The sequence below is a fragment of the Endozoicomonas sp. SESOKO2 genome (assembly GCF_024606245.1).
Taxonomy (GTDB): Bacteria; Pseudomonadota; Gammaproteobacteria; order Pseudomonadales; family Endozoicomonadaceae; genus Endozoicomonas_A.
Genome location: NZ_JAHHPQ010000485.1, coordinates 1 through 52,550, shown reverse-complemented (window position 1 = coordinate 52,550; position 52,550 = coordinate 1). Strand labels below are relative to the sequence as shown.

Annotated in this window: 41 protein-coding genes; 12 read left to right on the top strand and 29 right to left on the bottom strand. The window is 47.2% G+C overall.

The features are described from left to right. Positions 1 to 337 precede the first annotated feature (337 nt). Positions 338 to 2,116 carry a hypothetical protein gene (locus KDK17_RS11240; protein ID WP_257288110.1) on the top strand — a complete coding sequence of 593 codons (1,779 nt, stop codon included), beginning with the start codon at positions 338 to 340 and terminating at the stop codon, positions 2,114 to 2,116. Between the two features lie 107 nt (positions 2,117 to 2,223). Here the strand turns inward: KDK17_RS11240 and KDK17_RS11235 are convergent, their stop codons facing one another. Genes KDK17_RS11235 through KDK17_RS11215 form a run of 5 tightly spaced genes read right to left on the bottom strand, consistent with a single transcriptional unit; the run spans position 2,224 to position 9,738 of the window. Further along, the gene (locus tag KDK17_RS11235) at positions 2,224 to 6,993 is read right to left on the bottom strand and encodes a pilus assembly protein (RefSeq protein WP_257288109.1); all 4,770 of its coding nucleotides are present in this window, start codon (positions 6,991 to 6,993) and stop codon (positions 2,224 to 2,226) included. Between the two features lie 44 nt (positions 6,994 to 7,037). Next, the gene (locus KDK17_RS11230) at positions 7,038 to 7,598 is read right to left on the bottom strand and encodes a PilX N-terminal domain-containing pilus assembly protein (RefSeq protein WP_257288108.1); all 561 of its coding nucleotides are present in this window, start codon (positions 7,596 to 7,598) and stop codon (positions 7,038 to 7,040) included. Positions 7,599 to 7,608: 10 nt separating this feature from the next. Beyond that, positions 7,609 to 8,664 carry a PilW family protein gene (locus KDK17_RS11225; protein ID WP_257288107.1) on the bottom strand — a complete coding sequence of 352 codons (1,056 nt, stop codon included), beginning with the start codon at positions 8,662 to 8,664 and terminating at the stop codon, positions 7,609 to 7,611. After that, a complete protein-coding gene (gene pilV, locus KDK17_RS11220) occupies positions 8,661 to 9,170 on the bottom strand; it encodes a type IV pilus modification protein PilV (RefSeq protein WP_257288106.1) in 510 nt (169 codons plus the stop codon). Before pilV (KDK17_RS11220) ends, KDK17_RS11225 begins: the two co-directional genes overlap by 4 nt. Before the next feature lie 28 nt (positions 9,171 to 9,198). Beyond that, positions 9,199 to 9,738, bottom strand: coding sequence for a GspH/FimT family pseudopilin (locus tag KDK17_RS11215; protein WP_257288105.1), 540 nt, complete (start codon positions 9,736 to 9,738; stop codon positions 9,199 to 9,201). A gap of 342 nt (positions 9,739 to 10,080) precedes the next feature. On the opposite strand from KDK17_RS11215, the gene KDK17_RS11205 reads away from it, so the two are divergent. From KDK17_RS11205 to KDK17_RS11175, 6 genes are read left to right on the top strand one after another with little or no spacing between them, the layout of a single operon-like run. Continuing rightward, on the top strand, positions 10,081 to 10,563 hold the full coding sequence (locus tag KDK17_RS11205; protein WP_306671274.1) for a GspH/FimT family pseudopilin: 483 nt from the start codon (positions 10,081 to 10,083) through the stop codon (positions 10,561 to 10,563). Continuing rightward, a complete protein-coding gene (gene pilV / locus KDK17_RS11200; protein WP_257288104.1) occupies positions 10,557 to 11,075 on the top strand; it encodes a type IV pilus modification protein PilV in 519 nt (172 codons plus the stop codon). The genes KDK17_RS11205 and pilV (KDK17_RS11200) overlap by 7 nt, the downstream gene beginning before the upstream one ends. Continuing rightward, positions 11,072 to 12,163, top strand: coding sequence for a PilW family protein (locus KDK17_RS11195; RefSeq protein ID WP_257288103.1), 1,092 nt, complete (start codon positions 11,072 to 11,074; stop codon positions 12,161 to 12,163). The genes pilV (KDK17_RS11200) and KDK17_RS11195 overlap by 4 nt, the downstream gene beginning before the upstream one ends. A 2-nt stretch (positions 12,164 to 12,165) precedes the next feature. Further along, on the top strand, positions 12,166 to 12,624 hold the full coding sequence (locus KDK17_RS11190) for a PilX N-terminal domain-containing pilus assembly protein (RefSeq protein WP_257280471.1): 459 nt from the start codon (positions 12,166 to 12,168) through the stop codon (positions 12,622 to 12,624). A gap of 13 nt (positions 12,625 to 12,637) precedes the next feature. After that, the gene (locus tag KDK17_RS11185) at positions 12,638 to 17,407 is read left to right on the top strand and encodes a pilus assembly protein (protein WP_257288102.1); all 4,770 of its coding nucleotides are present in this window, start codon (positions 12,638 to 12,640) and stop codon (positions 17,405 to 17,407) included. A gap of 15 nt (positions 17,408 to 17,422) precedes the next feature. Then, positions 17,423 to 17,851 carry a type IV pilin protein gene (locus tag KDK17_RS11175; RefSeq protein WP_368736471.1) on the top strand — a complete coding sequence of 143 codons (429 nt, stop codon included), beginning with the start codon at positions 17,423 to 17,425 and terminating at the stop codon, positions 17,849 to 17,851. Between the two features lie 51 nt (positions 17,852 to 17,902). Here KDK17_RS11175 and KDK17_RS11170 read toward each other — a convergent pair whose 3' ends face one another. From KDK17_RS11170 to murJ, 12 genes are all read right to left on the bottom strand, one after another. Continuing rightward, positions 17,903 to 18,763: a D-hexose-6-phosphate mutarotase gene (locus tag KDK17_RS11170; RefSeq protein WP_257255630.1), complete on the bottom strand. Its 861-nt coding sequence runs from the start codon at positions 18,761 to 18,763 to the stop codon at positions 17,903 to 17,905. A gap of 131 nt (positions 18,764 to 18,894) precedes the next feature. Then, entirely contained in the window at positions 18,895 to 20,112 is a 1,218-nt protein-coding gene (locus tag KDK17_RS11165) for an alginate export family protein (RefSeq protein WP_257288101.1), read from the bottom strand. Between the two features lie 129 nt (positions 20,113 to 20,241). After that, positions 20,242 to 21,111, bottom strand: a complete 870-nt coding sequence (locus KDK17_RS11160; protein WP_257274533.1) for an ABC transporter ATP-binding protein — start codon at positions 21,109 to 21,111, stop codon at positions 20,242 to 20,244. A 23-nt stretch (positions 21,112 to 21,134) separates the two neighbouring features. Continuing rightward, positions 21,135 to 22,133, bottom strand: coding sequence for an ABC transporter permease (locus KDK17_RS11155; protein ID WP_257280468.1), 999 nt, complete (start codon positions 22,131 to 22,133; stop codon positions 21,135 to 21,137). A gap of 89 nt (positions 22,134 to 22,222) precedes the next feature. Continuing rightward, positions 22,223 to 23,599 carry a CmpA/NrtA family ABC transporter substrate-binding protein gene (locus KDK17_RS11150; RefSeq protein ID WP_257280467.1) on the bottom strand — a complete coding sequence of 459 codons (1,377 nt, stop codon included), beginning with the start codon at positions 23,597 to 23,599 and terminating at the stop codon, positions 22,223 to 22,225. Positions 23,600 to 24,023: 424 nt separating this feature from the next. Beyond that, positions 24,024 to 24,623, bottom strand: coding sequence for an ANTAR domain-containing response regulator (locus KDK17_RS11145; RefSeq protein WP_257280466.1), 600 nt, complete (start codon positions 24,621 to 24,623; stop codon positions 24,024 to 24,026). A gap of 88 nt (positions 24,624 to 24,711) precedes the next feature. Then, positions 24,712 to 25,656 (bottom strand): 4-hydroxy-3-methylbut-2-enyl diphosphate reductase, encoded by a 945-nt coding sequence (gene ispH / locus KDK17_RS11140; protein WP_257255214.1) that lies wholly within the window; start codon positions 25,654 to 25,656, stop codon positions 24,712 to 24,714. Positions 25,657 to 25,659: 3 nt separating this feature from the next. After that, a complete protein-coding gene (locus tag KDK17_RS11135; RefSeq protein WP_257255215.1) occupies positions 25,660 to 26,139 on the bottom strand; it encodes a peptidylprolyl isomerase in 480 nt (159 codons plus the stop codon). A 96-nt stretch (positions 26,140 to 26,235) separates the two neighbouring features. Next, the gene (lspA, locus tag KDK17_RS11130) at positions 26,236 to 26,730 is read right to left on the bottom strand and encodes a signal peptidase II (protein ID WP_257255216.1); all 495 of its coding nucleotides are present in this window, start codon (positions 26,728 to 26,730) and stop codon (positions 26,236 to 26,238) included. Between the two features lie 231 nt (positions 26,731 to 26,961). Next, entirely contained in the window at positions 26,962 to 29,799 is a 2,838-nt protein-coding gene (ileS, locus tag KDK17_RS11125) for an isoleucine--tRNA ligase (protein WP_257255217.1), read from the bottom strand. A gap of 167 nt (positions 29,800 to 29,966) precedes the next feature. Then, positions 29,967 to 30,890 (bottom strand): bifunctional riboflavin kinase/FAD synthetase, encoded by a 924-nt coding sequence (gene ribF / locus KDK17_RS11120; RefSeq protein WP_257255218.1) that lies wholly within the window; start codon positions 30,888 to 30,890, stop codon positions 29,967 to 29,969. Positions 30,891 to 31,070: 180 nt separating this feature from the next. Next, positions 31,071 to 32,654, bottom strand: coding sequence for a murein biosynthesis integral membrane protein MurJ (gene murJ, locus KDK17_RS11115; RefSeq protein WP_257255219.1), 1,584 nt, complete (start codon positions 32,652 to 32,654; stop codon positions 31,071 to 31,073). 285 nt (positions 32,655 to 32,939) lie between these two features. Between murJ and rpsT the strand changes: the two genes are divergently transcribed. Together rpsT and KDK17_RS11105 are read left to right on the top strand one after the other, a co-directional pair. Next, positions 32,940 to 33,206 (top strand): 30S ribosomal protein S20, encoded by a 267-nt coding sequence (rpsT, locus tag KDK17_RS11110; RefSeq protein WP_257255220.1) that lies wholly within the window; start codon positions 32,940 to 32,942, stop codon positions 33,204 to 33,206. A 143-nt stretch (positions 33,207 to 33,349) separates the two neighbouring features. Then, on the top strand, positions 33,350 to 34,561 hold the full coding sequence (locus tag KDK17_RS11105) for a hypothetical protein (protein ID WP_257274525.1): 1,212 nt from the start codon (positions 33,350 to 33,352) through the stop codon (positions 34,559 to 34,561). Positions 34,562 to 34,641: 80 nt separating this feature from the next. Here the strand turns inward: KDK17_RS11105 and proB are convergent, their stop codons facing one another. The 4 genes from proB to rplU all read right to left on the bottom strand — a co-directional run bounded on the left by proB (position 34,642) and on the right by rplU (position 37,910). Further along, positions 34,642 to 35,772 carry a glutamate 5-kinase gene (gene proB / locus KDK17_RS11100; protein WP_257274524.1) on the bottom strand — a complete coding sequence of 377 codons (1,131 nt, stop codon included), beginning with the start codon at positions 35,770 to 35,772 and terminating at the stop codon, positions 34,642 to 34,644. 29 nt (positions 35,773 to 35,801) lie between these two features. Then, positions 35,802 to 37,010, bottom strand: coding sequence for an Obg family GTPase CgtA (cgtA, locus tag KDK17_RS11095; protein WP_257288100.1), 1,209 nt, complete (start codon positions 37,008 to 37,010; stop codon positions 35,802 to 35,804). Positions 37,011 to 37,228: 218 nt separating this feature from the next. Continuing rightward, a complete protein-coding gene (gene rpmA / locus KDK17_RS11090) occupies positions 37,229 to 37,486 on the bottom strand; it encodes a 50S ribosomal protein L27 (protein ID WP_257274522.1) in 258 nt (85 codons plus the stop codon). A gap of 112 nt (positions 37,487 to 37,598) precedes the next feature. After that, positions 37,599 to 37,910 (bottom strand): 50S ribosomal protein L21, encoded by a 312-nt coding sequence (rplU, locus tag KDK17_RS11085; RefSeq protein WP_257274520.1) that lies wholly within the window; start codon positions 37,908 to 37,910, stop codon positions 37,599 to 37,601. 400 nt (positions 37,911 to 38,310) lie between these two features. Between rplU and ispB the strand changes: the two genes are divergently transcribed. Next, positions 38,311 to 39,288 carry an octaprenyl diphosphate synthase gene (gene ispB, locus KDK17_RS11080; protein ID WP_257288099.1) on the top strand — a complete coding sequence of 326 codons (978 nt, stop codon included), beginning with the start codon at positions 38,311 to 38,313 and terminating at the stop codon, positions 39,286 to 39,288. 19 nt (positions 39,289 to 39,307) lie between these two features. On the opposite strand, the gene KDK17_RS11075 is transcribed toward ispB, so the two are convergent. The 4 genes from KDK17_RS11075 to KDK17_RS19555 form a co-directional block, all read right to left on the bottom strand. Continuing rightward, positions 39,308 to 40,126 (bottom strand): class I SAM-dependent methyltransferase, encoded by an 819-nt coding sequence (locus KDK17_RS11075; protein ID WP_257280461.1) that lies wholly within the window; start codon positions 40,124 to 40,126, stop codon positions 39,308 to 39,310. Between the two features lie 434 nt (positions 40,127 to 40,560). Continuing rightward, positions 40,561 to 43,161 (bottom strand): hypothetical protein, encoded by a 2,601-nt coding sequence (locus tag KDK17_RS11070; protein ID WP_257288098.1) that lies wholly within the window; start codon positions 43,159 to 43,161, stop codon positions 40,561 to 40,563. A 58-nt stretch (positions 43,162 to 43,219) separates the two neighbouring features. Continuing rightward, complete coding sequence (locus KDK17_RS11065) at positions 43,220 to 43,420, bottom strand: hypothetical protein (RefSeq protein WP_257288097.1); 201 nt, start codon at positions 43,418 to 43,420, stop codon at positions 43,220 to 43,222. 300 nt (positions 43,421 to 43,720) lie between these two features. After that, a complete protein-coding gene (locus KDK17_RS19555; RefSeq protein ID WP_257288096.1) occupies positions 43,721 to 46,360 on the bottom strand; it encodes an inositol phosphate phosphatase SopB in 2,640 nt (879 codons plus the stop codon). Positions 46,361 to 46,459: 99 nt separating this feature from the next. Here KDK17_RS19555 and KDK17_RS11055 point away from each other — a divergent pair, with 99 nt between their 5' ends. Next, positions 46,460 to 48,040, top strand: coding sequence for a peptide chain release factor 3 (locus tag KDK17_RS11055; RefSeq protein WP_257275324.1), 1,581 nt, complete (start codon positions 46,460 to 46,462; stop codon positions 48,038 to 48,040). A 93-nt stretch (positions 48,041 to 48,133) separates the two neighbouring features. On the opposite strand, the gene KDK17_RS11050 is transcribed toward KDK17_RS11055, so the two are convergent. Together KDK17_RS11050 and KDK17_RS11045 are read right to left on the bottom strand one after the other, a co-directional pair. Next, positions 48,134 to 48,652, bottom strand: a complete 519-nt coding sequence (locus KDK17_RS11050) for a copper chaperone PCu(A)C (RefSeq protein WP_257275323.1) — start codon at positions 48,650 to 48,652, stop codon at positions 48,134 to 48,136. 3 nt (positions 48,653 to 48,655) lie between these two features. Further along, positions 48,656 to 49,123, bottom strand: coding sequence for a hypothetical protein (locus tag KDK17_RS11045; RefSeq protein ID WP_257275322.1), 468 nt, complete (start codon positions 49,121 to 49,123; stop codon positions 48,656 to 48,658). Positions 49,124 to 49,150: 27 nt separating this feature from the next. On the opposite strand from KDK17_RS11045, the gene KDK17_RS11040 reads away from it, so the two are divergent. Continuing rightward, on the top strand, positions 49,151 to 49,963 hold the full coding sequence (locus tag KDK17_RS11040) for a TatD family hydrolase (protein ID WP_257275321.1): 813 nt from the start codon (positions 49,151 to 49,153) through the stop codon (positions 49,961 to 49,963). On the opposite strand, the gene KDK17_RS11035 is transcribed toward KDK17_RS11040, so the two are convergent. Continuing rightward, entirely contained in the window at positions 49,929 to 51,695 is a 1,767-nt protein-coding gene (locus KDK17_RS11035; RefSeq protein WP_257288095.1) for a P-loop NTPase fold protein, read from the bottom strand. The genes KDK17_RS11040 and KDK17_RS11035 overlap by 35 nt on opposite strands. 217 nt (positions 51,696 to 51,912) lie before the next feature. Then, the coding region (gene def / locus KDK17_RS11030; protein WP_257275319.1) for a peptide deformylase at positions 51,913 to 52,550 on the bottom strand (638 nt) is incomplete at its 5' end.

Genomic DNA, 52,550 nt, shown 5'->3' with positions numbered 1-52,550 from the left:
CTTTTTTTGGACTTAATAGTCGAAGTCAATGTACTCACAAAATACATTACTTCAGGGACGTAAGTATATGAATATATCTCAGTCTGGGGTCATCTGCCCCACCATCGGAAATGAGACATACTCACCACAAGACAGCGACAGAATGTCTATCAGCGACAATGTGGCAGAGTTTTTTTTGCCAGCTAATGGCAAACGTTATCACACGGGTTCAGAGCAACCTGTTTTACAGCGTAAGGTTTCTTGCCTCGCCCCCTTTAGCGGGCCCGGGCCAGTATCAACTTCATGTCATGACATCTTCCTGACTCCACTGTCCGCAGCTGAACATCTTCGGGAAACTTTGCAGAACCTTATCAAAACATTGCACTATCAAAAAATAACCATAGAAAAGTCTGACGTTAAAAAACCGAAAAATCAGGCTGAAGAAACGAAGGAGGATGATAAAACCGATGAGGCACTCAATATTTTTATCGGCTTTATATTATACAAGGAGGGCCTCCAGGAAGACCGCGGTTTTTTTGCAAGAGAACAGAATCGATATTTGCCAGACCAAACAATCGAAGCTGGAAGGGTTACTGAGATCTGTGATGTCCTGAATAAAATATTTCAAGAGCATTCAGAAGGACTAAAATCTAACAAAAAATATTTTAATCATTATGGTCTTAATTATGATCTCTCTGAAATGCTGAGTGACTATCTTGCTGAAACCGGTTTTATCCCAGTCTGGAAGAATAACGACAATGTATCCTGGCTTTTGCGCAGAGAACTATTTCGTTTTTTTGATATAATTTTGTCGCATTACGGCAAGTTCTCTGAGCTAATAGCTCTGTTTGGTTTTATTGAGAAACATAAAGCCGATTTTATTGAGATTGCCAAAAATGATATTGGCTCACTCAATAATAATTTGTTGACGTGCGTATTACGCACCGATGATGACCTGCGCGAAACATTTAACAAATCGATGATGACATCAATATTTGAACGACGCTACACGCATGTTATTGACAGTCTGTTTGCCAAAGAGTCTGAATTTGTGGAGAGCAGCGTGTATCCATTGATCAGTCCATATCTTAAATTTGGAGAAGAGTTCGAATATTATATTAACTCTTTTTCGGACTCGGAAAGTGAAATGAGGGATAAAACCCTGGACCCTCTTGAAAATCACCTTAAACAGAAAGGTTTTGAATACCTTGGTTTGAATAAATTTGGCAGGAGACGGTATACCCTGAACAGTGATTTTGAGATTATCTCTTTTCTGGATACAACCAGGTGCCTTGAGATAAACTGTAAGCCATACCATTTAGATGATAAACATGCCCATGACTGCTTTAAAAAGGTGATTAATTCGATAGACTTCCTGCGCAATAATGGGGTTATCAGTTATAGCTCGGGGCACAAACATGTTGATGTGTTGAGCGCTACAGGCGGCGATCCCGCAATTATTATGGCAATCGAATGTGAATTACAACACAATCCCTATTTACTCAGATTTTTCGGTAATGAAAAACGGATTGTCTCAGATAGAGAGGCTCAATGGCATAAAACATTCGGTGATTTTGAGAAACTGAAGGAAAGCGCGATAGTCAGGATGAATCAAATGATTGCCCATTACAATACGAGACTGATGGATGGGGATTATTGCAGCAGCAACCTGCAAGGAATGACCGATGAAGAAAAAATGGAAAACCTGAAACAGTTTACTGGTTTTTACAGTCGATTTGTTCATATGACCGACTTTCAGCATATGACGGGGAAATGGAAGGATGATCCATATCCACGTTCTTATGCGCTTTCAGCCCCTATAGAAAAGTATATGGCGATCTCATTATTACACATCAACGGAACAGCTGGTATCGATACACTTCCAACGATGGAATTCCGTTTTTTTCGCTGCCCGAAAACAGCTGAAGAGGTACAACTGGTCAATGAATTCTTGCAGGCCTGGTTTCAATATGTCCAACAATGTCAGCGTGATAACATCCCCCTGGAACCTGTTCCTGCTGATATCAAAGCATCCGGAGATTATTCCCCTGAAGAAGTGCGGAGCTGCAGTCTTGCCTATCTCGAAAAAATAGGTCTGGATTGGCGACGTTATCTGGTCTTTTTGGATGAAGCATAATGGCTTTACCCAATACTGAAGTTATATGACATATTTGGTGAATACCGAACAATGATTGTAAATATCCAATCGAAAAGAATGAAAGGCAATACCAGAGATCCACGGAATCATTCGCTTCCCCAGGGAATGCGCAAGATCTGTCGCCATGACATTCTACCGGAAGTCTGAAAATTGTAATTCAGTTCGTGACTGCTGATACTGCCTCCAGCGCCCTGGGTAACCGCCGTTCGATGACCACTGGCTCCCTGATGGATAACGGGAGATGATGCATAACCCAGTCCCAGATTGACTCTTTTTATGGAAAGATCCTCACTGACCTGATCGCCCTGATCCTGCCCACCCAGAACGGGATCGGGCGATGCGGTCCCCGTCTGGTAATGCAAGCCAATCAGGGCGCTAGAGCCATCCACTCGACAACTGTCTTCTGACGGTCTGTATTCAGTGAACAGAACCAGTGAAAACAATCGGGAAGCCGAAGTGATTGATCTTCCGGCAGGAATAACACCATCACCCTCTAGATCAAGCACCCAGCCACTCTTGGTCGCAATCACTGACTGAAGTGCAGTAAAGCTGCCGACGGTTGAAGAGTCCACAGTAAAGGCTACATTGCCACTGCTGGTTTTCTTATTGACAGTGCCATTGGTGTATACCTGTACGTCCGTCGTATTAACTAAGTCCGATAAAGACACCGCATTATACGTTAAATCACCGTTGCTACTCTGCGGCTCCTTGAAGCCAAAGAATGACTGGGTTTGTGTGGTGCGATTATCATCATACGTCAGAAGCCTTCCACTCCCTACATAAAGCCAGTGACGATTCTTGTCTGAGGCCACAACAGGAGCGGCTGAAACAGGCTTCCCGGTGTCAAGAAGCGTTGTCAGTGTTGAGTCGGTCAGGGTATCCTGCAAACGCAATCTCAGAAGCTTCCCATCCAGAGTTGATGTACCGGTTTCAATAGCGCCCAGATAAAGAGCATCGTCTTTATAATCCCGATCCCAATCGACGGCTGTAGTATTGCCACCGTACGCCTGAGAAATCCCTGAATCCATAGGTGCCATGCCCGACACAAAAGCTTTACTTTTCAGATCATAGACAAAGAGTTTGAGATTCTGGTTACTCGATCCATCATCCAGTGCTGTTCGTATTCCAGCCTCACCTGTACCGATAGGTCCTGATGCAAATGCCAGATACCATTCATTCGTCGTAGGTGCTTGACTCCAGTCATCTTCACCCTGGCTATCTTTGGCAGCCACACGACGTTTTACCAATGTAGGGCGGGAAGTTGTAAAACCTAGTTCCGGATGGTTTATTTCCGCCAGCAGTTTAGGGGGATCCTCTGGGTTAGTTATATCCAGCACCACATAGGCAGAGCGCAGTGTTTTGTTATTCCCTCCCAAGGTCACGTCGTAACCACCGCCACCAAGCCGCATACCCATAACCAGAACGGTTCCCCAGCCTCCGGGATAATCACTGTCATTACTGTCAAAAATGTTGACATCGAAAGTTACTGGCTCTGCATCCATGTAATAAACATGGGGATAGTCAGGCTCTCTCAACCACTGCAGATGGGGCAGCAGATTCATGGGCGTATAAGCCCAAAGTTCTGAGCCCAATGGATGACTGACTTCGTTATTATATCCAGTAACGTTATAGCCATATTGACTTTCATCCCAGAAGCCACCATTAAAAGCGTGGATCATTCCATCATTACCGCCTACGTAAAGCACGTGCCGACGGTTTTTGTATTGTTCATAAAAGGTGGTATAAGTGGTATCGGAATAGAGGGCATCGAACCGGCTTCCCGGAGAAGAGACCAGCTGCGGTGTTGAATGTATAATATCACCAAGACGCCAGACGTCATCTTCTCCGTCTTCATCGTAATCGATGGTTCTTGAACGGGTTCCGGAGATTTCCTCACCACGAACATAGTTGACGACATTGGTAACCTCAGATGCTGAAACCCCCAAATAACCTTCCATTGTGTTGAATGTATCAGGCGTCAGTGGCAGAGTTTCACCAGTATCAACGACACCATTATTATTTTCATCCAACCAGGTCAAAATATGGCGGCCGCCTGAAGCGAGAGAACTGAATGTGCGCTGGCTGACGACATTGGAGAGACTGGATAATTGATCTCTGGCATCCCAGATTGCATTCAGCTGATTGAGGGACTGGAGAGCGCCATCGGGTGTCAGTGTCCCCCCTGAATCTGAAGTAGAATACCGCTGAAACAGAGTCTGGTTGGAGTTGGGGTCAAAAACCAGCTCTACGATTTTGTCAACAGAGTAATCATCAAGCCTGTCATTGCCATTACTATCTTCCCGGAGTAAGCCTTTACTGTCTACAAAGAGGGCATGAAGCATTCCTCCCCAGGAAATTGTTTTACCGTTGTACTCCATAACGGGTTGAAACAGAGCCTGATAGAGAACACCTGTTCCGGTCTGACTGTTCGAAAAAAGGGCTGCGTTGGTGGCAGAGGAGACCCTGCTGACAATATCCTGTAAAACTTGCCCTAGCTGAGCCTCTAGCTGACTGGGATTGCGAGCGAAATAATAGTTGTCAGGTAAACCATCCGCCCCTAACGAGCCAGTAGTATTATTTCGGCTGTCCCACTCACGGTCATCATCTGAAATCCCATCGCCATTATCGTCATACTTGGGAGTACCATCACCATCAAGGTCAACAAAGCCTCCGTATTTAGCCGCAAACCAGAGCGGTTTTTCCAGTCGGCCTGCAGAGTTGCCACTGGCCGTAAAGTTTTTCACTTCATAACCCGTCTGCCCTTTGTAGACAAAATCATTTTGTAATCCATCGTCGTAGGTACCGGCCATTGTGTAACTGAACCTCAAGTTCAATCCAGCATAAACACCGTCTACATGAACAGCCATTCGTATCTGATCACTGCCAAAGCTTCCAATGCTCAAGGTTGAATCTGAAGTGGCTGTGCACTGGGCTCCTACACAAAATTTGATTCGTGAAGAAGCATCATAATCAAAGTCATTACCCCAGAGAGAGTCCTCCCAGGTAAACAGCAAGCTGCCTTCCACAACCTCGCCATCAGAATTCAGTACTGTATTTTCTACCACTACATCGGTCAGTGTGCAGTCACTACCACTTCCAGAGAAATTCGTGCCCGTGCCAAAATTGGAACTGGTATGACAAACCGGTTGGAAAGTGACAGGCTTGCCACCGGCATTCAGGGTAAAGCTGGGCATACTTTCTGCTAACTGAATAGAATAGGTTTTGACTTTTTGCACACCATCGAGAGTACTGTTCAAATCGGTCTGGTTGCCATAAAAAGCCAATCCGGACACCTGATAACTACCCTCCAGCTGAGGCAGTTCAGGACATAAACCTTTGGCTTCTGACAACCCATTAAGATACTTGGCTGTACATTGTCGTGTGCTACCAGTCCCACCCACCAGATAGTTACCAGCGAAATTATTGTTATATTCAAGCTCACCCACTTCATCGGTTTTACTATTGACACTGGCAGTACCGGACAAGCCGGGCAAATCGGCACTGCTCGAGAGTTCATCGGAATCAAAAGAGTTCAGTCCACTGGACAGCAGAATAATAGAACAGTTGGCACAAGCGTTGGCTGAAGTGACAGGAGAAATCCAGGACTCGGTGGATAATCCTGACACAAATTGATCATCAACACTGGTATCAAACGCACTGGAGGGTGATGACTGACCAGCAAAGTATCTCAGAGCCTCCAGATACATCTCAGCCAGTGGATTCCCCCAGTTGCTACAATGTCGGTTTGAATAGGTTGAACGTCCGGATTTAAAGGTATCAATGGAAATACCATATGTGCTGCAGTCGGTATATTTATTCTGACTGTAACTGTATCTGGCAATTCTGAAGCTGTTGATGTGCTGGATGATGCCATTGACGGAGTTATTAAAAATACCATTAGAGACATTGACCTCATCATCAGAAGACGACGAGTTACCGCCAATTTTAGAGATATTTCTACGCAGCAAGCCGCCAGAAATATTCTTGTCGTAACTGCCGCTGATCAGACCAAACCGGATACTGCCATCTTCACCGTAGCGTTGCAGCAACCCGGCCGGTTTGGCATTGCCATTGGAATATTCTCTGCAACGATCCGATGTTGATGCATCTTTACCTGTTACGCAAGACTCAACCCGAACCGTATTTTCTGCTAACTCATCACTGCCGGAAGGACTGTTGGACGTCCCCCACTGGCACTGAATCACTTCAGTGGATGCCCAGCGAGGCCATTGTCCACTGGCAATACGAAGCTTTGGCTCACCACCTTCACTGGTCGCCAGATTGCAGAGGCTTATGGAACCAGTGTAAGGAGTCAGACTGGCAAGATCACTGCCTTTGTAGACTTTGACAAAAGCATGAATATCTCTGGGTAAATAGGCTCGTTCAAGAACGGTCAGAGATGCAGTATCAGTAGAGCGTTTACCCCCAAAGAGCACCCTTCTCAGAACATCCATTCGACTCATGGTGGCCCAATTCAGAAAGTTACCACTCCATGGCGCAGCTGATGTATCGCAGTAATGGCCGTTGCTACCGGTTGCCTGTGCAGCCGGAGAAAAACGACCATTAGAGGAACTGTAGGAATAGCACCACTGGCTTTCAAAGTACCCCAGATACTCGAAGTTGTCTTTATAAGTCACATCCAACTGACCATCACCATCCAGGTCCGAGTAATCCGGATACGCTTTTTTAAACAGCTCGTGATCAACCGACATCACCAACATGACCAAAGGCTCCGAGCTGCGACTTAACAGTGGTGGCACCGAAGAATAGAGATTCGATGAAGGATCTGCTGATGCAAAAGTGGACCAGACTGACAGAACAGAGAGGCTTTTTATCAGTGTTTGTCTTATCTTCATGACTGCACTCCTTGAGCTTAAAGCTCTGCTAGTCAATCTTCTTGCTAATCATTCTTCTTGTAAGTGGTCTGCAGCATGACCCGGGCATCTGTCGAGCCACCTGTTGCCAGTACGGTAATTCGATAAAACCGGGCCCAGTCACTAAAACTGGCCGGGTCGGGAATAGGGCCATCACTTTCCTTGGGTAGATAGCACCGGAACTCAACAATGTACTTGGCCTGAGCAGAAACTCCCTCCAGATTGATGACAGTTGTCCGATGCTTTGAAGACGTGGACCAGACAGACTCATCTTCCCATGGTCTGTCAGTGCTATTTTCGCAGGTTCCAACCTCGGTACTCTGGGTGCCATTGAAACAAAGCCCATTAATGCAGTCCGCATTAAAACTGGAAAGCGAAAGAATAGTATTGGCAACGTAATTTTCAGCTTCAAGCACGCCTACTTCGGCAGAGTGAAAGGCCAACTGTTCATTTCGGAAGTTACCGGTCATTTTCTCTTCCAGACTGGCCACCCTGATCGAAGTAATACCTGCTACTGTAATAATCAATAGCAGCACCAGACTAACCAGTAAAACACTACCCTGCTGGGACTCTATCGGACTCTTCATTGAGCGATCCTCACTGCGGAATTCGATTCCGCAACTCCATGGTGAACACAAAAGATCGGCGTAAAAAATTATCTGTGGGGGTTATTCGGTTTCCGGCAAAAAAATAGGACTGAGGTGTGTCCGTTACTTCCTGAAAACTTCTAACCAGTAATTCCATCCGGACACTGGTGACATTTTGCCAATCCAGACTGAATAACCCTATGTCTGAAGCCGTCCTGTACTGATTTGCAATGCCATCGGCGTCAGTGTCATAGCCATAACGCAGACTTAAGTCTTCTACACCTTCTAGAAGGGCTTCAGCTGAATTAATTGCGCCAGAGGCTGTTTCACCGGCAAACCTGCGATAGAGATTCGGAACACCATTGCTGTCCCTGAGGTAGTAAACGACAGACGACAGGGGAAAAACCTCTGAGCCGGTATGACTCTCGTCCCTGGCATCCGCAGCAGATGTCAGACAGTTATAGTTGCCACCCAACTGGCTGGTGCAGTTATACAAGTTGCCACTGGAAGCTGATTCGTGAGAAACCGTTGAGCCAGTGGTATTGGCTCCGGCGCTGAAAACAGAAACTCCCTGGCAGTCAGAGCGAACCGCAACCAGAAGATCTCCCTGATTAAAACTATGAGGTTCCGAAAGCGTCATTCTGGCTGTGCCAGTATTATGGCTGACAACATTGAGCCCGCTCTCCAGGTCAATCCTGTGAATGGCAACACTCTCTGAAATAGCATTGCTATCGACTCTGGAATGATTAGCCACAGGAACACCCAGAATGCCCTTATCAAAGTGCGCCATCCAGGTGCGGTCATCCGTGCTGGTAAATAATGCATTGGCAAGATCCGCACTGAGAGGGCATCCTGTAGAACCAGCCATGCGAATATCCCTTGCGATCAAATCAATAGCAAAGCGGGCATTTTCCTGAATACGGGAGAGTTCATCCTGCAGCATGTAAGTGCGATTGGCGGTCAAAAAAAGGTGTCCAATACCTGCGATAAGAAAAAGCCCCAGCAGCAGGGCGACCATCATCTCCACCAGCGATAACCCTGCCTGTCTTACCCTCTCTCCATTCATAATGCACTCCTCAACACCACTTCCCGTGCGGCTTGGGCACCACGGGAATCATTGAATTTCAGAGTGATGACATAAACACGACCTGAGGAAGTATCTTCTATAGCAATAGAGCCTGTCGCATCAGGTAGCTGACAGGCCATCTGGAATTTCCATTGCTGAACATCATAGGTAGCTAACTGAGATTCACTGCAGGCTGAAGATTCACAACTATTAATAAAATCCTGAGTACTACAACCAGCGGCAACATGCTCTGATTCCGTGGTAATGTAATCACTACCAGTGGCTGCGACTGTTTTATTGGCACGAATACGATCCATCATATCGTTAACAATAATGACAGCCTGGGAGCGGAGATAAGCCAACTGGTTATGCTGAAGGCTTTTGGTTTGCAGGCCAGCCATGCCCAGCACACCGACGGATATCACCAGCAGAGCCACCATAACCTCAATCAGGCCAACCCCCTTCTGACGCAGTCGCTTGAGCAGGTTGCGTGTACTTCCTTTCATACGCACCTCAGTAGATTTCACAGTCTAATCAGTTGCACGTTCCGGACTCTGACACCCTTGCTCTTCCGGTGAGACTCAGGACTATCTGCCTGACTTCAAAGCCACTCGAATTGGCTTCACAGAGAGTAAAAGTGCCTGCTTGTCGGGCTTGCCCATGATGGTTAAAACCCAGCGTATTGCCGTTATTCCACTGCATGGAAACCAGATTATCCGTTTCTCCAAAGACCCTGATTAGCTGATCTGCCGAATCCAGAGCACCATCAGCATCTTCATCTTCAAACACCAGCCACCCTGTGCTCCAGTTCGTCAGTGAGTTATCACACCTCGACCCATTACTGGACTTACAAATCGAAACAGGACTTCGTCGTTTAATAGCCTCACTTCGGGCCAGCAACATACTGCCGAACAGTGTCTGGGTATGTGCCGCGACACGACGATCTGCCAGCAAATCTTTCAGAGAGGGCGCGGCAACGGTGATCAGAACTGCAAAAACAGTCAGTGTTACCAGCATTTCAGGAAACGTCATCCCTGCTCTGCTTATCCGCTTTTGACCCAGTCCGAACACCATAATCAGTTCTCTGCATCGGTACTTTAGGAAGAAGGTTTCCTATCGTCTTAATGCACTTTAGTTGTCATTGATATCAAATCGAAGAAGCTCTGTATGAAAGCCGGATGGTAAGATCACTTCGACCGACCAATGGCAAAAAGCACTTTTTTTCAGGGATAAAAGATTTTGGCAGGGTGCAAAGTGGTGGGTATTTGTAGCAGCTTATCCAGATGAAATACCGCTTGTCGGTATCCACTGCCAACTGAAAAAACATTGTGTTCAACTCGGGCATGAAAAGATATGCACACTGCTTGTGTGTGAGCGAAGAAGAAGAAAAATAAATACAACAAGAATTGTTTTTTCATGGATGTTCAGATCTCAGCTGCCAAATCAGGTTTTACCCTGATAGAGCTAATGGTGACAGTAGCCATAATCGCTATCGTCGCCAGTATTGCGATACCCAGCTATCAGAGCAGTATTCAAAACAGCCGAATTACCTCTAACTCCAACTCTGTACTTGCGGCTCTTCAATACGCCAGAAGCGAAGCTGCCTCCCGAAATATTCCTGTACAGGTCTGCGGATCCACCGATCAGACAAACTGTGACAACGCTGACTGGTCTGCCGGTTATATCATTCTCGAGACCAATACCAACACTGTGCTGAAAGTGTTTGAAGGCGTTACAGGAAATGTCATCACAGGAGGCGCAATCGTTGCATTTAATGACGAGGGTCATTCAACTAACAATACTCTCTCGGTTTGTGATTCACGCGGTAATAACTACGCAAATAGTATAACGATCAATGGTTCAGGACAGGTAAGGATTGGAGGGACTCCGTCGTGTTGAAGAAAGAAAAGGGCTTCACCATGATCGAAATAATGGTGGCAGTATTAGTTTTGGCCATCGGCCTTCTTGGCGTGGCAGGGTTACAGATACTGAGCATGCAATCTTCCAATGGAGCTTTAAATCGCAGCCAGGCCACGATGCTTGCTTATGACCTTGCCGAGCGGATGAGACGTAATCCTGGCACAGCTCTCAGTGACGGCTATTCAGACATTTCTATTGAAGCTGATGGTTCACAAAAGGCGGCTCCAAGCTCTCCAAATTGTATTTCTACCGGTTGTACCAATGCCCAGCTCGCAACACAGGATATCAGGGAGTGGCTTAACAATATCACCGATGTTCAAGGTATAGGGCTGAGCGGAAATGATTGGCAATCTGCTCTACCGGGAAGCACTGCCAGTCTGGTACGAAACGCTAATGAATTTACTCTGACTATTAACTGGACGGAAGCAGGTACTGATAATGGCAACAAGCAAGAGTTAAACAAGAGTTATGAGATGAGGTTTACATTATGACAACTATTCAGATGCCTCATCAGCAAACAGGTTTGGCTTTAGTAGAGTTAATCATTGCCTTAGCGTTAAGTGCAGTTCTGATGCTCGGCGTTACCAGAATGTTCGCAGACAGCGTTTCCAACAGTTCATCGGAAACGGCCCTTGCCCAGGTTCAAGATAGTGCTCGCATTGCCATGGAAGTCATCAAGAAAGACGTACGGATGGCCGGCTTTCAAGGCAATGCTCCAAGTTCCGTTGTACCAGAAGCCAATTCTCTGGTTGACCTTTCACAGCAGGCTGTGAGTATTGTTGCAGACACTACTGATGCTACAAACAGTGACACCCTTAGAGTACAGAGAGCTTTCGAAACCAGTAAATCAATGGACTTGAGCGATAGCAACGCAGGAAATGGAGTTGTAAGAGTTGTCAACTTTTATGACACTGCCAACGGCAACCAGTTACAGTTTGACCGGGCAATCTGTTATGACTCAGACGATATATTCTTGATCACTGATGGGCAAAAAGTTGCCACCTTTAAGCCCCAACAAGCTGCAGCATGCATCACAACCAATCCTGAAACCTCTAGTAATGAAAGAGTCACTCCAATCGGAGAGAACGACAACGGTATTAACTTATCAGGCTTTGCTATTCCTGATGATTGCTCGACAGCAACACTTGAATTTTGTCCTATTTTGTATCAACTGGGTTCTGCAAATGGAAGCACATATGCAGTTCAAGACCGATTGGACTCGAGCAATAACCCATTAACAGCCACTGACGGAAATACTATTCCCGCTCTTTTCGTGAACGGGGATGAGATGGTAGAAGGGGTAGAGAACCTGCAGTTTCTCCTGGGCATTACGGATTCATCAGGAAACACTAAATATGCCGAAAGCTGTTCATCTACAGAAATTTCGTCTGGTGATTGCAATATTACTCATATAAAACTCAGTATGGTGGTCTCTTCAAGTTTCCCAGTCAGCTCACAGCAAAATAATCAGTCTTACCCCATCTTAAATGTGCAAGCTGCTCAAAGTACATTTCAGCCTAATGACCGCAGGTTGAGAAGAGTATTTACTAGCACCATTCAGCTGAGAAATAGAGGCTAAACATGAATAAGACTAAACAAGATGGTGCGATCTTATTCGTCTCATTGATTATACTACTGCTAATTACCATCGTTGCTATAGGGAGTAGTCGCCTCTCAACAAACGGCCAGAGAATTTCATTTAACTATCAGCTGAAGAACTCAACCTTTCAGACTGCAGACAGCTCTTTGATTGAAGCTCAAGTCATGTTATCTGATAGCCCAATAGCATCAGAGCAAGCTAAAGATCCTGGTGGATTTAGTTTAAGTTCAACGACAAGCAATTCAGTCACTGGCCTGCAGATTCAGTCCAACACAAATACTGTTCGGACAGGTATTCTGGGGGGTAACTCTTTAAGTGCTGATGGTTCTGCACCAAAGGTTTACGTTTATACCACTGAAGCCACATCAGAACTTACCGCTATGAATATCAGCACGGTGCTCGAAGAAGGCTTTATAAAGCCTGACGTCGTCTCAAACTAACAGGATAATAATAATGTTGTTTCGAAAAGGGCTAACAACGTTAGTCACCTCTTTATTATTAACAACCAGTACTCTGTCCTCTGCAGACGACACTGACATTTTTCTGAGCAATCCTAATTACGACAGCAGCATTAAGCCAAACGTCCTTTTTATACTGGATAACTCTGGCTCTATGGACTGGTCTCTGACTGATAATGATGATGCTGGTTATGGAGAGGATTCTCGGCTGGACGTCATGAAAGTTGCATTTTCTGACATTATGAGCAATGCATCTGATATCAATGCTGGCTTAATGAAACTTCATGCCAGATCCGGGGAGTCCAGCAGACTGACATTTCCCGTAAAAGATATCGACTCTCTCTATGGTTCAAATATTATTCTGGCTGGGACACCTGAAATTCTTGAGTCTTCTGATGATGCTGTGGAAGAGTCAACCAGTGGTAATGTCAACATAAGTTCACAGGAGCTAACTTTAGGCAGGTTTACCACACAAGCCATAAACAGTCATGAGAAAACCACTGAAATAGAAAATTACTATGATAATCCTGAGGGTTATGCGTCCGATAATTCAATGTTTTTCAGCTCCTTAGCCTACTCCTTCAGGGAGAATCAACTGAATGGTCTTTACTTTAGAAATTTAAATATACCTTCCAATGCGACCATAGAAGAAGCACATATAATTTTTAGAGGTTATGAAACGAGCCAGGAACCTCTCGAGATAAAAATAAATGCTCAGCTCTCAAAGAATCCAGAAGAGTTTTCCAGTTCACAGACTACTTTCGGTATTAGAACAAAAACATCTGAACACACACTATGGAGGCCAGGAGAATGGATTAGTGGAAACAATTATGAATCCGAAGATATTAAAGATGTGATTCAATCAATCCTTGATGAAAGCTCACTAAACTGGACTGCAAACGAAAAACTCAACAACCTCGCACTATTCTTAGAGGTTATTGATGGCCAGCCCGTTGATAGACACCTTGTAAAACTGCAGAATGGTAGCAGCTCCCCGAACGCTCCCAAGCTTTATATAAAATACTCTGCCCCTTCCAGAAATATCGATAATTTAACAGGCTTGCGCTTTCAATCCGTTGGTATTCCCAGCGGCTCTATAATTGATAGTGCAAAGATTGAGTTTACGTCGACAGAAAATCGCTCTGACAGTATTTCTCTGGATGTTTATGCCGGTAAGCCTACAGGCAGTAACAATACTCCATTTGCACAAAGTAATCAGAACCTCAGTAACAGAGGAAAATTTGGTCCAGTAGCCTGGACTCCTGGCCAATGGACTCAGGGAACTTCAGAAAACCCCAGTGTCTATGATGTGGATGTCAAATCATTACTCCAACAGGTAGTGAACGATAGCAACTGGTGCGGGAACGACAGCAGTACGTTCTATTTCCAAAGAAGCTCAGGTGATGGCAACCGAATGGCTCACAGCATTGATGGTAACGGCTCCAAAAAACCTCGACTTGTTGTCGAGTATACCCCCCCTGCAGATGGCAGTGGTTGTTTAACTGCAACACTTAATACTCGTATTAACGGTTCTGATCAGGATGCCTATGAGTGGCATTATGATGGAAACATGTACGTCCAATACAATGATATACGACTTGGTGGGAATCAGAGTACATACTCAAGCGGCGGACTGCATTACCCAAACCTTCCTCTGAAAAAAAATGCCACCATTATTGAAGCTTATCTGGAACTGACTTCCGATGCTGACAGCTATGGCAACATGAACATCAGAATTCAAGCCGAAGACAAAGATACTTCTTCTGCGTTTACCAGTGGCTACAGAAATATAACGAAAAGAAACAGCCTAACTTCAGCATACGTTGACTGGGGTATAAACCAAAGCTGGAGTAAAGGGACAACCTACCGTTCACCTGATATCAAGAATATTATCAATGAAGTCATCAACCGAAATGGTTGGCGAGCAGGCAACAACCTGACTTTCATATTCAAAGCGACTGGAGGTGAACGCTATGTCAGGAGTTTTGATAGAAGCCCTTCCTATTCACCTAGACTGATTGTCAGAGTTGCCAGTGGAGGAATCGATAGTAGTGCAGGATACCGGGTAAAAGATCATCTGGTCTCCCTGGTTCAGAACATGTCAGCAGGTGGAGGAACTCCTATTGTTCCGAGTATGTATGACTCCGCCAAATATTATACAAGCAGCTTCGCAGGAAAGAGTTCCCCTATTATAAACGCCTGTCAGACTAACCACCTGGTATTACTTACAGATGGGCAAGCGAATAGTAATACCGACGCAGCAAAGAATGGTATTGCCAGTTTGACAGGACAGAGCTGCACAGCTGACGCCAGCAATGATGGTGAAAAGTGTGGCAGGACACTGGCAGACTGGATGGCAACCAATGACCTCAGCAGCTCTATTGAATCTGATAACGTAGTCACGACCCATACAATAGCCTTTGCAACTCAAACAGATCAGAATGCAAAAAAATTCATGGAAGATTTAGCGGCGGAAGGTAAGGGTAGCTATTTTGTTGCTTCTGATGCGAAGGAGCTGGCGGATGCTTTTAACGACATTGTCAACAGTATTCTTGATAACGAAAGTACATTTGCAGCACCTGGTGTAGCCGCAAATTCATTTAACCGTTCCGGACACCTCAACAAATTATATTATTCTATATTCAAACCTTCAGAGACCGATCGCTGGCAGGGCAACCTGAAAAAGTATCAATTGCTGGGAGATCCTGCTGAAATATATGATAACAGCTCAACGCCTAAGCCCGCCGTAGATACCTCTACAGGTTTTTTCAAAGAAGATGCGTTTAGTTTCTGGAGCACAAGTATTGACGGCGGTAAAGTCGAAAAGGGTGGTGTAAATGATATCCTCTCGGTTTCATCCTCCAATAGTAGTCATCGAAAAGTTTATACCTTTCTTGGTAGTAGTCCTGCAGGTGTAAATAGTGGCGCTCAAATCTTAACCAGCACTAATGCAGTCGTAGATACAAATAATTCGCTATCACCGACTCTGTTCGGACTAAGCGATAGTCAAACGACCGAAAGAGATGAGCTTATTAACTGGATCAGGGATCGTTCCAAAGGTATCGGAGACCCACTTCACTCCACACCTGCGTTGGTCAATTATAAATGTAAAAACTACTCTGCAAGTGCTCCTTTCAGCTGTGCAGAAAACCAGCTTGACCTCACCCTCTTCCTCGGTACAAATGATGGCATGTTCCACGCTGTTAATGCGCAGACAGGTGAAGAACTGTTTGCCTATATGCCAAAGGAATTACTTCCCAATGTCAGGCACTTAAATACCAATGGTTCTACTAATAGAACACCGGGTCATGGACGCCCTTACGGATTAGATGGTCATCTGGTTCTTTGGGCAAATGATGTGAATAAGAATGGCGTCATATATGGTGGAGCAGATACTGCAGATAAAGACAACGATGGTAACACTACAGAGGAGTTGAGTAAGACAACTCCAAATGATGGAGAGTTTGTTTACGCCTACGTAGGCATGAGAAGGGGAGGGAGAAATTACTATGCCTTGAATGTGACTGATACCGGCAATCCAAAAATGCTTTGGTACATTAATGGCGGTGTGGCCCCCTTCCAGCAATTAGGGCAATCCTGGTCAAGACCGGTTCGAACCAAGCTCAAAATTGGTGCTGATAGCAAGGACGTACTGATTTTCTCCGGGGGTTATGATGTCAACCAGGATTCTCAGGCTCTGTATTCACAAGACAGCATGGGAAATGCAATTTATATTGTCGATGCAAAAACCGGAGCTTTGATCTGGTCTGCCAGTCATTCAAGTGGACATACTCTCACCTTGAACAAAATGAAGTACAGTATTCCAGGTGGAGTGACGGTAGCGGATATCGATGGTGATGGATATGGCGACCAGCTCTTCTTTGCTGATACTGGAGGGCAAGTCTGGAGACTTTATATTAACAACTGCACAGCAGATTCAAATGGAAGTGTCAGTAACTGTGCCGTCCAAAGTCTCAGTGACAAACAACATCTCATATGGGCTGCAGATGATGATGGAGGCGGCTTCTCAGACAGTGATGATGGCGTCATTGCATACATCGGCTATTCGAATGATATGACAGCGACTCAGAAGAAGATAAATGCAAGAAAATTCTTCACTCGCCCAGACATCTCTGACCTGGCTCTGAACGGTAAAAGGCAACTTGCAATCAGCATTGGCTCAGGATTGCGTCCAGATCCTCTGGGTCTACTCAATAGTGATGTTCAAGATAGATTTTACATGCTGGTTTCACCAAAACTGGCAAACCCCACCGTCGATACTGCCAACAGAAGTAGCAAGGCTGTACCTCCTCACACGACAATCAAGCACAATGTCGGTACTCTTGCCAATTTCACTCCAGACAGCAATGGCAATGCCAGCACTGCGGAAATAGCCAAGTTCGGGGCAACCAATAACTACGGCTGGTTTATGAACATGAGAAATGACGAGAAGGTCATGAGTGATCCCGCGATCTACTCTTCTCAGATTTATTTCAATACTTACATACCCTCTGCACAAGCATCTAACACCTGCTCAGCTGTTGCAGGAGAAGCCTGGAGCTGGCAAGTAAACCTGACTGGTAAACTGGTTGAAAGAGACGAAATTGAAACTAATGGCATTGTGGGCAACTCAGTCTTTGTCAGACTTGCTTCAAACGCTGATGGCAGCGGGACAAAAGAGGATTACATTATCAGGGGACTTGATCCTGAAAAACTGAATTCAGGAAGCCCGGAAGGTAACACTTACTGGATACAAAAGAAATAATAAAGGGGAGTAACAGTGAAGAGGAATATTAAGGGTTTTACTCTGATAGAAATGATGATTGTTGTCGCAATCATTGGCATTCTGGCAACTATAGCAGTGCCAAGTTACAACCAGCATGTCACTACTTCTGCTATGAGGGATGCTGAGTCATCTCTGATTGGACTAGCTGGAGCAATGGAGAGACATAGAGCTCAAAGAGGCTCTTACCTGGGCGCTTCCGTTGGAGGTGGAGATGACAACAATGGTGCTCCCAGCATTTTTGTTACCCAGAGCCCTGAGAGTGGTAATGCCAACTTCAATCTGGCCATTGCAGTACCTGCGAATGGCAGAACCTATACGCTGACGGCAACGGCCACAGGAAGCTCCGGCATAACCGCCAATGCCACTATTACATTAGACTCTGTAGGGACTCGTGGTGGCACGGCTGCGGGAGCCTGGAACTAGCCACAAGAAAAAAAGCCCTCAGCAAAATTGGGGGCTTCCTGCAAAAACCAATCACCCCACAAAAATCTCAGCCATCAAAACATGACTCTGCCCCGGCTCCAGCTCTACGGGAACCTGAGGCAAGGTTACCGTTTCCACACAAACCATAGACTTGTAATCAAAAGTAGGCACGTCGTGCATTTTTTCTGCCCGAACAGGCCCCGGGTTCCAGACAACTGTGCCGTTGCTACCGGATTTTTTGATAGTGATTTTTCTTCCAATACCGGGATCATGCAGGATGCAGGTTTCGTTGTCATCAATATAGGTTCTGTCAACCTCACCCTCGATGATCACTTCGCCTTCCTGAATAAAAGCTCTGCTCTCGTCGGTCTCATCCAGGTAACGTTTCCCATCCAGTCCTTCAATCCAGATCAGATCCGTATTTGAAACACTAAAATAAGTATGCAACGCCTGACTTATTTGAACCTTCCTGGAGCCATTGTTTCTGGAGGTCAGACTGATTCTCAGTGTTTCTCCAACAATAATATCTATACCCAGGCCTGCTTTCCCATCCCATTCTTGAACACCGTCGATGGGCAAAGACAACACGACTCTGGTCTTGTCATTGTCCAGCGTTTCACTCAACTCATATTGCCAAAGTTTTGTACGGGCAAAACCATGATTGGGGCCTCCTTCCTTTCTGGAACCAAACCATGGCCAGCAAACGGGCACACCACCACGAATCGCTTTTCCCTCAGTCATATCTGCCAGTGGGCTCATCCAGAGGACTTTCTCCTGACCTTTTGGCTGATAACTCAAAACCTGTCCCCCTTGCAATGAAATCATGGCGTTGGCAAAAGGGTTGTCGATTTCAAGAACAGGCACAGAGCCCACCATTCTGGGTTTGATGGCAGAATTCGTTTGAAAAGTCATAGCGATACTTCCTGAGTTGAGAGATCAGAATAACAGACTCACCTTACAGTGAAATGATCAAATACCTCCTCTGCACGTCTACTTGCACCTATTATGAAAAAGGGAAGCTCAAGCCTCCCTTTTCGCTAATGTTAGAAACTTAAACCCACCCACAACCAGAATTTATCAGTATCGACCTTGCCAGCAGCCTCATCGCCGGCAGTGTAGGTCGCATACTTCACACCTGCGTTATAGTGTTTCCCAAACTTTTTGCTGTAAACCAGGTCGATCTCTTTACCCAGATCTTCAACAGTGGCGGTCTCTTCGTCAGCAGTAAAGTCGTGATAGGTAACCGACCACTTACCACCAAAGAGCTTGCCACCCACCGAAGCATAAAGATCTTTAAGACCCTCAGCAGGAGTGCTCAGGAACTGGTCCGTCCAGCCATTGAACTTATGAGCGGTAGCCAGTGGTGTCGAGAAGCCATAATTACCATCATCAGAGCCCAGCACTTCATAACCCACTTTGGTGGTAATACCGAATATCGCTACTCCACCTTCGACAAAGTAGAAATTGGCATCGTATTTATTTGAGCCTGATTCGCTCTCCTGAGTGGCATACTCTCCGGTGTAGAGGAGTTTCAGGTCACTGACATCTGCCGAACCTGAGAGTCGCACGCCGTAGGTATCCAGACTGTTGTCGGTATCATCATCCAACTCAAGTAAGTACGCGTAACCGGTCAGTTTGCCTAAGGGTGTGGCATAAGAAGCATTGAGCAAATGATCCTTGGATCTCAGATCCTTTTCTTCTGCAAAAATCCGGTTGCGTTTGTTGATGTAAGCATACTTCAGTGACAATCCTTCAACAGGCATATAATCAGCGCTAAGGGCATTAAAGGTTTGTCGATCCTGTCGCCAGCCCACATGCCCTACAAAACGTTGATTGTCGTAAGCGATGACCTGTCTGCCGAGCTTTGCAGTCAACCCTTCCATTTTATATTGAATAAACGCCTGATCGACTTCCGTGACTCCCGGGTCAGCAATCACAGAATAGTCAGTACCATTGCCAACCGTATCATTGTAATCATCAATACCCGCTATGGACCTTGAGTCTTCAAATTCCAAAAGGCCAGAAAAGCCATAATAATCACCTGTCTTGTATCCCAATCGAGACCGAAGCGTCAGTGCTTTAGCATCTTTCAGATTTAACTTTTTGTCTTGATCAACCGTCTCGTATCTGAGCCTGAAGTCACCAAACGCCTCCCCGCCAGTAAGCGCTTCTATGAATTCATCGGCCTGTACGTGAGTTGTTGAGACAGCCGCTGCCCCCGCAATAGCTGCTGCCAGTAGTGTTACCTTTGTGTGTTTCAAGGACTTAAACTCCGTTTTTTTGTTGTGAAAAATCTTTTATCGCCGGGGCGACAAAAAATTATTTCTCTCGCTCATTGCTGATTTATTGTTGTTATTGTTGATTGAGCTGCGTTTTTATCCCTTCGGATACTACGCAGCCTGAAAGCTTTTCTTACTGCCGGAAGCTTCTTTTTTCTTTTTATGCTTGCTGATGTTTTCCACCTTGCGTTGTTTCTCATAGAGGAACTTCAATACTTCTGAGCGCAGGCGGGTGTACTCAAGGTCTTCTGCCAGAGCCAGACGATCTCTGGGACGTTCCAGATTGATGTCAAGAATTTCACCAATGGTGGCTTCTGGCCCATTGGTCATCATGACGATGCGATCAGACAGCAACACCGCTTCATCCACATCATGGGTAATCATGATGACGGTGTTGTTCAGCTCCTGCTGGATCTCCATCAAAGAGTCCTGCATATGAGCCCGGGTCAGGGCATCGAGGGCACCGAAGGGTTCATCCATCAGCAAAATTTCCGGCTGCATGGAGAGAGCCCTGGCAATGCCGACACGCTGCTTCATGCCCCCGGAAATTTCATCCGGTCGCTTGTGCATAGCGTGCTCCATATGCACCAGCTCCAGGTTATGCTCTATCCATTCTTTGGTTTCAGACTTGCTTTTTGAGCGTCCAAACACCTGCTTAACCGCCAGCTCAACATTCTGATAGGCTGTCAGCCAGGGCAACAAAGAATGATTCTGGAACACGACGGCTCTTTCCGGCCCCGGTTCCCTGACTTCTTTACCGTTAAGGACTACGCCTCCGGTAGTGGCCTGGTATAGCCCGGCAACAATGTTCAGTACTGTTGACTTACCACAACCCGAATGGCCAATCAGCGAAACAAATTCTCCTTTGCTGATCTTCAGGTCCACTCCTTTCAGTGCCGTGAATGGACCTTTTGGCGTATCAAACACCATGTCGATATGGCTGATATCCAATAAAGTGCTGGCTGCTTTTTGAGCGTTCATGTCTGTTTCACCTCCGTGTTGAATTAACTGGCTGTGCCGGCCTTGTCCCAGGAGACAAAACGCTGCAGCTGAAGCATGGTGCGATCCAACAGAAAACCGATAAACCCGATGACGATAACCGCCACCATAATCCGGGCCAGAGAGTTTGAGCTGCCATTTTGGAACTCATCCCAGACGAACTTTCCAAGACCGGGGTTCTGAGCCAGCATTTCTGCAGCGATCAGAACCATCCAGGCAACGCCTAACGACAATCTCATACCAGTGAAAATCATCGGTATGGAAGCGGGCAGAACAATTTTCTGAACATGCTTCAGGGCTGGCAGTCTCAGCACACGGCTGACATTCACCAGATCCTTCTCAATAGAAGAAACGCCCACTGAAGTGTTGATTACCATGGGCCACAGACAACAGAGCGTGACGGTAATCATGGAATTTAAAAAGGACTTGGCTACCAAAGGGTCAGGACTGATATAAACAGCACTGACGACCATGGTCACCAAAGGTAGCCAAGCCAGAGGAGAAACCGGTTTAAAAATCTGAATAACAGGATTCACTGCCGCATTCAGGGTTTTATTCAGTCCTATGGCAATCCCCAGGGGTATGGCGATGACTGCTGCCAGGACAAATCCACTCAGCACAGTGATAAGGCTGGTGAAGATCTGGTCTGGAAACGTTTCTTTACCGGTGTAGGCACGGATTTTGGGTACGTAATCCGGATCCTTCGCCAGTCTGGCTTCAATACGCTTCTCTTGTCGCTCATAGAAGGCCTGCTCTTTCACTCGTTCAGCGCTATGCTCTTCATAAAGCGACCCCATTTGCTCCCAGACTGCCGACGGTCCGGGAAATTTGCCCAGTGATGTATCAATCTTGCTGGCGGCTCCTGCCCAGATCATCAGAAAGACCAGGATGCCGGCAAAAGGAATCAGCAGGGTTTTAAAGGTTTTTGTTATTGTTGTTTTAAGACTTTCGGAAATAATTGGCTTATTGATGTTGTTATTGGCCAACGCAGTTTCAGTTGTCATGTTTGTTCTCTCCCCCAAACAGCCTTGAGCGGACAATTCAGTCCGAGCTTGCATGGATCAACCCTCAGGCTGATCCATTCAAGACGAAATCAGATCTTGTCGCCCTGCTTCAGACCAATACTGAACTTGTTGATGTACTCATTAGGTTTCTTGCCGTTGTAGACGATACCGTCAATGAAGTGAGTCTGTGGATTTCTGAACCCGTCTTCTTCAGCAAAGTTCGGGAAGTCGCTGACCTTAGCCAGTTTGTCTTTAATCAGGGACCTGGCAGCTGCTTCGTAGATGTCTGGACGATAAACTTTCTTGGCAATGTCGACGTACCAGGCATCGGGTTTATCTTCAGGAATCTGTCCCCAACGACGCATCTGAGTCAGATACCAGATCGCATCAGAGTAGTAAGGATAAGTCGCGTTGTAACGGAAGAAGACGTTGAAATCCGGTACTTCACGTTTGTCGCCTTTCTCATATTCGAAAGTCCCGGTCATGCTGTTGGCAATAACATCGTAATCAGCACCGACATAATTGGACTGGGAAAGTATCTTCACGGCTTCAGGACGGTTGGCGTTGTTGTTTTCATCCAGCCATTTGGCAGCACGGATCAATGCACGGGTCAGACGAATCGTGGTGTTGGGATATTTCTCGGCAAAGGCTTTGGTAATACCGAACACTTTCTCAGGATTGTCTTTCCAGATCTCATAATCCGTAACAACAGGAACACCGATATTTTTGAACACAGCCTGCTGGTTCCAGGGCTCACCTACGCAGTAACCATAGATAGTGCCTGCTTCCATAGTGGCTGGCATCTGGGGTGGTGGAGTCACAGAGAGCAGTGCGTCAGCATTAATCTGACCCGAAGTATCTCCCTTGTGCGGAGCATAATATCCAGGGTGAATGCCACCTGCTGCCAACCAGTACCTTAATTCATAGTTGTGTGTAGATACCGGGAAGACCATGCCCATGTTGAATGGCTTGCCGTCGTCTTTGTACTTTTCCACAACCGGCTTCAGGGCATCGGCTTTGATAGGATGTTGAGGCTTGCCGTCTGCCCGCTTGGGAATATTTGGCTTCATCTGTTTCCAGATTTCATTGGAAACGGTGATACCATTACCATTCAGATCCATGGAAAACGGAGTGATAATTTCAGCTTTAGTCCCATAACCCATAGTCGCAGCAATAGGCTGACCGGCCAGCATGTGCGCGCCATCGAGTCGTCCATCGATCACACCATCGAGCAAGACCTTCCAGTTTGCCTGAGCTTCAATCGTGACGTACAGACCTTCATCTTCGAAGTAACCTTTTTCGTAGGCGATGGCTATGGGAGCCATGTCCGTCAGTTTGATGAAACCAAACCTCAGCTCTTCTTTTTCTGGATAGCCCAACTCAGCCTTTGCCTGCATCGATACAAGACCACTGACGCTAATCAGAGCACTCAGTGCGACCGACTTTAAGGGTTTAAACCACTTCATTCATTACTCCCAACATCTCTACTGATAGCTCACAGCCCTGCTACCTAAAGATTTATTATTCTGCACCGCTCCCTGAAAATGGCTCCTCGGCTATGGCGCCTGCTTCGCTCTGACAACCATATCCTGTCGTCTTGCATTTCAGGGACACAGTACATCCATGTAAAAAAAAAGCGCCCACCGCGCCTTGGAAATTCTTCCAGACAGCGGTGAGCGCCTTTGCTCTCTTTCACAACGCCTTTGTTGTGAATGTCTGTTCCTGCCACCCTTGGCAGGAACATTTTTTATTGTTGTAGCTGACTTTAAGCATTTTTAATGCCAACTATTTTCAGTCTCTAACAATGCTTATTTTTTGAATTTTCTTTCATTTTATTTCAGCTTGGTGCATCGCAGTGAAAATGCGCACCAACAACGTGCAACCCTCCGATCATGACGTTTTTTCTTCTAGCATGTTGAAAACATCAATGACATTTCTGGCCACAGCCGCCATAGTTTTGCCGTTATCCATAGCCATCTTTCTTAACTTTTTATATGCCAGGTCTTCACTAATCCCTTGCCTGGTCATCAGCAAACCCTTAGCCCTGTCCAATATCTTTCGATCTTCCAGAAGATTCCGGGTCTGCACCAGCTCATCTTTCAATGACTGGTATTCCTGAAAGCGGGCAACGGCTACGTCAATAATAGTTTTGAGGCGTTGTGGCTGAAGGTCAGCCACGATGTAGGCATTAACACCGGATCGAATAGCTTGCTGGACAATATTCTCGGTGGTTTGCTCTACAAACATGACGACAGGAAGTGGAGAAGCCTTACTGATCAAAGCGAGCTTTTCCAAAAGCGAAGGGGCAGGTTTATCCAGACCAATCACCAGAATATCGGGCAAGAGGCTGGAGACAAGGGTCAGCAGGTCCTCATTCTGTTCTTGTCGCTCAATGACTTCATAACCAAACTCATTCAGTGCGCGGTTCAAAACAGATAGTCGAGACGAACGGTCTCCAATCAACAACACTGAATCCATAACCTGCAACATTCTCTTCCCTGAAAAGATAACTATTCACAGGTTATTTATAAGCAAAGGCTGTACCAGAGCAATCAGGATTCAGTTAAGCATTTAGAAATCAAACTTCTACGATCCGAAGTTCTTTGGGCATAGTGAAAACAATATTCTCTTCTTCACCCTCAAGCTCTTTCGGCTCTTCAGCGCCTAATTCAATCAGTCGGTTGATAACACCTTTCACCAGCACTTCAGGAGCGGAAGCACCTGCGGTAATACCCAGAGTTTGTTTACCTTCCAGCCACTCAGGCTGAATATCATCAGCACCATCAACCAGGTAAGCTGATGCACCTGTTCTTTCTGCCAACTCCCTGAGGCGATTGGAATTGGAACTGTTCACAGAACCTACCACAAAGACTGTATCGCATTCCGATGCCAGAGCCTTCACAGCATCCTGACGATTTTGAGTGGCGTAGCAGATATCGTCTTTACGTGGTCCGTTAATTTCAGGGAACCTGACTCTCAGAGCATCAATCACCCTCGCAGTATCGTCCATGGACAGTGTCGTCTGAGTCACGTAAGCAAGATGTTTCGGATCTTTCACTGCCAGTTTTTGAACATCGTCTTCTGTTTCAACGAGGTACATCTTCCCGCCATTAGCGTCGTCGTACTGGCCCATGGTACCTTCCACCTCGGGATGACCATCATGACCAATCAGAATACACTCCATGCCGTCACGGGAGTACCGCACAACTTCCATATGGACTTTTTTGACCAGAGGACAGGATGCATCAAAGACTTTCAGACCTCGACGGTCAGCTTCTGCTTCGACCGCTTTGGAAACACCGTGAGCACTGAAAATAACGATAGAATCATCCGGTATCTGATGAAGCTCCTCGACAAATATGGCACCACGCTCTTTGAGATTTTCGACCACAAACTTGTTGTGAACAACTTCGTGACGCACATAAATAGGAGGCTCAAAAACATCCAGAGCCCGGTTTACAATGTCGATAGCCCGGTCAACGCCTGCACAGAATCCCCGGGGATTTGCCAGCCTGATTTTCATACCTCAGCACTCTTTATCTAGTGTATGAGTTTCTGGTGTATTAGCCGCTTGAGTGATGTTCAGAACGTTCACTTCAAACAACAGTTCTTTACCTGCCAGTGGATGATTGAAGTCCACCTGAACATGACTGTCTGTCAAACCTGTAATAACGCCAGCCAGCTCAGAGTTGGCCGCATCGGCAAAAGAAACGACCAAGCCCTCCTGCAACGCCATGTCACCAGAGAAACTGTCCCTGGCAAATTCCCTGATATTTTCAGGATTGGGCATGCCAAAAGCACCGGCAGGAGGAATTCTGAAACTGCCCTGATCGCCCTCGGACAGACCATAGATCACCTGCTCAAAACCCTGAGGCAGGTTTCCATCCCCCACGACAAAAGTGGCAGGCTGGCCATCAAAATTACTGTCTACCACCTGCCCGTCCTCCAGTTTCAGGGCGAAGTGCAGCGTTACCTGCTTTCCTGGTCCTACCACAACATCAGACATTGTTTTTCTATACCCGCTTTCGAAAAATCCATTCATACACAGACAATGGCAACCGTCAGCCAAGAGGTTCCGGGTGCCTCACAGTCCGATATAATTTCAGCTATGACTGTTGTGTTGAGGCCGGAAAATATCCAGAATCAACATCGCAGCACCGGAGGTAATGGCCATATCCGCCAGATTGAAGGATGGAAAATACCAGCCGTCATAATACACCAGCAAGAAATCCACGACGTAACCATTCATGAACCGGTCATAAAGATTGCCCAGTGCACCTCCCAGTATCAGAGCCATGGAACATGCCTGCCATCTTTCATCTTTTTTCATTCGGGCAAGCCAGATGACCAGCATCAGACTGACAACCGATGCCACTCCCACAAAAAACCACCGTTGCCAGCCCCCTTGATCACTCAGAAAACTAAAAGCAGCGCCGGTATTATAGGCCAGAGTCAGTGAGAAAAAGGATGGGATGACAGGCACCTGCTCATAAAGATATAAACTGTCCACTACCCGATGCTTGACCAGCTGATCCAGAATCAGAACCACTCCACTGATCCACAACCAGTGGAGCATTCCCCAGGAATTTTTTCTCATACCGTTGAGGCCCTTTTAATCTGTCTTAGTGAGTCCCAGTTAAATCTTATGCCGAGTCGTATAAACGTCGATATGGTTACAAACCGAAATATAAGATAAAGCTCTAAGCCTATAACTCGAGGAACTTAGTATTCCTTCTCTGGTTGACTGTTCTTGCAGTCAAAAAATGGAGCACCAGTGAGTGAAAAAATGCCCGAACTGTATCGGGCATTTCTGACTCATGATGATCAATCAGGCAAACTTCCTTACTTCACCTTCACCATCAACATTATCAACACAACGGCCACAGAGTGTTTTGTGAGCTTCGATAGTGCCAACGTCTTCACGACGGTGCCAGCAACGAACACACTTCTCATGCTCTGACTTGCGAACAGCCACCTTCAGACCATCAACATCGGTATCCACGGCATTAATAGCTTCACAAAGAGGCTTCAGTTCAGCCTTGGAAGTAATCAGGACAAAGCGCAGTTCATCGCCAAGCTTGCCCAGTGTTTCGAGCAGTTCTTCATTGGCAAACAAGGTTATTTCTGCTTCAAGTCCGCCACCGATCACACTTTCATTACGGTCACCTTTTCGAGCATCTTCAAGAGCCTTGTTAACAGCGTGTTTCACGGTCATGACGGAGTTCCAGTATTCAGCACCCAACTCATCACCCTCAAGACTTATCAGGTTTTCATACCAGGTTTCCAGCAGAACAGACTTGCTGCGCAGACCAGGAATAGCCTGCCAGATCTCATCAGCTGTAAAACTGGTGATAGGCGCTATCCAACGGGCAAACGCTTCAACGATATGGAACATAGCGGTCTGACAGCTTCGACGCGCCAGACTATCTGACTGCGTTGTATATTGACGATCCTTGATAATATCCAGATAGAAACCGCCCAGATCCAGAGAGCAGAAATTATGGACTTTCTGGTAAACATTCAGAAAATTGTAGCTGTCATAAGCGTCAATGACTTCTTCCTGCAATTTCATGGCTCGATCCACTGCCCAGCGATCCAGAGACAGCATATCGTCCCGGGCCACAGTGTCAGTTTCAGGGTTAAAACCGTTCAGGTTTGATAGCAGAAAACGAGCCGTGTTTCGAATACGACGATAGCTGTCTGCCGTACGCTTGAGAATTTCATCAGATACGGTCATTTCTGCGGTGTAGTCAGTTGCAGAGACCCAGAGGCGCAGAATATCGGCGCCCAGTGACTTGAATACCTTCTGGGGAGCAATGACATTACCCAGAGACTTGGACATCTTGCGACCATTGGCATCCACCGTGAAACCATGAGTCAGGAGCTGCTTATAGGGAGGCACTCCTTTGGTAGCAATACCGGTCTTCAGGGATGACTGGAACCAGCCACGATGCTGGTCAGAACCCTCTACATAAATATCTGCAGGTGAATGCAGGCCCTTGCGACGATCCAGCACAGAATAATGAGTGACGCCGGAATCAAACCAGACGTCCAGAGTGTCTGTCACCTTCACGTAATGTTCAGCGTCTTCCGCTGTTAAGAGGTCAGAAAGCTCCAGATCAAACCAGGCATCCATACCTTCACGCTCGACTTTCAAGGCCACTTTTTCAATCAGGGCAGAAGTATCCGGGTGCAGCTCTTCGGTTTCCTTGTGAATAAACAGAGCAATGGGCACCCCCCAGGTACGCTGACGAGAAATACACCAGTCGGGGCTCTGACCCAGCATGGACTCCATACGGTTACGGCCCCAGTCCGGAGTGAACTTGACGTTATCCAGTGACTTCATGGCGGTATTCAGCAGACCTTCTTTTTCCATGCTGATAAACCATTGAGGTGTAGCCCGGAAAATCAAAGGCGTTTTGGTTCTCCAGCAGTGTGGATAGCTGTGCACCATTTTGGCCTGAGCCAGCAAACGACCATTACCTTCGACCGCTTCGACAACCTTTGGATCAACCTTGTAAACGTGTTCACCAGCAAACTGTTCAACGTGGCTGCGATAAACACCGGCATCATCCAGGTAGTTCAGAGTGCCAATGCCGTATTTTTTACCAACATTAAAGTCATCCACACCGTGGTCAGGTGCAGTATGAACACAGCCGGTACCAGCGTCGGTTGTGACGTGATCACCCAGGATCAGTGGGATTTCACGCTTGTAGAATGGGTGGGCAACTTTTTTGCCTTCCAACCGGACGCCCGGGCTACGGGCAATCATGGTGTAGTCTTCAATGCCATAACGCTGCATGGCTGACTCAACCAACTGCTCGCCAAGAATCAGTCGTGCAGGCTGACCGTTTACCTGACACTGAATCAGGGCATAACCCAATTCAGCTCCCAGTGTCACCGCCTGAGAAGATGGCAAAGTCCATGGCGTTGTTGTCCAGATGACAACAGCTACCTCCCCTTCACCTTGCTCTTCACTGTCAAAATCAAATGCAGACAGCAGGTCAGCATCATCAAGAGCGGCATAACGCACATCAATCTGGGTGGACGTTTTTTCCTGGTATTCCACTTCAGCCTCAGCCAATGCAGAACCTCCGGCCACACTCCAGTAAACAGGCTTATAACCTTTCACCAGATGACCGTTGTCGGCTATTTTACCCAGGGCTCGAATTATGTCGGCTTCGGTCTGGAAATCCATGGTCAGATAGGGCTTATCCCAGGCACCCAGAATGCCCATGCGCTTAAAGTCTTCACGTTGACCATTAACCTGTTTGCTGGCGTAATCACGGCATTTGGCACGGAAAGTTTTAAAATCAACCTTATCACCCGCTTTGCCCAGCATACCTTCCACTTTGTGCTCAATCGGCAGACCGTGGCAGTCCCAGCCCGGCACATAGGGCGCATCAAAACCGCTCAGGGTTTTGGACTTGATGATCATGTCCTTAATGATTTTATTGACCGCGTGACCGATATGAATATCGCCATTGGCATAAGGAGGGCCATCATGCAGAATGAACTTTTCACGACCTTCAGATACCTTGCGAATTTCTTCATAAAGCGCCTCGTCGTACCAGCGCTTGAGCATTTCAGGCTCACGCTTGGCCAGATTTCCACGCATTGGGAAATCAGTCTCCGGCAAGTTCAATGTATGCTTATAGTCGGTCATAGTTGGATCTCATCATCACACGTCTTGCGGGCCAGACACACATGCCCATCAATCGTCATCCCAAACTGTTTTAAGAAACTCGTTCGGAGGTTCCGAACGACGTTCCCGGCAATCTTCTCACGACCTGTTCCATCTAAGCGTTCATGAAACAGGTTTTTCAATCTGGCTTATTGATGAAAGAAGCTTCTTGCTGCTTTTACATCATCGGTAATCGCTGCCTTGAGGGCATCCAGCGATTCAAACTTTTTCTCATCACGGATTTTCTTAATAAACTCAACCCGCAGAGTGTGGCCATAAAGGTCTCCCTGGTAATCCAGAAGATGCACCTCCAGCATGGCACGCTTAGCCTCCAATGTGGGCCTGACACCCAGATTCGCTACCGCATCGTGGCTTCGGCCATCGAACAACACCCTGACTGCAAACACTCCCTGTATGGGCAGCGTCCGCCTGCAGACACGTATATTGGCTGTTGGAAAACCCAGCTGCCTACCCAGCTGCCGACCTTTGATAACACGCCCCATCATGGTGAAGGGACGCCCTAACAATTTTTCTGCTGCACTCAGACTCACATTCGCCAACTGCTGACGGATCCGGGTACTACTGATACGATCCATATCCATGGATACCGTTCGGGTATCGCACACCTCAAACCCGAACTGATCGCCCATCTTTCTCAGGTGCGCAAAATTTCCCTGCCGTTTCAGTCCGTAACGGAAATCATCTCCCACTATCAGGTAGCGTATGTCCAGCCCATCCACCAGCACCTTCATAACAAAATCATCCGGCGTAAGGTTTTGCAGCTTCTGATTAAAAGGCAGGCACAATACCTGTTCAACACCGGCCTCTTCCAGAAGCGTCAGTTTTTCTCTCAGGTTGGAAAGCCTCGGCGGCGCCTGACCGCCCTGAAAATATTCCCGGGGCTGAGGTTCAAAAGTGATCACGCAGACCCTGACGCCCAACTCGAAGGCTTGCTGCCGCAGTGTCTCCAGGATAGTGCGGTGCCCCAGATGAACACCATCAAAATTACCAATAGTCGCAACACAGGCGCGATGCTCCGGTCTGATATTGTGCATTCCGCGAATCAACTGCATTGGGCGGTTTATTCTCTGTTAGGCTGGCAAAGGCAGGGATTATATCTCAGGTGCGTTATGGACTTAAGAGCCATATTCATCAAATCGCTGCTCTTTTTTCCGGGATTGAATATTTCGCTCATGAAACTGCTAAAAGGAAATCTGGCAGACAATAACAAGCTGTCCGCCGGACCCTGGTCTTTAATGTCTGAATTGAGCAGGGCGCAATCCCATGACCAAGAGTGCCGCTGCGTAAACAGCAAGTCCGGCACCAACCACTTTCGCCATTTCAGACACTCTCTGCCAGAGCGTGGCATCCAACCACCAGACAGCCTCCCCCGCCATCCAGACCAATAGCAGCGCCATTGCAAGATTGGCAAAGATCAGACGCCCACAGAATAACCACCACCCCGATTCAGGAGTGAATACTCCGGAACGTTTTAACCCCCACAACAATAACCCGGCATTCAAGAAGGCAGACAAAGTGGTAGCCAGAGCCAGACCAGCATGTTTCAGCCAGAAAACCAACATCAGATTAAGAGCCATATTGGCCACCATCGCGATAATGGCAATCTTGACCGGAGTCTTGGTATCCTGACGGGCAAAGTAGCCTGGCGCAAGCACCTTGATCAACATAAAGGCGATCAAACCCAGAGAATAAGCCCGCAGACTCATACCCGCCATCACCACATCCCGGTTCTGCATCTCACCGTAATCAAATAATGTTGCCAGCAGAGGCTCTGACAATATGAACAGCGCAATGCCCGCTGGAACGCCAATCAACAGGACAAGACGAATAGCCCAATCCAGGGTTTTGGAAAACTGATCTCCGGCGTCATCAGCATGCTTGCGAGAGAGGCTCGGAAGAATCACTGTGGCAATGGCGATACCAAAAACACCCAGCGGCAGTTCTGACAGGCGGTCAGAGTAATAAAGCCAGGAAACACTTCCGGTTTCCAGAAAAGATGCCAGCACCGTATCCAGCAACAAGTTGATCTGACTGACAGATACCCCGAATAACGCCGGAATCATCAGTTTTACGATTCGCCTCACACCTTCGTGCTTATGTCCCCACCCGGGGGCAGGCAGCAGGTGAATCTGCAGTAAAAAAGGAATTTGCAGCAACAACTGTGACACACCGGCAATCACAACCCCCCAGGCCAGAGCCATGACAGGCTCATCAAACCATTGCGACAGGAAGACAGTTGAGCCAATCAGACTGAGATTCAGCAGGACCGGGGTAAAGGCAGGTACCGCAAACCGGTTGTAACTATTCAGTATGGAGCCCGCCAGAGCAGTCAGCGATATCAGCAAAAGATAGGGAAAAGTAATCCTCAGCATCTCTTCAGCCAGCAGCAGCTTTTCAGGGTAATCAACAAAACCCGGAGCAAACAGGCGGATTAAAAGGGGAGAGGCCAGCATACAGACCAGAGTCACCAGCAGCAGCAAAACCGTCAGGGTACCACTGACCCGACTGAGCAGATAGCGCACCTCTTCAAAGCTGCGTTTACTACGATACTCTGACAACACTGGTACAAATGCCTGGGAAAAAGCGCCCTCAGCAAACAGCCGACGAAGAAAATTTGGAATCTTGAAGGCTACAAAGAATGCATCTGCTGACGAAGTAGAACCAAAGTACCCTGCAATGACTACATCTCTGGCCAACCCCAACACTCTGGAAAGCATGGTCATCATTCCCACAACCACACTCGATCTCAACAAACCGGGCGTTTTATCCTCATCTTCACTCTTCTGAGGGCTCTCTGATAGGTTCTCTATGGACATTCAGGTTGCTCAAACGATCAAAAACTGGCGATAGTACTGAGTTGTCAAAGTTAATAACAGCATGATGCGGGTTTGCGTGCCAAAGCGTCAAGAAGCCTTATTGACAACCCTTGTTCAAATAGGCATGATTCCGCGACTCGACTGTATGGGTATGGCACTGGTGAAGCCCTTGCCCGGGGGATTCGTCGGTGACGCGGCAAACACCATACTCCCAACAGGGTGCCCGAAGCAGCCCTGTTTAAAGACAGTGCAAACGGTTAATCAAGATTCTTAGGAGCACCACAAATGGCTAACTCTCCATCCGCCAAGAAGCGCGCCCGTCAGGCTGAGAAGCGTCGTAATCACAATGCTTCCCTGCGCTCCATGGTTCGTACTTCCATCAAGAAAGTAGTTCGCGCCATCGAAGCCAAAGACATTGAACTGGCTAAAACTGAATACATCGCGGCTGTGCCAGTGATCGACCGCATGGCCGACAAAGGCATCATCCACAAAAACAAGGCTGCTCGTCACAAGAGCCGCCTGAATGCACAGATCAAAGCTCTGTCTGCATAATTGTTAGCCCCGCGTAGCAAGGGCATTACAAAAAGGCCGGTTTTTTACCGGCTTTTTTTATGCCTTTACAAATTGAAACTTTAAATTCACAACTATACTTCCGCATTGTTTCTTTCTACCCCCTCTCAACGAGGATCTTAATCATGCGGTATGTTTATTCGTTACTCTTGCTCGCTTTCAGCTGCCTGACAGCAACGCTCTCTTATGCGACGCCCACTCCACAGGAATTCACTTTGGTATTTTGCGCCCCAAAAGGCACATCGACTGAGGTAATTACCGAGATGGGAATAGCCAAATTCGCCTACAAAATAAACCCCGTCGAGGCTGCTGCAATCGTACAAGAGACGGTGTCTGATTACCCCACACTTCCAAAAGTCGTCTGCACCGGCGAGATCACAAAGATCATGCAGATAGCCAAAATTGGCAATCACCCTACTCCGACCGAAAGCGATCATGAGTTCTTCCGGAAGATCGCAGATGCTGTTACCAAGACTCATGCGTCGTTCGAGACATTCGCCAGGGGCGACAATCAGTTCCTTTACCGAACTATCGCCATGGAGAACGCAAAAGAGGTTTTCATGGACTCCAGGAATGCTCAAGCCTCCGAACAAAAAGATTCCGGCCTGACCAATAGTGGAATCAGCGATTATATGAGCAAAAATACCGGCATGCTCCTCCTGCTTCCACCTCTGGCATTCGGTGCAGCCGGTGCCTCTGAATACACCATTTACTACGTTATGGCACTCGCTCTGGGTATTTCGTTTCACCAAACAGGCATCTGGAATTCACTGACCATCCTGACACTGAATACCGCCGGCATCATTGCTCAGGCAAACCTTCTTTACCAACAAAACAAGGGCGCCGAGTTTCAAGACGATTGGGATACCGGAGGCTATGCTTTAGAGACAGTAAAAGAGGAGTATCAGAAGTTACACACGGAAGGCACAGATTATAACACTGTAGCAACCACCTCATGGGCTGTTCTGAGCCAACAAGTCGCAGTCTCTGCATTTACCTTCAGCTCCATCAAAATGGCAGCGGCCAAATATTTAGGCATGGGCGCAAGAAGCGCTCTGGGTGTTTCATTTGGTCAGGCTGCCTTTAACATTATCTTTGAAAGTTTGACAGGCTCCCCTCTGGAAGACTGTATCCCCATTTTCAAATACAATAGGAAACACAGCGCCATCAGTGCCAAAAACTGGCCTTACTACGGCAAAAAATTTGTCGCCTCCAACTTTTTCCTGATTCTCTGGGCTGCCAAACAATCAGGATTGATTGCCAGCCATACTGCCTGGCTGGGCAAACACTTGGCAAAAGCATCATCCTTTCTGTGGAGAAAAAACAAACAGGAATAAAAGTGTGAAAACCGGGATCAGATCATGAAGTCTACTTTCAAAATAAGTTACGATCTGGTCCCATAGACCCCATAACTGGCTCAATGCCCTGCAAGCACCATATTATCTCGATGCAAAAGCTCAGGCTCTCCCGAATAACCTAGCAATTCACCAATCCTGTGACTGGGTTTACCAATAATTTTCCTGGCATCATCTGAACCATAATTGATCAAACCACGAGCCACTTCATGGCCGGACTCATCGACACAGGCCACCATCTCCCCGCGGAGGAAGCGCCCCTCTACAGCCTTTACCCCGACAGCAAGAAGGCTTTTGCCCTGATTTTTAAGCACATTCACTGCACCCGCATCCAGCATCAGCTTACCTGAAGTCTGCATATGCCCCTGCAACCACTGCTTGCGAGCAGCCATTCGTTCATGATCCGGCGTGAGCAAAGTACCCAGAACTTCCTGCTCAAAAAGACGACGGATGACATTCTCAATCTTCCCACCGACGATGACTGTTGCCGCACCAGAAGCCGCAGCCTGACGAGCTGCCCGAAGCTTGGTTTGCATACCACCGCGACCCAGACGACCGCTGACACCACCCGCCATAGCATCCAAAACAGGATCAAGGGCTCTGGCCTCATTCATCAATCTCGCAGCGGGGTTTTTACGAGGATCTTCTGTATACAAACCATTCTGATCCGTCAGAATCACCAGAACATCGGCCTCCACCAGATTGGCCACCAGTGCACCGAGGGTATCGTTATCACCAAATCGAATCTCATCGGTCACAACGGTATCGTTCTCATTAACGACGGGCACCACCCCCATATCGAGCAACGTCCTCAGGGCACTGCGAGCATTCAGATATCGTTGACGATTACTGTGATCAGCGTGAGTCAGCAGCACTTGGGCTGGTTGAACATCATGCCTCTGAAAACTGCTTTCCCAAGTTTGAACCAGTCGCGTCTGACCCACAGCAGCAGCAGCCTGAAGCTCATTCAGAGCACTCGGCCGCTGCTTTTTCCCAAGCTTTTCCATACCTGCCGCTACCGCCCCGGATGATACCAGAACCAGCTCAATGCCCTGTCTACGCAGTTCGCACAACTGATCAACCCAACCATCAATCTGTTCAACGGCCAGACCACGTCCTTCATCCGTTAACAGGGCGCTGCCTATTTTGACCACCCAGCGCCGGGCTGTTTTCAGTCTGCTACGCTCACTCATGCTACTCTCCTGCGCTCTCTTCTTTAAGATCAGGGTGCGTAGAACACTTCAACGTCATCATCGTCGTCATGATCATCATCGTCTCGAGCCGCTTTTTCAGCCTTTCTGGCCAGACGCTGCTGCCTTCTCTCTTCTGCCAGCTCGCGCATTCGCCTGCGAGCCTCTTGTTCCAGCTTGTGACGAACCTCTGCTTCCTGAGCGGCCATTTCTGCATCTTCGCTTTCCTGAAGATTACGTTCTTCAATGTAAGTCATCAGGTCCTGAGCCAGCTTTTCTGTGCCCCGGGAAGAGATTGCAGAAATCTTATAAACAGGACCTTCCCAACCCAGTTCTGAGATCACCTGATCACAGACTCTCTTCTGCTGATCTTCCGGCAACAGGTCGAGCTTGTTCAATACCAACCATCGCTCACGCTCAGCCAGGGCAGGACTAAAACGTTTCAATTCATCCACAATGGCATTAGCAACATGTACAGGATCGCTCTCATTAAATGGAGCCACATCAACCAAATGCAGGAGTACACGACAACGTGAAAGATGTTTCAGGAATCGAATCCCCAAGCCAGCACCTTCAGCGGCACCCTCAATCAGACCGGGAATATCAGCAATAACAAAACTGCGATGTTTCTCCACACTCACTACACCCAGGTTAGGCACCAGTGTGGTAAAGGGATAGTCTGCCACTTTCGGCTTAGCCTGAGAGACTGAGCGAATAAAGGTGGACTTACCTGCATTGGGCATACCCAGTAGACCCACGTCGGCAATAACCTTGAGTTCCAGTCGAAGCGAACGCTCTTCACCCAGAGAACCTTTGGTAGTCTGCCTCGGAGCACGGTTGACGCTGGATTTAAAACGGGTGTTACCCAGACCGTGCCACCCCCCCTGGGCTACCAGTAGTTTCTGGCCCACGTGAGTCAGATCACCCATCACTTCTTCTGTTTCATCATCCACAACCGTAGTGCCTACAGGTACCGGCAATTCTAAATCCTGCCCCTTGGCACCGGAACAGTTGCGACCACGACCCGCTTCGCCACTTTCTGCCTTATAACTGCGCTGATAACGATAATCCACCAGCGTGTTCAGGTCATTCTCTGCAACCACATAGATGCTGCCACCGTCACCACCATCACCACCGTCCGGTCCACCCTTGGCAACGTATTTTTCACGCCTGAAACTCAGGCAGCCATTGCCACCTTTGCCAGCCTGAACTTTGATGATGGCTTCATCAACAAACTTCATTCAAAACCTCCCGCAGCAATGACTTCAAACGGTCAATACCTGCAGATAAATACTCAACCAGATGCCCACAGCAAAAGAAAAGCATTGACCTCCAGACACTCAACCTCAGGAGTCTACACCACTCAAATCACTTTACGCACATACAAGAAAGCCCCGCCAAAAAGCGGGGCTTTTCTATGGCGTCACCCTCAACAGGGGGGCGAACACCAGAAGTACTGTTACGCAGCTTCGATGCGAACGTACTTACGCTTCTGAGGACCTTTAACCTCAAAAACAACCTTGCCATCAGCCTTGGCGAACAGAGTGTGATCCTTGCCAATGCCGACATTCTCACCCGCGTGGAATCGGGTACCACGTTGTCGAACCAGGATGTTACCTGCGCTGACGACCTGACCGCCGAAACGCTTAACGCCAAGGCGTTTACTTTCTGAATCGCGACCGTTACGAGTAGAACCACCCGCTTTTTTGTGAGCCATGCTGCTCTCCTTTTAGCTCGGTCCAACAGCCGGCTACCACACCAGATGCAGACCTTAGAAGTATTTAACGAACTGCTTCCAGCCCATCAGCCATGCCTTTTAAAGGCCTGAATTAGCCAGCAATGCCGGTAATTTTCAGCTCAGTGAACCACTGACGGTGGCCCATTTGCTTGCGGTGGTGCTTACGACGCTTGAACTTGATGATCTTGATCTTTGGACCACGACCATGAGCTACAACTTCAGCAGTAACCTTGGCACCCTCAACAACAGGAGCGCCAATTTTGACTTCTTCTCCGTTGGCTACCAGCAGTACATCACTGATATCCAGACTCTCACCTGCCACTACGTCCAGCTTTTCAACCTTCAGGGTTGTGCCTTCAGCAACACGGTACTGCTTGCCGCCAGTTTTGATAACTGCGTACATATTTATCTCCGAAAATCCTAAATAGCCTCTTTGTCAAAGGCATCCGGCGAGATCAGGACTCATTCAAAAGAATAAAGCCAAGGTACTCTGACCGGAATTTTCAATACTATCTACGTCTATCTGATCATCACTTCCAGATGGGCTGCGCCGCATAAGCCTCTGGTCAGCTCTGAAAACAGAGCCCAAAAGCATGACAAAATGGACCGCCGCCCGGATTCTCAGCCAGATTGTTAGACAGGGGCGCAAATTCTAAGGAATTGCAACCCGACTGGCAACCCCGATTTGTCTACGATACTCCCAGAGATTATACCCATGAAACAAGCACTGAAGTCATACAGCTATTGACAGTCAGGCGGCCACTACCTAGGATGCTCGATTTGCCAATCTCTGCAGCAGCCATATGCCTGAACGCAACAAGCACTCCTTTCAAACCGTTGTCAGCGAAGATTTTGCCCTGGTTAACCAGTGCATCGCCGAACAGCTGCATTCGGATGTTGTCATGGTCAGCAAGATTGGCCAGTACATAATCCAGTCCGGAGGCAAGCGGCTCAGACCCCTTCTGGTTCTGCTGACTGCACGCGCCACAGGCTTCCGGGGACATGATCATATCTCACTGGCGGCTATCATCGAGTTTCTCCATACCGCAACCCTGCTGCACGATGATGTCGTGGATCAATCTGACCTCCGCCGGGGACGTGACACAGTGAATGCCCTCTGGGGTAATGCTCCCAGCGTTCTTGTGGGCGACTTTCTCTATTCCCGTGCCTTTCAAATGATGGTCGGCCTTGACAACATGAAACTGCTCAGGATCCTCTCTGATGCCACCAACATCATTGCTGAAGGTGAAGTCATGCAGTTGATGAATATCAACGATGCCAGTGTGACAGAAGAACAATATATGGATGTCATCCGATGCAAGACTGCCATGTTGTTTGAAGCTTCTACTCATACTGCCGCGACCCTCTCCGGTGTGGATAGCGAGGTTGAGCAGTCCCTGAGAGACTATGGCCATCATCTGGGCATGGCATTTCAACTGGTGGATGACCTGCTGGATTATGAGGGCGACAGTGAAGACATGGGAAAAAACCTCGGTGATGATCTGGCAGAAGGCAAACCTACCCTGCCTCTGATATTCGCTCTCTCCGAAGGCACCCCGGAGCAGAAAGCGTTGGTCAGGGATGCCATTGAACAGGGTGGCCTGGATAAGATTGATCAAGTGGTTGAGGCGGTTCGTTCCTGTGGGGCGCTGAATTATACATCCCTGAAGGCAAGAGAACAGTCTGACAAGGCTATTACCTGCCTGCAAGCCCTGCCTGACAGTGAGTTTCGTGACGCGATGGAAGATCTGGCACGTTTTGCTGTGGCCAGAACGTTCTGAACAGATGGCCGCAGCAGGTTTACTGGAACTCAATGACACCGATCCCCATCCACTGTTCGTTCATATGAGTGATCTCAGTGACACGCTGCCTCTCCCGATAGGATAGCCGCAGGTCGTTCCAGCAACGCCGCGTGCCGCCGTCGAGGTGATCGTATTCAGTCCCATGAATATCGTGGAAGCCGCACAAGCGGGCGTACCGCCCGAGGTTCATAAAGTCACGCTTCATGCCGTGATAGGAATGGTCACCATCAATGAACACTACGTCAAAAGCCCGTCCGCAAAAATCAGCGGAAGTCATGGACACCTGCTTTCGGAGCGGGAGGCGCTGGGCGTAGTGATCCCAGTCCCGGAAGTTGTCTTCAATGTCCACGCAATGATATTCAAGTTCCGCATTGAATCGACTTAGGACCGCAGAGGTAAATGTCGCAAATCCTCCATACATCACGCCTATCTCGATGAACGAGGCTGGCTCGCGTTCGATGCAAAGCAGCAGGAAGTCAACGTACTCCGTGGGAATTTGCAGCAACCCGAAATTCGATGCACTTATGTATTCCTGGAATGCGCCGTACAGTTCCCAGCCCTGGTATATGCATCCGAAGCGTTTCAGTAGCTGGAGCAGGTAGGCGCGCCGCCTCAACTGCTCTGGCGGAGCAGTAAGAATTTCGTCGATGACCTCCCGGCCCTTCGCCATGTCGTGACACAGCGCATTATCTTCCATTCGGGACAGTGCTTCATTCATTGGTTTAAACCCGTTTTTGATTCTGAGAGCACCCTTGCGCAGGGCTTCAATGTCGGTTTTAACAGCATCTTTGAATGAGGATTTCAATTCAAAATACATAGAACTCCGCTAAGCGGGTCTCAAAAAGACTCACTCGCGTGAAGCCAAACCCGTCGCATCGTTGAAGTCAAGATAGCATCAGAATGCATATCTCGGAGAACGCGGCAAAATACTTTCTATCTATGCCAGACTTAATGAACTTTTTTCAACAGCCAAGGTTGTCAGATCAAGCAGCCTATAGCCAATTGGTCAACGTATTTTACGGCACTGGGCAGATTAGGGGGGGGCAGTTCCAAAGGTTCATTGTTGCCTGAGGACTGCCAGACATGACCATCAGCCACAGTGATCTGTGACTTTATCCAACTGTCCTGAAGACTGGCTGGATAACCCTCCCTGAAAAAAACCGAAATTTGTTCGCTTTAAAACAGTGTTTGATCTCTAACATCGAGCAGGGATCTAATATTTTGGCATGTGGCCACCTCAGAAAATACTTACTAGAAACCTAAATCGAAACTGATATCTGGACCGCTTACATCGAAGCTGCCTAAATCGAGACTGCCACCGAGACCGCTTACATCGAGGCTACCTAAATCGAGACCGCTTACATCGAGGCTGCCTAAATCGAGACTGCCACCGAGACCGCTTAAATCCAGACTGCCTACATCGAGGACGTCCCCAAAGACTGAATCTGAAATAGACAGGTTTATTCCAGAAGAGCCATTTGTGCTGTCCAAGGATAAGTTTTCGGTTACAGCATCGGAGCATCCAGAAGCCACCTCGGCAATATGCAAGCCAGAGCTTATATCAAGTGGCTGGTCTGTAATATTCCCGACATTAATATCATCTAAAAAGCCGGAAGCGGGTGTGGATAAATTTCCTGTGACAGTAGACGGAGAAAGATCTCCGCGCACATCACCGGTATCAAATGAATAACTGCTACCCATATTGACGGGATATTCAGGGTTTAACAGGGCAGTGTACACATACGGCATCCAAAATCCATCTATTGGAAAAAACCAGGCAGCAGGATTCATTTGAGCCAAGCTATAGTAATAACTGCCAAGCTTCTGATGGTGCAACGACAATGAGTTGTCTAATTCTTGCTTTTTCTGGCTCACAATTTTATCGAATTCATGGGATTTAATTAAGACCTGAGCGTCAAGCTTGCGCTTAAGATTACCGATGGCCATTTCTTTTATCTTCTGACATCTGTTTTCTGTGGTTGGATTAGCTTTGATCTTTTTAATCATTGTATTTATTATATTTGGTCTCGGTATATGTCTTTGGTAAGTATTTGGGTTCATATGTGTTTCATTAAAAAACTTGTCGATTAGTTTTTCAGCGCTTTCTCTCATTTCGTCTGTGGGCGCTATTATCATAGCCTCCAAGGAAAGCGTAATAGCCTTTTTTAAAGGTTTTTCTACTCTTTCTGTATCATAACGATTTAGAATGTAACGAAAACCAAGATCAGCTTTAGAAAATTCCTCGAAAGCTTTTTCAATTTTTTCATTATAACGAATGCGAATACTTGGTTCTCTAATTAGAGTGCTAATTTGATGTTGATAATTAGCTTTTTGTGAGTCAATAATCTTTTTAACCCGTGACTGACTGTTTTTAATAAAAACTTCTCTTGATGCGTCTACGGCTTTATAAAACTGCTGATGGATTTTCTGTTCAATAATTTTTTTATGAAGTTTCCTGAGGTCAATATGATCTGGATTTATTGCTAAAGCTTTTAGGCAAAAGGTGCTCTTGTCTTTATCAAAAGCGGTATGTTTGGTGAGCTGGTAAAAGTGCTCAAATCTGGCTGCCTGGGATACCACTTTTTTATATAAGATATCAAAATGTTCTGAGAAATGTGAATTTAAGGCAGTAACTTTATTAAATGTATGGAGTGCATCATCAAAGTCTTTAATAAATGTGCACATTTTATAGAATAATCTGTCGGCAACTTCATCTTTGCGCAGTCCGCCCAGTCCGGCAAGACTTACTCTGATAAAAGCCTTTATCCCGGCAGCTAATGAGTCGACCTCGTTGATTAGTAAAGAAGATGCCTTTTTGAGAATTATTTTTTTACTGTCTTCACGGATAGCATTCATCTTCTTATCAAGTAAAAACAGTGATTCAGTGGATAGCTCTTCAGGTAAATCCTCTATTGTTTTTATCATACGCTGAATAAGAAAATTATGACTTAAATCTGACAGGGTTCTTATATATCCTTCATGATTTTCAACAAATTCTATTAACGACTCCATAGTGTCGAGTGAATCAAGGTGACGACACAAATTACCGACGGCCATGTCATTCAGTGTTGCATTCAAATTTTTAAGAAACTCTAAGTTACTTAGTATTCTATCTTGCCCCCACGTCTGCAGATTAATGCGAAGATGATTCAATCTTTTTTGCTCTTGCTCTATCTTTTGATCGACCAAACAAGAAACCCTGTATATCAACTGGAGAGTCTCGGCATTACCGGAGTCAGGGTGTTGAGCCTGGTCCTCGTCAAATAACGTCTTTAATGAGTCTTTCAACGAACAGAGCGTATCGGGAAATGCAATGAACTCAGATAGTTCTGAGTAGACGAGGTTTAGTAGGGGGTGGATACTGGAAAATGATTGGGTGGCACGCTTCAGGTTATCTTCCAAAAGCGTATCTATGCTCTGTATTTGTTCATCAAGTTTCTTCTGTAGCCTGACGTATCTTCTGTTATCGTGACTGCGTATGGGCCACTTAAGATTATCATCTATATTAGACTCCAATGTTCTCAACGCCAATTTGTTGCGCTGATAAGCTTCCAAAGGCTCATCCTTATCGGCATAAGTTTGAAAGCTATTCCGATAGCTATCAAGCTGGCGTTCATTTTCTCTAAGGTCTAAATGCAACCGAAAAGGTTTGGGTAGCAGGCATCGAATGCATGACTGTTCAATTGCAACAATTCTGGAGCGTCTTTGCAGTCCGGTACTTTGTGGTCCAGGTGTTAAGGCCGATGAATCGACGTTCACAAGGGGCAACACTGAAGAAGTGGTTTGCTCTCCATGATTTTGGGATGAATGCCATCTCGCATCAGTCTTTGCCAAGGAAAAATCATTTATCATAGTAATCTCCAATTTGTGCATGAGTGGTCAGTTAGACACAGACGCTGAGATAAGCCGATTAATCAATTCTTGCTAAGTGGTTCCTCAGTTGTTTTCCAGTATTTCTGACCATAATGACAAATTGGACAGTGATTTCATGAAAAGGTTTCAAACATTTTGCTGTTATTTTCTCATTACGTGAAATCTTTGCTGCATTGCTGATAAAGCCTGTCCTTCCAGTCTGTGATCCTGCCATCGTTGCTTCACTCAAAAAAGACATAAACTGCTCCCGACATTCTGTGACGGTGGATTCAGGTCAGATAATTAATTTTAATGTCTTCCTGGCAATATTCGGACTACTCTAACGAGAGCATTTTTGCCCCTTCGATCCGGACGATAGAAATCGTAGATCAAAATCTGATAGATGAATAAAATGAAGGGTCTATCAAACTGATGGGTTCTGAGGTGCAGCTTGATCCCATAAGTGATTGAAACCTGGCTTGGCAGTTGGAGATTCTCACGCCGTAGAGCACCGGAAAAAAAAGGTGGGCAGATTTAAAGCCCGCAAGAGCTTCGGTGACTATTTCACTCTAAACCGGGCTTTATGAGCAAGCTGATGAGCAAATTCACCCAGACGCTTTTTGTTCAACTGAGTCTTGAACCCGGGCAAGTTGATATTCATTTGCTGCAATTCAAGATTACCTGAACCAAACTGGAAAGCCTGACTGAGGTTGCGATCTTCCCGGCTAACGGGTTTGCGAGGATCAGGGACATAGCCTCTGGCCTCCACCTCGGCAGCAAAGCGCTTGATCGAGGCGTCGGCTTCTCCGGTTCGGTCCTTACCACTTTTACAATTGATATGACCCACCGCGCCTATCTTGAATGCCAGCAACTGGATTCGCTCAACCATCTTATAAGCATCTTCGCCTTCTGTTCGATAGTCGCCTGAAACATGAAGATCCCTTATTTGTTCAACCAGCATACGGACAACCTGCTTGGATTGCTCAGGGGCAGAGCCAGCCAGATAGTCGCCTACCCAACCTCCTACGGGATCAAACTGCTCAACAGAGCCCATCAGTTCAATAAGGCCCTCATTATTGACCCGCCTGGCCTCACCCCAGGGACGGACAACGGACTTCAAACCACCCAATGAAAGTGAATTGACACCATAATTGGTGTTGGCCAGCTTCATATTGACTCTGAGTTGATGTTTTTCGCCGTCGGCATCAGAAATGACCAATGGCTTACCCTCGTTAAGTTCTTTCTGAATTTCCTTGAGGGCGGCGACCTGCTCTCTCTGCATCTTCAGTTCATCATCATGAATATGCAGATAGTGCCTCAGTTTGTCGGCACTGAGCATAGACGTGGAGAGCATTTTCAAAGGAACAGGCTGCCCCGATGTCAAATAGTCGGGATTATCATCCAGAAACTGTTTTACAGCGGCCGTCACCAACTCCCTGGCCCGGTTTCTGGCTGCGGCAAGTCGGGGCTCTTTTTCTTTTATCCCATAGGCACAGAGGGTTCCGGAACGCAACCCTTTGAACAGAACTTTCTTGTTCCCCTTTTCTGCAGTCGACAGCTCAGATTGCGCCATATTGACGGCATGAAAGCGTTCACTGGTTTCAGTCGAAGGCCTGCCCATACCCTGATAAGAATGTTCAAAGATATCTTTTGCACCTTCTCCCCATTTCATTTGCGAAGCAGGGGTCAGCTGACTCTCATAATGCCGGGTTCGCCCCTCAATCCTCACATCCAGATGGGTAGTGATTTTTTCCCATTGAACTGTTGAGAGCACCAGACTGCGTGATTCTTTCAGTTTCTTCCTGGCATTATCCAGACCCACCTCTCCAAGCCGCTTCAATATACAGGCTGTATAAGCCTCTGCATCAACCACGGGCAGAGCGTCAGCGTGGGAAGCTCTTCCTGTTAGCTTCGCTCTGGCTGGAGGAAGATCATTGTCTGTTCCTTCCTGAATACGGTTAAAATGGTCACTCCACGTCTGGTGCAATGCCTTCAACTCTGCCAGCTTTTTGGTTTTCTTTCTGCTGAACAGACCTTCCTTACCTGAGTTGTTGATGAGTGCACTTTCATGCTCAATTTCACGCTTGAGAACATTAATAGCAGAAACCATCTCCAGACATTTAAACTTTTTCCACTGCTGCGGCCCCAGTGGATTCTCCTGATCACTGACCTCCAGCTGATCGATAAAATCCAACACACCATCGAGCTGCCCCACCAGATCATGGATAAGGGCCTGCTGCAATTGGGCAGGCAAATTTTGTGAATGACGCTCCAGTGCGTCCAGCGTCTTGATAAGCTGCCTGGCAAGCTCTCTGGCTTCTTCAGCCTGTTGGGCATAGCTGATGTTCTGCAGACGCTCCAATGGAGAACCGGAGAGAAGACCTGAAACACGGTTGGTGTAATACTCGGCATTACCTATCAGCTTCATCTCGTATTGACTGATATAGAGATCATCACCTTCTATCGGAGTTCCCGGGACTTTGTCCCTATCAAAGTGCTCTTCGGCCCAGAGCCTGAGCTGACCGGGAAAAAGAGTATGCCCCCCCTCTGCTTTGCTGTTGAGAAAGCGGGCCGTTTCGGGAATAGTGGTTGAGAAGATGGATTCATGATGACCGACTGCTTTTACCGCAAGTTCAAGAGCCTTTGATTGGCTCAGATAATCGGTATGACCAGAGAGCTGAAACTGAACGACTTCCTTAAGATGCTCCTGCTCGTGTGAAGGAAGAGATCGCCACTTAAAAGGTGTCGCAGTCTCAAACGCTTTTTCCACCATATCGGAATCCAGCCAGAGCTCTATACTGCTACAATTCAGCTTTCTGACATCTCTTAACAGGTCTGTGGCACGTGTTTCCAGCTTTTTAATGGTTCTTTGGTTCAGCGGCTTGCTTTTGAGATCATTGTGAAGCTGATTTTCCACAAAACTGCCGTACTTGGATACAAATGCCGTAGTCCCTTCACTGGCACTGAGTTTTTCACCTTCCCTCAGTTCTCTGACAGGTAGCGGCAGCAGCTCGGCCTCCCGACCACGCCACTTGCCTCTGACAGAAATGTCAGTGGATTCATGCTGCCCTCTGTCCAGCAGGGGTTGCAAACATTGCAAAGTCCGTTGCGATGGATTCAAAGCACTCACTTCCCTATCACCAATCTCCTCGCAACTGTTATCGGCCGGTTTAGCCAAAAGTCCTGCGTTATCAGGCACAACACCTGATTTCAATCTTTCATGATGAGTCTGGCTTTGCGCAACAGAGCGGATATAATGTCGCCATTTTTTCAAGCTCTGAAATCAGGCAAAACATCAATGAGTGGATTATCCCCCGAAGTGGCAAAGCGTCGAACCTTTGCGATCATCAGTCACCCGGACGCTGGTAAAACCACCATCACGGAAAAGCTCCTGCTTCTGGGTGGTGCTATCCAGATGGCAGGTACTGTAAAAGGCCGCAAAACCGGTCGCATGGCCACTTCTGACTGGATGAAAATGGAGCAGGAGCGGGGGATCTCGATCACTACCTCGGTCATGCAGTTCCCTTATAAAGGTTGCACTGTCAACCTGCTAGACACTCCCGGACACGAAGACTTCTCAGAAGACACCTACCGCACCCTGACGGCTGTGGATAGCTGTCTGATGGTGATTGACGGCGCCAAGGGTGTCGAGGACCGTACTATTAAACTGATGGAAGTCTGTCGTCTGAGAGACACCCCTATCTTCACTTTCGTCAACAAGATGGACCGTGAAGTCCGGGACCAGATTGAAGTGTTGGACGAAGTGGAAAGCATCCTGAAAATCCAGTGCGCTCCCATCACTTGGCCGATCAGCATGGGCAAAAACTTCAAAGGGGTTTATAACCTTTACACCGACACCATTCACCTCTTCACACCGGGTCAGGGACACACAATACCCGACGACATTCGTATCAAGGGACTTGAGTCTGAAGAAGCTAAAGAGCTGCTGGGTGATATTCACGAAGACTTTGTGGATGAAGTGGAACTGGTACGTGGCGGCAGCCACGAGTTTGATCTGGAAGCCTATCATGCCGGCAAGATGACGCCTGTTTTCTTTGGCACTGCCCTGGCCAACTTTGGTGTCCGTGAAATGTTGGATGACTTTGCCAAGTGGGCTCCAGCCCCCCTGATCCGAGAAACAGACCAACGAACCGTGGAACCGGACGAAGCCAAATTCTCCGGCTTTGTCTTCAAGATCCAGGCCAATATGGACCCTAAACACCGTGACCGCATCGCCTTCCTGCGCATCTGCTCTGGCAAATACACCCGTAATATGAAAATGAAGCATGTACGGATCGGCAAAGATGTAAAAATTGCCGACGCTGTGACCTTCCTGGCCGGTGATCGCTCCCATGTGGAAGAAGCCATCTCTGGTGACATTATCGGCCTGCATAACCACGGTACCATCCAGATTGGCGATACTTTCAGTCAGGGTGAAGAGATCCGCTTTACCGGAATTCCACACTTTGCCCCCGAGCTTTTCAAACGCGTTCGCCTGAGAGATCCTCTGAAGCTCAAACAGCTTCAGAAAGGCTTGCAACAGCTTTCAGAAGAAGGCGCAACCCAGCTTTTCATGCCTCTGAACAATAACGACCTGATCCTGGGTGCGGTAGGTGTACTCCAGTTTGATGTCGTTATGCGTCGTCTCAAGGATGAATATAAAGTGGAAGCCATGTACGAACCGGTCAACGTCAATACTGCCCGCTGGGTGGATTGCGCAGACGAGCGCAAGCTGGAGGAGTTTAAGCGGAAGTGTGGCGACAACCTGGCTATTGATGGGGGTGGATACCTGACTTATCTGGCACCCACCCGTGTTAATCTCTCACTGGCAGAGGAACGCTACCCGGATATCACCTACCGAACGACCCGTGAGCACTAACCTCCCCTGTATCCTGCCACTTGGCTTTTAGAAGGTGTCGAAAAAGCGGAGTAGCAGGATCAACTTATCTGCATCGCCAGAATTGCACCAGCTTCAGTGATCCATGCTGCCGTGATCCATTGAGCCGTGATTCATCTCACCATGTTTCATGGCACTGTCATGGGCCGCATCTTTAGTTTGCTGACGAAGATCTTTTACCGGCACTTTGACATCTACAGCATCTCCGTCAGAGAAGTGCAGGGTGATATCAACCTCACCACCGGCTTCCATTGGTCTCTTCAACCCCATCAGCATGATATGATTGCCACCGCTTTTCAGAGATTCTGTCTTGCCTGCCGGAATATCAATATCTTCCAGCTCGAACATTTTCATCATATTCCCTTCATGCTTGTGGCCATGCAGCTCCACACGAGCCGCACTGGCACTGTCAGCAGAGACCAGCTTGATATCTTGTTTACCCTTATTGGTAATAGTCAGAAACGCCGCAGAGTTTTTGGAAACAGCCGGTACCGCTCTTGCGTACTGATCCTTTATCTCAACATCTGCTGCCTTAAGGGCCATAGATGTCATGGCGGGGAAAACAATTGCGAAAATAGCTGCCAAAGGCTTCATACTTTAACTCTCCAGTTCAAAAACAACCGTTGTCACTTCGGAACCTGACTCAATCACCAGTTTGGCCAACCAGACCATTTCCTTATCAACCGTGCAAAACGTCAGATTGCCCACACCACTGTAGACCGTAGACCCAAAAAAAGAGGGCTGCTTGTAGAGTGGAAAAGGAGCTAATCCCATTGACATGTCCCGACCAATAAACTCCATGGTAATCCTGTCTGCAGACAGACCTTTCAGACGAACTTCAACATCAAGGGGTTCCAGCTTTGGCAGGCTGGATGGCCTGATATTCAGCTCAATCTGACTGTCTCCTGTCGTCAGTCGACATCCTTCAGACACCAGACATTTCTTCTGATAGCTCTGTCGGGTCAGCCCTGTTTCAGATTCCAGCTTGAAGTAGCGGGGTAAAAAAACCAATGCTGCAATCAGCACCACCAAAACACCCAGCCCTGTGTACTGCTTTATTTTCATCGGGGTAACATAACAGACTGACGCTCTGTGACCAAATATGTGATCATTATGACCCCCATGCCGGAATTGTTCGACAGCCACTGCCATCTGGACTTTCCTGAGTTTGATCAGGATCGTAATAAAACCCTTGAACAATGCTGGCTCTCAGGTGTCCACTCAATCTGCATACCAGCAACGGAAGCCCGTTACTGGCCCAGAGTGCTGAAACAAGCTCATTCGGTGCCAGATTCTGTGCGACTTTATGCCGCACTTGGATTACACCCTTATTTTCTGAAAAGCCATAAACCTCATCACCTTGATGAACTGAAAGTATTCCTGACGCGTCATTCCGAAACCGTTTGTGCAGTGGGTGAGATAGGTCTGGACTACTCGCTGACTGACTCAAACCGTGACGAACAGCACTTCTATTTTGTCCGACAACTGGAACTTGCCGACCGTTTTAAACTGCCCGTCATTCTGCACTGCCGAAAAGCACACGATGAGATCCTCAAACAAATCAGACAAATCAAACTGGAGAGAGGTGGCATCGTACATGCCTTTTCTGGCAGTGAACAACAAGCCCGACAATATATAGAACTGGGATTCAAGCTGGGGTTTGGCGGCACAATCACGTACGAGAGGGCCAGAAAAACACGTCAGCTGGCCACCTCGTTGCCTCTGAGTAGTATAGTCCTGGAAACCGATGCGCCGGATATGCCGATGTCAGGCTATCAGGGCCAGAGGAACACTCCCGCCCGATTACCTGTTGTTCTGAAGCATCTCGCACAATTACGTTCCAGCTCTGTAAAAGAGATCGCGCGGGCTACTACTGAGAATGCATTATCAATCCTGGGAAAATAACCTCATTGGAATCCGTCTCCAGAGGTTCAGTTAGATTACCCCCGATCACCATGTCATCAACCTGGCGAACAGGACCGACCGCTGAGCTCAAGAGTGATGACAGCGACGAAGATGAACTGGAACTGGAAGAAGAATAGAAACCTGAATCATCGTCACTGCCTCCGCCATTGTGAACGCCAGCATTCGGATGAACCACCGGAACCACCCCAGCCATATCACCCGGCACACCCTGTCCGGGCGTAGCAAACATCCAGCGATTGACACCATCGTAGATCAATACCGACTCACCTTCCGGAAGAGCAGCTAATTCACTAATGCTGCCATCCAGGTTAATGCTCCAAAGCTTAATCACACTTCCTAAACGGATCATAAGATACAAGGGCTTGTCGGGTGGATGACTCGATCCCATCAGGGCTGCCCATGTCATCAAAATCGTAGGAAGCCCACCCAAATTACCTTGTGACAGAAAATCAGCTTCGGCCTCAATATCTCCGGCAACCCAGCCTAGCAGTCTTCTCTGGGCATCAGTTAGTCTGTTATTCTTCCAGGCATTCCATAATTGTCTTAACAGGGCAATGACTCTGTCACGATTCAAGTAATACGGTCGCAGGACAGACTCCAGTGAAACAAATAAACACTCGTTACCATGTTCGACCTGATAAAGAGTTAACCCCAATGGTTCCAACAACGTCTTAATGTTTGAAAGAAACCTTTCATGCTCCATCGCCACCAGACTTCTTCCGGACATCAAAGGTTGAAAGTGATGACGCATACGAGCACTAAATACTTCCGAACTCAATGGGTTCTGTTGAAAAAGGCGAGTCAGGGCAAAACCCGAATTAAAATGATGAAGTTGCAACTGTCGAACCAGTTCTGGCAGCACTGAATCAACCGTCTCTTCCGTCAGCTCCGGGACTTCGTTAATTGCATGCCAATAAAAATGAACATCTGAAAGGTCGGCATTTCTTTCCCTCCAGGTTTTAAACTGTTCAAACAAAACCTGCAAAATGGCAAACAATTCTTGTTGAGTCCGATTGCCCAGAAGATAATTTCGCTTCCACATATTCCAGCTAATTAAATTATCATCACTATTAAGAAACAAGGCATGATCAATGGAAGCCCGAGCCCCCGGATCATTAACATGAGTGCCTTCGATAATAAGAATATCGCAGGTGATCTTCCGGGTTTCTTCCGGGCCCAACCGACCCTCCAGATGACGACAATAAGGGGTATACCGAAAAGAATCACCCCGGGCTATTGCTGCCAGACATCTGTCTCTCAAGTCCGCGCGATACTCTTTACCATCGTTGTTACCGGATGCACCATCGCCCAGATGACTGAACATTTCACGTCTGTCTGCGCGGGAGTGTAAAAAGGTATCAATCCCCAGCGTTTCAAGATTACAGGCCCTGCCTGCCAGATCCGGCTGTAATTGATGATAATTTGCAGCAGCAGCTCGAAGTTCTTGAGTAAATTCATCAAGAAAGGTGGATTTACCGGCTCCGGAAGGTCCATCCAGACCAATAGTAAAAGGTCTTGAAGAAGTACTTTCCCCTTCAAGATTACCCTGTCCAAGATTATAGAGATAATCAAGATAAGCATTAATTGCGAGTGCTTGAATAACCAGACTGTTTGATCCTTCAGCAGCAGCCCAGGGAATAGAAACAATAAAAACTATGAATAAAGAACGACGTCCCGTTCGAAGAAAATTCTTTATTTTTTTAATGAGCAAAACAACAACCTCAATCCAATAAATATGACCTTATCAAAAGTAGACTAAATCATTTCATTCTGCTGCCAGGAAGCTGACTTTATTTTACTCATAAAAAAACTCTGAAATAAACAAGGTTCCTTTCACTTTGAATACATTTCTATTTTACATCTTTTAAGCTATTTATTTAGCTACCCATAGGAGTCAGATAATTTCTGAATCAAGACTGCCTGAAACCTTATTTATTCCCCCTTTCATGCCGCTTTAGCGCCTTGCGTGCTCTCTGACGCACCATTTTTTGCTTCAGAGCCGAGAGTTTATCAATAAACAACACACCATCCAGATGATCAATTTCGTGCTGAAAAGCTTCTGCAAGGATACCCTCACCCTCAATCTCGAAAAATTGACCATAACGATCCTGAGCCCTGACTTTTACCCAGCCAGCCCGCTTAACCGCGGCCCAGCAACCCGGCAGTGACAGACAGCCCATCTCCATTTTCTGTTCACCTGACTTCTCAATAATCTCCGGGTTTGCAATGACCAGGGGCTGACTTTTATCAGATGAGACATCAATCACTGCCACTCTCATTCCCAAACCCACCTGGGTAGCAGCCAGTCCGGCACCATTGACGGCATACATAGTTTCGTACAGGTCATCCACGATTTTCTGAAAATCCGAACCAAAGTCAGTAACAGGAGTGGTGGGAGTTCTTAATGCAGGGTTGGATTCCGGAACCAGTTCTAAAATCGCCATGGGATTTCTTCTGTGTGTAGTTTGTTGGTTGTTACATAAAACTATAGACAGAAAAAAGCAGTGAAAATGGTCGGGGTAGAGAGATTCGAACTCCCGACATCCTGCTCCCAAAGCAGGCGCGC

What these genes read in the sequence shown, in the direction of transcription:
- murJ (WP_257255219.1), bottom strand. Translation starts at nt 32,654, where the DNA reads ATGTCCATAGAGAACCTATCAGAGAGCCCTCAGAAGAGTGAAGATGAG.
- KDK17_RS11160 (WP_257274533.1), bottom strand. Translation starts at nt 21,111, where the DNA reads ATGAACGCTCAAAAAGCAGCCAGCACTTTATTGGATATCAGCCATATC.
- KDK17_RS11205 (WP_306671274.1), top strand. Translation starts at nt 10,081, where the DNA reads ATGGATGTTCAGATCTCAGCTGCCAAATCAGGTTTTACCCTGATAGAG.
- KDK17_RS11190 (WP_257280471.1), top strand. Translation starts at nt 12,166, where the DNA reads ATGAATAAGACTAAACAAGATGGTGCGATCTTATTCGTCTCATTGATT.
- KDK17_RS11230 (WP_257288108.1), bottom strand. Translation starts at nt 7,598, where the DNA reads ATGAAGAGTCCGATAGAGTCCCAGCAGGGTAGTGTTTTACTGGTTAGT.
- KDK17_RS11195 (WP_257288103.1), top strand. Translation starts at nt 11,072, where the DNA reads ATGACAACTATTCAGATGCCTCATCAGCAAACAGGTTTGGCTTTAGTA.
- rpmA (WP_257274522.1), bottom strand. Translation starts at nt 37,486, where the DNA reads ATGGCTCACAAAAAAGCGGGTGGTTCTACTCGTAACGGTCGCGATTCA.
- rplU (WP_257274520.1), bottom strand. Translation starts at nt 37,910, where the DNA reads ATGTACGCAGTTATCAAAACTGGCGGCAAGCAGTACCGTGTTGCTGAA.
- rpsT (WP_257255220.1), top strand. Translation starts at nt 32,940, where the DNA reads ATGGCTAACTCTCCATCCGCCAAGAAGCGCGCCCGTCAGGCTGAGAAG.
- KDK17_RS11170 (WP_257255630.1), bottom strand. Translation starts at nt 18,763, where the DNA reads ATGACTTTTCAAACGAATTCTGCCATCAAACCCAGAATGGTGGGCTCT.
- KDK17_RS11235 (WP_257288109.1), bottom strand. Translation starts at nt 6,993, where the DNA reads ATGAAGATAAGACAAACACTGATAAAAAGCCTCTCTGTTCTGTCAGTC.
- pilV (WP_257288106.1), bottom strand. Translation starts at nt 9,170, where the DNA reads ATGAAAGGAAGTACACGCAACCTGCTCAAGCGACTGCGTCAGAAGGGG.
- KDK17_RS11185 (WP_257288102.1), top strand. Translation starts at nt 12,638, where the DNA reads ATGTTGTTTCGAAAAGGGCTAACAACGTTAGTCACCTCTTTATTATTA.
- KDK17_RS11145 (WP_257280466.1), bottom strand. Translation starts at nt 24,623, where the DNA reads ATGTTGCAGGTTATGGATTCAGTGTTGTTGATTGGAGACCGTTCGTCT.
- KDK17_RS11135 (WP_257255215.1), bottom strand. Translation starts at nt 26,139, where the DNA reads ATGTCTGATGTTGTGGTAGGACCAGGAAAGCAGGTAACGCTGCACTTC.
- KDK17_RS11105 (WP_257274525.1), top strand. Translation starts at nt 33,350, where the DNA reads ATGCGGTATGTTTATTCGTTACTCTTGCTCGCTTTCAGCTGCCTGACA.
- ispB (WP_257288099.1), top strand. Translation starts at nt 38,311, where the DNA reads ATGCCTGAACGCAACAAGCACTCCTTTCAAACCGTTGTCAGCGAAGAT.
- KDK17_RS11055 (WP_257275324.1), top strand. Translation starts at nt 46,460, where the DNA reads ATGAGTGGATTATCCCCCGAAGTGGCAAAGCGTCGAACCTTTGCGATC.
- KDK17_RS11150 (WP_257280467.1), bottom strand. Translation starts at nt 23,599, where the DNA reads ATGAAGTGGTTTAAACCCTTAAAGTCGGTCGCACTGAGTGCTCTGATT.
- KDK17_RS11045 (WP_257275322.1), bottom strand. Translation starts at nt 49,123, where the DNA reads ATGAAAATAAAGCAGTACACAGGGCTGGGTGTTTTGGTGGTGCTGATT.
- KDK17_RS11225 (WP_257288107.1), bottom strand. Translation starts at nt 8,664, where the DNA reads ATGAATGGAGAGAGGGTAAGACAGGCAGGGTTATCGCTGGTGGAGATG.
- cgtA (WP_257288100.1), bottom strand. Translation starts at nt 37,010, where the DNA reads ATGAAGTTTGTTGATGAAGCCATCATCAAAGTTCAGGCTGGCAAAGGT.
- KDK17_RS11065 (WP_257288097.1), bottom strand. Translation starts at nt 43,420, where the DNA reads ATGTCTTTTTTGAGTGAAGCAACGATGGCAGGATCACAGACTGGAAGG.
- KDK17_RS11070 (WP_257288098.1), bottom strand. Translation starts at nt 43,161, where the DNA reads ATGATAAATGATTTTTCCTTGGCAAAGACTGATGCGAGATGGCATTCA.
- ribF (WP_257255218.1), bottom strand. Translation starts at nt 30,890, where the DNA reads ATGCAGTTGATTCGCGGAATGCACAATATCAGACCGGAGCATCGCGCC.
- ispH (WP_257255214.1), bottom strand. Translation starts at nt 25,656, where the DNA reads ATGAAAATCAGGCTGGCAAATCCCCGGGGATTCTGTGCAGGCGTTGAC.
- ileS (WP_257255217.1), bottom strand. Translation starts at nt 29,799, where the DNA reads ATGACCGACTATAAGCATACATTGAACTTGCCGGAGACTGATTTCCCA.
- proB (WP_257274524.1), bottom strand. Translation starts at nt 35,772, where the DNA reads ATGAGTGAGCGTAGCAGACTGAAAACAGCCCGGCGCTGGGTGGTCAAA.
- KDK17_RS11075 (WP_257280461.1), bottom strand. Translation starts at nt 40,126, where the DNA reads ATGTATTTTGAATTGAAATCCTCATTCAAAGATGCTGTTAAAACCGAC.
- KDK17_RS11050 (WP_257275323.1), bottom strand. Translation starts at nt 48,652, where the DNA reads ATGAAGCCTTTGGCAGCTATTTTCGCAATTGTTTTCCCCGCCATGACA.
- KDK17_RS11155 (WP_257280468.1), bottom strand. Translation starts at nt 22,133, where the DNA reads ATGACAACTGAAACTGCGTTGGCCAATAACAACATCAATAAGCCAATT.
- lspA (WP_257255216.1), bottom strand. Translation starts at nt 26,730, where the DNA reads ATGAGAAAAAATTCCTGGGGAATGCTCCACTGGTTGTGGATCAGTGGA.
- KDK17_RS11215 (WP_257288105.1), bottom strand. Translation starts at nt 9,738, where the DNA reads ATGGTGTTCGGACTGGGTCAAAAGCGGATAAGCAGAGCAGGGATGACG.